46 protein-coding genes (2 of these 46 cut by a window edge) are annotated in these 57,671 nt (G+C 56.4%); 11 read left to right on the top strand and 35 right to left on the bottom strand.

Annotated elements, in window-relative coordinates; genetic code table 11:
* The 13 genes from VGH19_17100 to leuB all read right to left on the bottom strand — a co-directional run.
* Positions 1 to 1,501, bottom strand: partial view of a fumarate reductase/succinate dehydrogenase flavoprotein subunit gene (locus VGH19_17100; protein ID HEY1173089.1) — the 5' portion only. Its footprint begins 494 nt before the window's first position; 1,501 of the gene's 1,995 nt are visible here — the first part of the coding sequence; its start codon is at positions 1,499 to 1,501; its stop codon lies off the left edge, out of view.
* Between the two features lies 1 nt (position 1,502).
* The gene (locus VGH19_17095) at positions 1,503 to 2,300 is read right to left on the bottom strand and encodes a succinate dehydrogenase cytochrome b subunit (protein ID HEY1173088.1); all 798 of its coding nucleotides are present in this window, start codon (positions 2,298 to 2,300) and stop codon (positions 1,503 to 1,505) included.
* 257 nt (positions 2,301 to 2,557) lie between these two features.
* Positions 2,558 to 3,247 (bottom strand): HAD-IA family hydrolase, encoded by a 690-nt coding sequence (locus tag VGH19_17090; protein HEY1173087.1) that lies wholly within the window; start codon positions 3,245 to 3,247, stop codon positions 2,558 to 2,560.
* A gap of 59 nt (positions 3,248 to 3,306) precedes the next feature.
* The gene (locus VGH19_17085; protein HEY1173086.1) at positions 3,307 to 3,726 is read right to left on the bottom strand and encodes a hypothetical protein; all 420 of its coding nucleotides are present in this window, start codon (positions 3,724 to 3,726) and stop codon (positions 3,307 to 3,309) included.
* Positions 3,727 to 3,741: 15 nt separating this feature from the next.
* Positions 3,742 to 4,035, bottom strand: coding sequence for a type II toxin-antitoxin system HigB family toxin (locus VGH19_17080; protein ID HEY1173085.1), 294 nt, complete (start codon positions 4,033 to 4,035; stop codon positions 3,742 to 3,744).
* Between the two features lie 56 nt (positions 4,036 to 4,091).
* Entirely contained in the window at positions 4,092 to 6,149 is a 2,058-nt protein-coding gene (locus VGH19_17075; protein ID HEY1173084.1) for a prolyl oligopeptidase family serine peptidase, read from the bottom strand.
* A 130-nt stretch (positions 6,150 to 6,279) separates the two neighbouring features.
* Positions 6,280 to 7,902, bottom strand: coding sequence for a class I SAM-dependent methyltransferase (locus VGH19_17070; GenBank protein HEY1173083.1), 1,623 nt, complete (start codon positions 7,900 to 7,902; stop codon positions 6,280 to 6,282).
* Positions 7,892 to 8,662: a hypothetical protein gene (locus VGH19_17065; protein ID HEY1173082.1), complete on the bottom strand. Its 771-nt coding sequence runs from the start codon at positions 8,660 to 8,662 to the stop codon at positions 7,892 to 7,894. Before VGH19_17065 ends, VGH19_17070 begins: the two co-directional genes overlap by 11 nt.
* Positions 8,659 to 9,474: an AAA family ATPase gene (locus tag VGH19_17060; GenBank protein ID HEY1173081.1), complete on the bottom strand. Its 816-nt coding sequence runs from the start codon at positions 9,472 to 9,474 to the stop codon at positions 8,659 to 8,661. Before VGH19_17060 ends, VGH19_17065 begins: the two co-directional genes overlap by 4 nt.
* Before the next feature lie 54 nt (positions 9,475 to 9,528).
* Positions 9,529 to 10,887, bottom strand: a complete 1,359-nt coding sequence (gene rmuC / locus VGH19_17055) for a DNA recombination protein RmuC (protein ID HEY1173080.1) — start codon at positions 10,885 to 10,887, stop codon at positions 9,529 to 9,531.
* A gap of 24 nt (positions 10,888 to 10,911) precedes the next feature.
* Positions 10,912 to 11,289: a VOC family protein gene (locus VGH19_17050; GenBank protein ID HEY1173079.1), complete on the bottom strand. Its 378-nt coding sequence runs from the start codon at positions 11,287 to 11,289 to the stop codon at positions 10,912 to 10,914.
* A gap of 109 nt (positions 11,290 to 11,398) precedes the next feature.
* Complete coding sequence (locus tag VGH19_17045) at positions 11,399 to 11,782, bottom strand: RidA family protein (GenBank protein HEY1173078.1); 384 nt, start codon at positions 11,780 to 11,782, stop codon at positions 11,399 to 11,401.
* 59 nt (positions 11,783 to 11,841) lie between these two features.
* Entirely contained in the window at positions 11,842 to 12,954 is a 1,113-nt protein-coding gene (gene leuB / locus VGH19_17040) for a 3-isopropylmalate dehydrogenase (GenBank protein HEY1173077.1), read from the bottom strand.
* A 135-nt stretch (positions 12,955 to 13,089) separates the two neighbouring features.
* Here leuB and VGH19_17035 point away from each other — a divergent pair, with 135 nt between their 5' ends.
* Positions 13,090 to 15,141 (top strand): ATP-binding protein, encoded by a 2,052-nt coding sequence (locus VGH19_17035; GenBank protein HEY1173076.1) that lies wholly within the window; start codon positions 13,090 to 13,092, stop codon positions 15,139 to 15,141.
* Here VGH19_17035 and VGH19_17030 read toward each other — a convergent pair.
* From VGH19_17030 to VGH19_17010, 5 genes are all read right to left on the bottom strand, one after another.
* Complete coding sequence (locus tag VGH19_17030; GenBank protein HEY1173075.1) at positions 15,125 to 15,601, bottom strand: hypothetical protein; 477 nt, start codon at positions 15,599 to 15,601, stop codon at positions 15,125 to 15,127. The genes VGH19_17035 and VGH19_17030 overlap by 17 nt on opposite strands.
* The gene (locus VGH19_17025; GenBank protein HEY1173074.1) at positions 15,598 to 15,900 is read right to left on the bottom strand and encodes a hypothetical protein; all 303 of its coding nucleotides are present in this window, start codon (positions 15,898 to 15,900) and stop codon (positions 15,598 to 15,600) included. Before VGH19_17025 ends, VGH19_17030 begins: the two co-directional genes overlap by 4 nt.
* 40 nt (positions 15,901 to 15,940) lie before the next feature.
* Positions 15,941 to 16,525, bottom strand: a complete 585-nt coding sequence (locus VGH19_17020; protein ID HEY1173073.1) for a sigma-70 family RNA polymerase sigma factor — start codon at positions 16,523 to 16,525, stop codon at positions 15,941 to 15,943.
* Between the two features lie 235 nt (positions 16,526 to 16,760).
* Complete coding sequence (locus tag VGH19_17015) at positions 16,761 to 17,279, bottom strand: hypothetical protein (GenBank protein ID HEY1173072.1); 519 nt, start codon at positions 17,277 to 17,279, stop codon at positions 16,761 to 16,763.
* 78 nt (positions 17,280 to 17,357) lie between these two features.
* Positions 17,358 to 17,663, bottom strand: coding sequence for a hypothetical protein (locus tag VGH19_17010; GenBank protein ID HEY1173071.1), 306 nt, complete (start codon positions 17,661 to 17,663; stop codon positions 17,358 to 17,360).
* Positions 17,664 to 17,915: 252 nt separating this feature from the next.
* Here VGH19_17010 and VGH19_17005 point away from each other — a divergent pair, with 252 nt between their 5' ends.
* Positions 17,916 to 18,314 carry a YkgJ family cysteine cluster protein gene (locus VGH19_17005; protein HEY1173070.1) on the top strand — a complete coding sequence of 133 codons (399 nt, stop codon included), beginning with the start codon at positions 17,916 to 17,918 and terminating at the stop codon, positions 18,312 to 18,314.
* Here the strand turns inward: VGH19_17005 and VGH19_17000 are convergent.
* Positions 18,295 to 18,549 (bottom strand): hypothetical protein, encoded by a 255-nt coding sequence (locus VGH19_17000; GenBank protein HEY1173069.1) that lies wholly within the window; start codon positions 18,547 to 18,549, stop codon positions 18,295 to 18,297. The two genes, VGH19_17005 and VGH19_17000, sit on opposite strands and share 20 nt — an antisense overlap.
* A 246-nt stretch (positions 18,550 to 18,795) precedes the next feature.
* Between VGH19_17000 and rpsU the strand changes: the two genes are divergently transcribed.
* From rpsU to VGH19_16980, 4 genes are all read left to right on the top strand, one after another.
* A complete protein-coding gene (gene rpsU, locus VGH19_16995; protein ID HEY1173068.1) occupies positions 18,796 to 18,993 on the top strand; it encodes a 30S ribosomal protein S21 in 198 nt (65 codons plus the stop codon).
* A gap of 54 nt (positions 18,994 to 19,047) precedes the next feature.
* Complete coding sequence (locus tag VGH19_16990) at positions 19,048 to 19,959, top strand: sugar phosphate isomerase/epimerase (protein ID HEY1173067.1); 912 nt, start codon at positions 19,048 to 19,050, stop codon at positions 19,957 to 19,959.
* Positions 19,944 to 21,041, top strand: coding sequence for a lysylphosphatidylglycerol synthase transmembrane domain-containing protein (locus tag VGH19_16985; protein HEY1173066.1), 1,098 nt, complete (start codon positions 19,944 to 19,946; stop codon positions 21,039 to 21,041). The genes VGH19_16990 and VGH19_16985 overlap by 16 nt, the downstream gene beginning before the upstream one ends.
* A gap of 113 nt (positions 21,042 to 21,154) precedes the next feature.
* Positions 21,155 to 22,651, top strand: a complete 1,497-nt coding sequence (locus VGH19_16980; GenBank protein HEY1173065.1) for a sigma-54 dependent transcriptional regulator — start codon at positions 21,155 to 21,157, stop codon at positions 22,649 to 22,651.
* 99 nt (positions 22,652 to 22,750) lie between these two features.
* Here the strand turns inward: VGH19_16980 and VGH19_16975 are convergent, their stop codons facing one another.
* The 6 genes from VGH19_16975 to pilM are packed head-to-tail and all read right to left on the bottom strand — an operon-like array spanning position 22,751 to position 30,381.
* Positions 22,751 to 25,864, bottom strand: coding sequence for a hypothetical protein (locus tag VGH19_16975; GenBank protein HEY1173064.1), 3,114 nt, complete (start codon positions 25,862 to 25,864; stop codon positions 22,751 to 22,753).
* A 39-nt stretch (positions 25,865 to 25,903) separates the two neighbouring features.
* Complete coding sequence (locus tag VGH19_16970; GenBank protein ID HEY1173063.1) at positions 25,904 to 27,493, bottom strand: secretin N-terminal domain-containing protein; 1,590 nt, start codon at positions 27,491 to 27,493, stop codon at positions 25,904 to 25,906.
* A gap of 47 nt (positions 27,494 to 27,540) precedes the next feature.
* Positions 27,541 to 28,050, bottom strand: coding sequence for a hypothetical protein (locus VGH19_16965; protein ID HEY1173062.1), 510 nt, complete (start codon positions 28,048 to 28,050; stop codon positions 27,541 to 27,543).
* A complete protein-coding gene (locus VGH19_16960) occupies positions 28,047 to 28,640 on the bottom strand; it encodes a hypothetical protein (protein HEY1173061.1) in 594 nt (197 codons plus the stop codon). Before VGH19_16960 ends, VGH19_16965 begins: the two co-directional genes overlap by 4 nt.
* A gap of 1 nt (position 28,641) precedes the next feature.
* Complete coding sequence (locus VGH19_16955) at positions 28,642 to 29,298, bottom strand: hypothetical protein (protein ID HEY1173060.1); 657 nt, start codon at positions 29,296 to 29,298, stop codon at positions 28,642 to 28,644.
* A 3-nt stretch (positions 29,299 to 29,301) separates the two neighbouring features.
* On the bottom strand, positions 29,302 to 30,381 hold the full coding sequence (pilM, locus tag VGH19_16950; GenBank protein HEY1173059.1) for a pilus assembly protein PilM: 1,080 nt from the start codon (positions 30,379 to 30,381) through the stop codon (positions 29,302 to 29,304).
* Positions 30,382 to 30,739: 358 nt separating this feature from the next.
* On the opposite strand from pilM, the gene VGH19_16945 reads away from it, so the two are divergent.
* From VGH19_16945 to VGH19_16935, 3 genes are read left to right on the top strand one after another with little or no spacing between them, the layout of a single operon-like run.
* Positions 30,740 to 31,576: a vWA domain-containing protein gene (locus tag VGH19_16945; protein HEY1173058.1), complete on the top strand. Its 837-nt coding sequence runs from the start codon at positions 30,740 to 30,742 to the stop codon at positions 31,574 to 31,576.
* A 13-nt stretch (positions 31,577 to 31,589) separates the two neighbouring features.
* Entirely contained in the window at positions 31,590 to 32,405 is an 816-nt protein-coding gene (locus tag VGH19_16940) for a hypothetical protein (protein ID HEY1173057.1), read from the top strand.
* A 31-nt stretch (positions 32,406 to 32,436) separates the two neighbouring features.
* Positions 32,437 to 33,801, top strand: coding sequence for a hypothetical protein (locus VGH19_16935; protein HEY1173056.1), 1,365 nt, complete (start codon positions 32,437 to 32,439; stop codon positions 33,799 to 33,801).
* Between the two features lie 150 nt (positions 33,802 to 33,951).
* Here VGH19_16935 and VGH19_16930 read toward each other — a convergent pair whose 3' ends face one another.
* The 6 genes from VGH19_16930 to VGH19_16905 form a co-directional block, all read right to left on the bottom strand.
* On the bottom strand, positions 33,952 to 34,425 hold the full coding sequence (locus tag VGH19_16930) for a transcriptional repressor (GenBank protein ID HEY1173055.1): 474 nt from the start codon (positions 34,423 to 34,425) through the stop codon (positions 33,952 to 33,954).
* A 345-nt stretch (positions 34,426 to 34,770) separates the two neighbouring features.
* Positions 34,771 to 41,964 (bottom strand): hypothetical protein, encoded by a 7,194-nt coding sequence (locus tag VGH19_16925; GenBank protein HEY1173054.1) that lies wholly within the window; start codon positions 41,962 to 41,964, stop codon positions 34,771 to 34,773.
* Between the two features lie 20 nt (positions 41,965 to 41,984).
* A complete protein-coding gene (locus VGH19_16920; GenBank protein ID HEY1173053.1) occupies positions 41,985 to 46,931 on the bottom strand; it encodes a von Willebrand factor type A domain-containing protein in 4,947 nt (1,648 codons plus the stop codon).
* On the bottom strand, positions 46,928 to 47,497 hold the full coding sequence (locus VGH19_16915; GenBank protein ID HEY1173052.1) for an RNA polymerase sigma factor: 570 nt from the start codon (positions 47,495 to 47,497) through the stop codon (positions 46,928 to 46,930). Before VGH19_16915 ends, VGH19_16920 begins: the two co-directional genes overlap by 4 nt.
* A gap of 349 nt (positions 47,498 to 47,846) precedes the next feature.
* Positions 47,847 to 50,072 carry a hypothetical protein gene (locus tag VGH19_16910; GenBank protein HEY1173051.1) on the bottom strand — a complete coding sequence of 742 codons (2,226 nt, stop codon included), beginning with the start codon at positions 50,070 to 50,072 and terminating at the stop codon, positions 47,847 to 47,849.
* Positions 50,053 to 51,330, bottom strand: a complete 1,278-nt coding sequence (locus VGH19_16905) for a DUF3142 domain-containing protein (GenBank protein ID HEY1173050.1) — start codon at positions 51,328 to 51,330, stop codon at positions 50,053 to 50,055. Before VGH19_16905 ends, VGH19_16910 begins: the two co-directional genes overlap by 20 nt.
* A 490-nt stretch (positions 51,331 to 51,820) precedes the next feature.
* Between VGH19_16905 and VGH19_16900 the strand changes: the two genes are divergently transcribed.
* Positions 51,821 to 52,942 carry a hypothetical protein gene (locus VGH19_16900; GenBank protein ID HEY1173049.1) on the top strand — a complete coding sequence of 374 codons (1,122 nt, stop codon included), beginning with the start codon at positions 51,821 to 51,823 and terminating at the stop codon, positions 52,940 to 52,942.
* A 3-nt stretch (positions 52,943 to 52,945) separates the two neighbouring features.
* Positions 52,946 to 54,106, top strand: coding sequence for a hypothetical protein (locus tag VGH19_16895; protein HEY1173048.1), 1,161 nt, complete (start codon positions 52,946 to 52,948; stop codon positions 54,104 to 54,106).
* A gap of 15 nt (positions 54,107 to 54,121) precedes the next feature.
* On the opposite strand, the gene VGH19_16890 is transcribed toward VGH19_16895, so the two are convergent.
* The 4 genes in view from VGH19_16890 to aepX are tightly spaced (at most 44 nt apart) and all read right to left on the bottom strand, a layout consistent with a single transcriptional unit that may run on beyond the window.
* Positions 54,122 to 55,117, bottom strand: a complete 996-nt coding sequence (locus tag VGH19_16890) for a hypothetical protein (protein HEY1173047.1) — start codon at positions 55,115 to 55,117, stop codon at positions 54,122 to 54,124.
* A 44-nt stretch (positions 55,118 to 55,161) separates the two neighbouring features.
* A complete protein-coding gene (locus VGH19_16885) occupies positions 55,162 to 56,289 on the bottom strand; it encodes a 2-aminoethylphosphonate--pyruvate transaminase (GenBank protein ID HEY1173046.1) in 1,128 nt (375 codons plus the stop codon).
* Between the two features lie 6 nt (positions 56,290 to 56,295).
* Positions 56,296 to 57,450: a phosphonopyruvate decarboxylase gene (gene aepY / locus VGH19_16880; protein HEY1173045.1), complete on the bottom strand. Its 1,155-nt coding sequence runs from the start codon at positions 57,448 to 57,450 to the stop codon at positions 56,296 to 56,298.
* Between the two features lies 1 nt (position 57,451).
* A protein-coding gene (aepX, locus tag VGH19_16875; protein ID HEY1173044.1) for a phosphoenolpyruvate mutase crosses the window boundary here: on the bottom strand, positions 57,452 to 57,671 show its end. The gene runs 1,388 nt beyond the window's last position; only the last 220 of its 1,608 coding nucleotides appear in the window; its start codon lies off the right edge, out of view; it ends in the stop codon at positions 57,452 to 57,454.

The following is a 57,671-nucleotide window of genomic DNA, read 5'->3' as shown; positions in this document are numbered from 1 at the left end:
TCATCTTGCGCACGTTCTCTTCCGCTTCCGTGAAGGCGGCATGATCCGTCTTCGGTCGCTTGGCCGGACTCTGCGAGGCCAGATAACCGGCGATCGTCGCCGGGATCACAAAGTAACCATCTGCCAAACCTTGCATCAGCGCCGAGGCACCGAGGCGGTTCGCACCGTGATCGGAGAAGTTCGCTTCGCCCATCACGAACAGGCCGGAGACGTTGCTCATCAGGTTGTAATCCACCCACAGGCCGCCCATCGTGTAATGCACGGCAGGATAGATACGCATCGGCGTCTTATACGCGTCCTCGTTCGTGATTTCATGATACATCGCGAAGAGGTTGCCGTAACGCTCGCGCACCTTGGGCTCGCCCAAACGGCTGATAGCGTCTGAGAAATCAAGATAAACTCCGAGGCCCGTTTCCCCCACACCACGGCCTTCATCACACACCATCTTGGCCGCACGGCTGGCGATATCGCGCGGAGCCAGATTACCGAACGCCGAATACATGCGTTCCAGATAGTAATCGCGATCTTGTTCCGCGATGTCCGCCGGATTCTTCTTACAATCTTCCTTCCGCTTCGGCACCCACACGCGACCGTCATTGCGCAGGGATTCGGACATCAGCGTCAGTTTGGACTGATAATCACCGGAAACCGGGATACACGTCGGATGGATCTGCGTGTAACAAGGATTCGCAAAGCAGGCCCCGCGCTTGTAAGCGCGCCAGCTCGCCGTCACGTTGGAACCACGCGCATACGTGGAAAGGTTGAACAGGTTGCCGTAACCACCCGTGGCCAGCACCACGGCATCCGCACTGTGCCGGGTGATCTCACCCGTCTGCAGATTGCGCACGATGATACCCTTCGCGTGGCCGTCCACGACCACGAGATCCAGCATCTCCGAGTGCGTGTAAGACTTCACCCCACCATTGGCGATGTTGCGGTTCAGCGCGGAATAAGCGCCGAGCAATAACTGCTGCCCTGTCTGGCCGCGCGCATAGAACGTACGGGAAACCTGAGCGCCACCAAAAGAACGGTTATCCAGCAACCCACCGTATTCACGGGCGAACGGTACGCCTTGCGCCGCGCATTGGTCGATGATGTTCACGGACACCTCGGCCAAACGATGCACGTTCGCTTCGCGCGAACGGAAGTCGCCACCCTTGATGGTGTCGTAGAAAAGACGGCGCACCGAGTCACCGTCATTCTGATAATTCTTCGCAGCATTGATACCGCCCTGTGCCGCCACGGAGTGCGCGCGACGTGGGGAATCATGGAATACGAAGTTATGCACGTCGTAGCCCAGCTCGGCCAGCGTGGCGGAAGCCGAAGCACCGGCCAGACCGGCACCCACGATGATGATCTTGTATTTCCGCTTGTTCGCCGGATTGATCAGCTTGCTGTTGAACTTGTAGCTCTCCCACTTTTGAGCGAGCGGACCGGACGGAACGCCGGACTTCAACTTCTGGTCCTGCGGCACGGGGATTTCGTGATTCGTTGTAGCCATGTTACTTCACAGCCTCCTTTCCGGAAACAGCAGCGATATTGACGGTTTCGATTTGCTGAACGGACGCAGACTCTGCCTTCAATCTTACCTTCTCGGCGTAATCACTGCCGATCACCCGTGCGAAGATCGCGATCGGAATGATGGAATAACCCACCAAGATCGCGATGCTCAGCACCTTCGCGAACTTCGTCACCACTGGCCACCAGGCATACGTCCGCAGACCGAGAGATTGGAACATGCTCGCCACACCATGATTCAAATGCATGAAGAGCAGAGCTTGTGCGATAAGGTAGAAGAGTGTCACCCACCACACTTGGAAGCCCAGCACCATCATCGCGTAAACATCGGGGATCGTTTCGCCATTTAACACCGTAGTGAGTTTGGTGAAGTCATGTGTACCATTGATTGGCAGCAGCACCGTGAAGTGCGCCAGATGATACACGATGAAAGCGAGGATCACCGAACCGCTCCAGATCATATACTGGGAGGACTTGGAGGCACCGTTCTCCTTCCACTTGGCATACTGCACCGGGCGGGCGGCCTTGTTCTCCATCGTCAACCGCACTGCGGTCACGATGTGGATGGCCACCATCGCCAGCAGACCCAAGCGCGCGCCCCAGATCAGACCGGGCTTGCTCTTGAGGAAGTGGGCGTAGCCGTTGATAAGTTCCGGCGGGCCGAAGACTTGGAGATTTCCGACTAGGTGACCTATGACAAATCCGAGCAGAGCCACGCCGGATATCGCCATCAGGTATTTCTTACCCAGCGATGAATTGAAAAGGCGGTCAATTATCTTCATGAACGTTGTTTCCGTCGTGGCCTTTGGTTTGCGGGCATTATTCGTCCGCAGAGTATGGGGCCTCGGCTTTACAAACTCACTGAATCTAAAAGGGAATTTTCACCAGCGTCAATGAGGACAGCTAAAGTATAAGCCACCCTTGGCCATGAGTAACCCTGACTAATGCCAATAGCGCACCCTGATAAGGCCAGCGTGTTTTCCTCCTTCTCCCCTCGGAGGGGAGAAGGATTGAGGATGAGGGGTGCCGGTAAAAAGCCCTAACTCCCGCCCATCTCCACTTCCACTCTCAACCGCTCCAGCCAACCTGGCACCTCGGTGAGCGCCCGGATGTCTCCCCCGCCCTTGCGGTCCAGATGCAACCCATGCAACCCTGCACTCCGCGCCCCCTCCGCATCCTCCAACCGGCTATCTCCCACATGCAGAACCGCACCCGGCGCCGCCCCTAAACTCCTGAGGGCCTGCTCAAAGATAACCCCTTCCGGCTTCGGAAACTGCACCTCACACGACACCGTGATGGCCTGAAAATAAGGGGTTAATTTGAGATTCTTAAGCAAAGGCCGCAGCCGCTCATCCCAGTTGGAGATCACACCCAGATTGAAATCCCGGCTGGCCAGTTCATCCAGCACCTCCAACGCATCATCATGGATCTGCCAAACCTCGGCATCAATGAATCGCCGGTAAAGCGCCGGAAAGAAGGCATCCGGCAGCTTGGCCGCCAGCGGACCAAACGTATTCCGCACCAGCCCATACCAAGCCTCTTCCGAGTAATCGAAAGCTGTCTTGGCCTTCCAAGCCTGTTTGAAGCCCTCGGTCAGCGCCGTTCCATCCGCCTTCACCCCGAACCGCCCCGCCATCTCCGCATAGACATGCCCCACCGAAGGCGTGGGACTGATCAAAGTCCCGCCTACGTCAAACGTCACCGTATGCACCGGACACCGGGGGTTCATTTCGCCCCCTAGTCTTCGCGAGAAGGGCCAAGGTGCAAGCAAATTGGAGCAATTAAGGGTTAGCCCTTAGATGGCTTTTTCTTTGCAGCTTTTTTCTTCGGTTCAGCCACGCGGTAGGGCAGAGGTGTTTCTTGCAGCAAAACCTCCGCTGGAATCTGCAACCCGGTGTTAAAAGCCCGGATCATGGATAGACTCAGCGGACGCTTGTAACTCAGCACTTCGGAGATCTTGCTCTTGCTGGAAACATATTGCTGCAAATCCGCCGGACGCAATCCCTCCTGTTCCATGCGAAAACGAATAGCCTCAATCGGATCAGGTGACTCGATAGGAAAGTGCTCTTCCTCGTACTTCTCCACCAGCAAAGACCAAAGCTCGAGTTCATCCTCCTTCGGCGAACCCGGCGCAGCATCCATCAGCTTCTCCACATGCGCCAGTGCTGCCTCATACTCTTGCTCAGTTTGAATGACTTTGGCCTTCATAGTTCACCTTTCCGTTTAAATTGTTTCTGCATTTATCCGGTCATACTCCGCATGTGTCCCCACAAACCGGATGAACACCAAGCTGCGATTGTAATGCACCTTCACCACGAGCCGATAATTATTGCCCTTGATATCAAACACCACCCGGTTCCCCGGCAGCACATCTGCGGAGCGATAGCGCGCCTTGATATCTGCAAATGACTTCCACTCGGCCGCTTCTGCTTCATGGAACCACGCCTTTAGCTGCTGCTCCGCATCTGCGTGTTCTTCCCAAAAATCTCGCAACGTCTTTCGTGCTATTACTCTCATCAGCTTACCCTCTTTTCATCCCAGCGCAACAGAAAAGTTCCCATTTTGGGAACTTTTTATTTTACCTCCAATTCCTTCAAAGCAAACGCCAACCGATCCGCCGCCTCCTCAATAAGCATCGCCGTTGGCTTCCCTGCTCCATGTCCCGCCTTGGTCTCCACACGAATGAGGACCGGGCTATCGCCGCGATGATACTCCTGCAAACGTGCGGCAAATTTAAAACTGTGCGCCGGCACCACGCGGTCATCATGATCACCCGTCGTGATCAGCGTGCTTGGATACTTCGTCCCTTGCCGGAGATTGTGATAAGGCGAGTAGGCATAAAGCGCCTGAAATTCCTCCGCCTTGTCCGGCGAGCCGTAATCACTCTGCCACGCCCAGCCGATGGTGAATTTGTGGAAGCGCAACATATCCAGCACTCCCACTGCTGGCAGCGCCACGCCAAAGAGATCAGGCCGCTGCGTCATGCACGCACCCACCAGCAGACCGCCATTGCTGCCACCGGCGATCGCTAACTTGTCCGGCCGCGTGTATTTGTTCGCGACAAGCCATTCCGCTGCGCCGATGAAATCATCGAACACATTCTGCTTCTTCAGCTTCGTACCCGCCTGATGCCAGTCCTCACCGTACTCACCACCGCCACGCAGATTCGCCACCGCATAAACTCCGCCCCGCTCCATCCACGCGATCATCGTGAGCGCGAATGACGGCGTGAGGCTAATGTTGAATCCACCATACCCATAAAGGTACGTCGGGTTCGCACCATCCAGCTTCAACCCCTTCTTATGTGTGATGAACATCGGCACGCGCGTGCCATCCTTACTCGTGAAAAACACCTGCTTCGTCTCGAACTCCGCCGGATTGAACTTCACCTTCGGCTCGCGAAACACCGTGCTATTGCCCGTCTTCAAGTCATAGCGATAAATCGTCCCCGGCATCGTGTAGCCGCTGAAGAAATAGAACGTCTCCGTATCCCCACGCTCACCACCGAAACCGCCCGCCGTCCCAATGCCCGGCAACTCCACTTCGCGCTCCTGCTTGCCTTCACGACTGAACACCTTCACCACGCTACGCGCATCTTTCAGATACTGCGCGACGAATTGGTTATTCACGAACGACACACTGCGCAACGTATCCCATGCCTGCGGAATGACCTCCTGCCAGTTCGCGCGCTCCGGTTTCGTGATATCAATCGCGATCAATCGGCCACGCGAAGCATTCAGATCCGTGAGGAAATAAAAGACCGTGCCGACATTTCCGATGAAGTCATACGATGCATCATTCTCCTTCAGCAACTCCACCACCTTGCTGCCTTTTGCCTGCAAGTCCTGATAAAAGAACCGGTTCTTCGGGCTCGTCCCTTGCCAGACATGAATGGCGAGATAGCGATCATCCTCCGTCACCGAGCCACCGAAGCCCCACTCCTTCTCATCCGGCCGATCGTACACCAGCGTGTCCTCCGACTGCTTCGTCCCGATACGATGAAAATAAAGCTTCTGGAAATAATTCACACCCTTGAGCTGCTCCCCTTCCTTCGGCGCATCGTAGCGACTGTAGAAAAAGCCTTTGCCATCCTTCGTCCATGAAGCACCAGAGAACTTCACCCACTTTAATTCATCCTCCAGGTCCTTGCCCGTTCGCACATCGCGCACCTTCCACTCCTGCCAGTCCGAACCGCCGGATGAAAGCCCATACGCCATCAAGTTCCCATCATCACTTATAGTGTAGCCGCTGAGCGAAACCGTGCCATCCTTCGAGAGCGTATTCGGGTCCAGCAACACCCGCGGCTCGGCCTCCAACGTCTCCGCCACGTAAAGCACACTCTGGTTCTGCAACCCGTCATTGCGCGTGTAGAAGTAGCGATTGCCCTCCTTAAATGGCACGCCATAGCGCTCGTAATTCCACAACTCCGTCAGACGTTCCTTCAACTTCTGCCGTGCAGGCAGCTTCTCGAGATACTCGAACGTCACCTTGTTCTGCGCCTCCACCCACGCCTTCGTCGCCGCGGAATTGTCATCCTCCAGCCAGCGATACGGATCCGCCACACTGACCCCGTTCAACGTCTCCACCACATTCGTCTTCACCGTCCGGGGATAAATCATTTTCGTCGTCATGTTGGAATTACTGGCACAGCCAGCTAGAAGGGCAGTCACAACCACTATGGTTGCCAAAGGTGCAAACAGAGAACTCAATCTCACCTTTTCCAATCTGTGTTTATCTGTGTCCATCTGTGGTTAAAATTAGTTATTTTACCCTCACCCAAAACGTCTTCAAATATCCCGGCTCCTCTCGCGTCACCGGAAAATCCGGCGGCTGCGGAATGAACCGTTCCCGCTCCACTTTACGTCCCGCCGCAGTGATCGCCGCTTTCACCGTGGCGATAAACACTTCTGGTTCCAAGCCCGCCGCATTCGTGGAGGCCAGCAATGTGCCGCCACTCTTTAAAACCTTCAAGGCATCCCCCACCAGGCGACCATAATCCCGCTCCACGCGAAACACCCCGCTCTGTTTCGATTGCGAGAACGTCGGCGGATCAAGGATGACCACATCGAACTGCCGCTGCTTTTTGCCCAAGCGCTTCAACCAGTCGAACACATCACCGAAAATGAAATCATGCGCTGCCGGGTCCATCCCATTTGCCGTGAAGTTACGTCGTCCCCAATCCAAGTATTTCTTAGAGAGATCAAGACTAGTAGCCCGCGCTCCCGCCATACCTGCCGCAACCGAAAAACCACACGTATAAGCAAACGTGTTCAACACTTCCGCACCTTGCAGCCCCCCATCACGCACAACGAAATCCGGCCCGATATAATTCGTCAGCAACCGCCGCCGGTTATCCCGCTGATCCAGGAACAGCCCCACGCTATACCCCTCCTGAAAACTCATTTGATACCGCACGCCATTCTCACGGATACCAAACTCTTCATTCACCGCCTCACCAAACACGAGTTGCGGCCCCGCCGTCTCTACCGAGCTTTGCCGCACATGCCGGTTCAGCACCTTGTGATACGCTGCCTTGCTCGCGAACATTTTCACCAGCTCTTCCAATCGCGCCCGCTGCTCACCACTCAAATCCCCAGAGGATTGCGAAATCAGATAATCCCCCAGCTTCTCCACATACCAACCCGGCCGACCATCCGCAGCACCATGGACCACCCGGAACGAATCCGTCAGCGCTTTATCCACCACCGCTTCGCGTAAAGCCGATGAAGCATCGCGTTCAAAATCCACCGGAGCCGAATACTTCACCAGCTTGCCCGTGGTCGGATGCTCAAACTCAATCTCCGCCGCATGCAGGCAAAGTCGCGCATGAGGCGAACCGCCATAACGTACATCACCTAAAATCGGAAAGCCCAAGTCCTGCGCGTGCAACCGTATCTGATGCGTGCGCCCCGTCTTCGGCTCGGCGCTCACTTGAGTTCTACCACTCTTGCTTTCACCGCGATAAAAAAACGTCTCCGCCAACTCCCCCGCATTCGTCACCGGACGGCTCACAAACTCACTCCCCACCTTGCTCATGTGCGAGCGCGCGTGCAGCTTCTCTGCCTTCACCGCTCGATCTGTCAGCAGCACATAACGCTTCTGCACTTCACGCTCGGTGAACTGTTCCGTGAGAGATTTTGCGGCCGCCTTGGTCTTCGTGAAGACCATCACACCAGAGGTTTCCTTGTCCAACCGATGGATGATGGCGAGTTGCGCCCAGCGCGGTTCACGCTGCCGTAACCATTCGTAAATGCCCTCACCAGAATAAGGCGTAGGCGCGTGCGTGTTCCAGTTGGCAGGCTTATTGACGACCAGTAGGTCGTCGTCTTCATGGATGATCAGGCTGCCGGTCACGTTCGTGAAAAGTGGCAGATCACTGCACATCGAGTGTCATCTCACGCCGCTCACCTTTGAACTCGAGCACCACTTTGTTGCGCTCGATGGCGACTACCTTGGCCCCTTGGACCAGTTCGCCGATACGCACATTCTTGCCACTGACCAAGGCGGAAGGATTGTTCGGACGATAAAATATGCCCTGCAGTTTCAGCTCAGGAAAAGCCGGTTTGACCGGAGCTACCGGCTCGGTCTTGGTCACCGGCGGTTGCGGCGTTGTAGTGACAGCCACGACAGGTTCCGCCTTCGCTTCCATCTTGGGCTCGACTGCCGCCGCAACTACCGGAGCAGGCGCTGGCGTCGGCACTTCGATCTTTACCGGTGTGGGTTCAAAAGCAGGTTCCGGCGGCAACTCCCGTGTCACCACTTCCGTGCTCACCTTGATACCCGACTTGGAGACGTAAGGCGCTGATTTTTCTGGAGCCTTCGCCACATGTGCGGGAGCCGGTACAGGCGCGACTGGAGCGGGCGGTGCTACTGGGAACGGAGGTGGAACCGGCGCTGTGACCGCTACGACAGGCTGCGTCGACGGCTTGTTCTGCAGTCCGCTGCGGATGAACCAGAATCCCAGCGCCAACAACACAACCACAATGGCTGGCACCAAAACAGGCGACCAATTGGAGCCACCGCCACCACTCCCGCGTCGCATCGGCGCATCCGCAGGTTGCAATGGCGCACCGAGCGGCCCGGCGACTGGCTGATTCTTTTGCGCCTCATTGGCGCGCTTCAAGGCATCATTGATGAGGCTCATGCGGGGACGTTCCCTTCCAGTTCACGGATGGCAAGACCCACCGTGGAAAAATCAATCCGATCACTTTGCTGCACGTAACCAGCCAGCAAGCACTTGTCACACACGGCATTCACCAGACGCGGAATGCCCTTGCTGTAATAATGAATCCGCCACACCGCACCAGCCGTGAAATACGGTGCTCCATTCCCACCGCTCACATGGATGCGGTGCTGGATATACGAGGCCAGCTCCGCGCGCGTCAGAGGATTGATGTGATACCGCACTGTGATGCGCTGGCGCAATTGCCGCAGGCGATGCGCATTCAGACGATCCCGCAATTCCGGCTGCCCCATCAGCACGATCTGCAAGAGCTTGCGATCATCCGTCTCCAAGTTGGAGAGCAAGCGCACCTGTTCCAGCAAATCATCCGTCAGATCTTGCGCCTCATCAATGATGAGCACCGCATCCTTGTTCTTCTCCACCTGGCTCAGAAGGAAGTGGTTGATCGCCGAAACGGTCTCCAGACGATCCTTGCCCTTTACGTCTAGGCCAAACTCCATCGCGATGGCTTTCATCAGGCCATCTGCATCCAGGATTGGGTTCAGGATGAGCGCTGTGGCGTAGTTCTCGCCAAGCTGCTCCAGCATGGCGCGGCAAATCGTCGTCTTGCCCGCACCCACCTCACCGGTGAGCTGGACGAAACCCTTGCGCTCGCGAATGCCGTAAAGCAAGTGATTGAACGCCTCGCGATGCTTGGCGCTATAAAACACAAATCGCGGATTTGGGGTGATGGTGAAGGGCGGTTCCTTCAGCCGGTAGAATTCCAAATACACGGCATCCTGTTAACGAATTTTCCGCCCTGTGGAAAGGAAAAGCGGTGGCGGAAGTTATTGGCTGGGCGGCAGACGCAAGGTCGCATCCAGCGGACCAGCCTCGGCCAATGGTTTGGCACCTTCCGTGCCAGCCAGCTTTTGCAGGCGTTCACCACTAGGCCGAACCATGCGTTCGTAGCTTCCAACCGCATCGTTGTAAGCATTGTTCGCCCGCTCAAGGCCAACACGTATCCGCTCGAAATGCTCCGTGAACTTCACCACGCGGGTGAAGAGCTCTTGCGCAGCTTCGTTGATATCCTTCGCATTCTGCGTCTGGGCATGCTGTTGCCAGCTCACCGAGACCGAGCGCAATAATGCGATGAGGGACGTAGGTGTCGCGAGCAGAATGCGTTTCTGCGCCGCCCACACGATCAGTTCATGATCCCCTTCCAAAGCCGCGCTGAACAACGATTCTGCGGGCACAAACAGCACCACGTAATCCAATGAGTTCGAGAACGTTTTGGGATAATCGCGATCGGCTAGTTGCTTGATAGTGTCCTTGAGCTTCTTAGCGTGGATCGCCAAGGCTTCTGCTCGCTTCACTACATCGGCCTCATCCGTCGCGTTGAGGAATTCCAAGTCCGGCACCTTCGCATCCACGATGATCACCCGCTCACCCGGCAGGCGCACGATCATGTCCGGCTTGCTGTCACCGGATTGCGTCTGCTCCGTGAAATCACAATGTGCGCTCATCCCCGCCGCCTCCACCACGCGCCGCAACGTCTCCTCACCCCAACGCCCACGCGCTTGATTCGAGCTCAACACTCGGCGTAACTGCAACGTCTCCGTGGAGAGCGACTGGCTTTGTTGCGCCAATTGCTCCAAGTGCTTCTTCACCTCACCGAGCGCCTGCGATTGGTTCGTCTCGCTCTGCTGCAAACGCTGTTGATAAACGTCGAGCTGCTGTTTGAGCGGCTCCACCAAAGTCTTGATGGACTCCTGACGCTGAGCCAGATCGCCCTTCGCCGTCTCTTGAAATTTACCCAAAGTCTCCGTGGCCAAGCGCAAGAACTCCGGCTGCGTCGCCTTCAACGCATCCGCACTCAAGGCTTTGAACGTATCCCTCAGATCGAGCAACGCCTTCTCCTGTGCGGCTTTCGCTTCGGCCATAGCCTGCGCGTGCAATTCTTTCTGCTCTGCCAGCAACCGCTCTGCGGCCTGATGCTTCGCTTCCGCACCCGCCAAGGCACTGGCGGATTGCGTCTGCTGTGTGCGGAGCTGGATAAGTTCAATATCCTTCTGCGCCATCTGCTGACGCAACTCCCCTTCAAGGCGATTGTCCGCCACCGGGGCAGCATCAACCTTGCGAGTTCCCAGCAGCCAGCCGATGAACACTCCAAGACCGACACCAATGAATAAAAATACAAACTCCATCCTGAAATCTTTCGATTTTTATATTTACGTTTTACGCGGTGGTTCTGAAATCTCAATCGTCCGGCCATCCGGGTCCAAAACCACCATGCGTTTGCCCCATGGCGATTCTTTCGGCTCCGTCACCACTGTTACATTCAGCGCATTCAACTTCACCAGCGTCGTCTCCACTGATTCGACACTGAAACCCAACATCGTTGCTCCGGCATTCAAACGTTCAGGAGCTTGCCCCGGTTTACCAGGATACAACTCCAACACCATGCCACCACGTTCGCAACTGAAGTGGATCGGCCCTGAACCATGCTGTTCTTGCACAAAAGCCAACCCCAACACTTCATAAAACGCACGAGCCGACACCAAATCCGCAACTCTTAAAACCATCAGATTTATCACCGGCTTGCCCATGGTAAGGGATGGTAGAATCCCGCCTCCTAATTCACAGAACAAAATGAAAAGCCGGCGCTGTTTCTGTTATTCCAGAACCAGCACCGGCTCGAAAACCGTTAATCGATTTTTAGAAGTGCGCGATCACTTCGATCTCCACGCTCGCCGCACGCGGCAAGGCCGCCACCTGTATCGTGGAACGCGCCGGGAAATCGCTCGTGAAATACTTCGCGTAGATCTCGTTCATGCCCGCGAAGTCCGCGAGGTTCGTGAGGAACACGGTGCTCTTCACCACGTTGCTGAACGTCAGGCCCTGGTCATCCAGGATCGCCTTCACGTTTTGCAGCACGCGCTCAGTCTGCGCCTTGATGTCGCCTTCCACGAGATTGCCCGTAGCCGGGTCGATCGGGATTTGGCCCGCGCAGAACAGCAAGTCACCGACGCGGACAGCATGATTATAAGGGCCCACCGCCGGAGCGGACTTGGCCGGTTTGATGATTTGTTTCGTAGCCATAAATATTAAGCGTTCGCTTTTCTGTAGTGGGACAGGCGCCATCGCCTGTCCAGTCTCTCTTAGATGTTCGCCGCGATCGCGTCACCCATCTGCGTGGTACCGACCTTTTTCGCATTCGGATCGGCAGACGTGTAAATATCGCCCGTGCGATAACCCGCCGCGATCGCCTTGCCCACCGCATTCTCGATCGCCGCTGCCGCTTCGTTCTGCTTGAACGAGTGACGCAGCATGAGCGCGGTGGAAAGGATTTGCGCGATCGGATTCGCCAGATTCTTGCCCGCGATGTCCGGAGCCGTGCCACCCGCGGGTTCGTAGAAGCCGAAGGTCTTGTCACCAGCCGTCGCACCGAGACTTGCGCTCGGGAGCATGCCAAGGGAACCGGCGAGAGCCGCCGCTTCATCGCTCAGGATGTCGCCGAACATGTTCTCGCACAGCATCACGTCGAACTGCGTGGGCTTGAGCATGAGCTGCATCGCGCCGTTATCCACGAACATGTGCTCGAGGGCCACATCAGGATAGCTCTTGCTCACTTTCGTCACCACATCGCGCCAGAGCACGCCGTTTTCCAGCACGTTCGCCTTGTCGATGCTCGTTACCTTCTTGCGACGCAATGCCGCCGTGCGGAACGCGACATGCGCGATACGCTCGATCTCAGGCGTCGTGTAAACCATCGTGTCGATCGCACGTTGCTGGCCGTTGCCGATGTCTTCCGTTTTCTTCGGCTGACCGAAATACATGCCGCCCGTCAATTCACGCACCACCATGATATCGAGGCCGTCACCCTGACGTTCCTTGCTTAACGGGCACGCGTGAGAAAGTTCCTTCGGCAATTTCACCGGACGCAGGTTCGCGAAGAGACCGAATTCCTTGCGCAAACGCAAGAGGGCCGCGCGCTCCGGACGTTCTTCCTTCGGAATCGTCGGATCACGATCCGGCAGACCGACGGAGCCGAACAGGATACAATCCGATTCTTTGCAAAGAGCCAACGTCGCATCCGGCAACGCCTTGCCGGCGGCATCGATGCCGGCCCAGCCGACGGGCGCTTCCGTGATCTGGAACGCCACGGGAAATTTCTTCTCCACTGCGCGAAGGACCTTGATGGCCTCCTTCATCACTTCCGGTCCGATGCCGTCACCTGCCAAAGCCGCGATCTTGAATGTCTGTAAAGTCATGGGGCGGGAGACTAGTAAGCGCGGCTGGCGCGGGGAAGTGAAAATTTGAGGACACTTTTCCATCCGGTTTGTCACCCAATCGTCACCCCAGCGCGGCAAATCCGCCATTTCTGAAGCCGATTATCGGTTACGTTCATGACAGCAGACAGACAAGAAATGGTGATCGGTGTCGCAGGAACCTGCCTGGAAACCCTGATCAACCATGATTTTAAGGTATCCAGCCATGCCACGCTGGAATCGGCCTACCATCTTTTCAGGCGCCAACCGCATGAGTATGCCGGTGTAGTCGATGCCAGCGGACAGCTTGAAGGCGTGATTTCCCGCAGCAGGTTGGGCTTCCTTCTGGGCGCACGTTTCGGCTTCGCCGTTTACGGACGCAATGCCGTGCTTCAACACGCGATGCCGGATGCGCTTAAATTCTGCATCGGAACGCCTTTGGAAGAAGTGCTACGGGCAGCCTTGGCCCGCTCTGGCGACAGCTTCTACGATGACGTCGCCCTCGTGACGGCAGATGGCGCTTATCACGGCATGATCTCCATGCAGACCTTGGTGCGGCTGCAATACCAGCTCGTCGAAGAAAGAACGGCACTCGCAGAAAAACGACAATTGGAGCTGGGTCAAAAGAATCTCGCACTGGAAGAAAGTCTGTCTGCTTTGCGTGAATCCCGTGGACAATTCGACATTCTCTTCGAGAACAGTGCCTTGGCAGTCGCCTTGCTCACTCCGGACGGCAAAGTGACGGCGGGCAATCATCGGCTTTGGGACCTCTTTGCTGATTCATCGGAAAATCCAGAACCCGGTCGTTTGCTGAAACGGATGCTGGAACAGGATCGTTTAAGTTTCCTACGCGTGATGACTGCTCTGGCTCGCTCGCAAGAGCTGGATCAAAAAGCCGAGATCGAAGTGACGATTGATACTCCCAATCGCGGCCAACGCCGTCTGCTGTTGTTCCTAAGCTGGATCAAAGAAACGGCGCAGGTTTGCTTGCTGGTAGATGACGTCACCGAACAGCGTCTTTTTGAACGGCGCATGATTCAGCAGGAAAAATCTGCGCTCATGGAAAATCTGGCAGGCGGTGTCGCACATGAGATCAACAATAAGCTCGTGCCCATCGTCGGCTTCACCGAGTTGATCCAGCGTGAACTCTACCGTCATTCTGCGCCCGTGCAATTGGTGCGTTATTGCCAGATGGTGCATGACAGCGCGGTGGAATCCGCCCAGATCATCCGCCAGTTGTTGCAACTCTCACGTCCCGCTCCTATCGAACGAGCCTCAGCTGACTTGCGGCAGATCTGTCAGGAAGCCCTGACGATGTTGGGCTTTCGTATCCGCCAGCTTGAGTGCCAAGTGCGCTGGGATTTCCCCCCGCGTCCAGTCATGGTTTACGCCGAGCCTGGACAAATCAAACAGGTGGTGATGAATCTGGGACTGAACGCGCTGGATGCGATGGAAAAGCAGCGTCCAGCCGTGCTCACCTTTCAAGCCAAGCTCGAAGGTTCACTCGTGCGTTTCTCAGTGAATGATTGCGGCCATGGCATCGCTCAAGAGCATCTCGCGCGCATCTTCGATCCTTTCTTCACCACGAAAGGCCCTGATAAAGGCACCGGCCTTGGCCTCAGCGTTTGCGATAGCATCATCCGTCAGCATGGCGGTGAGATTCAGGTGGCCAGCATGATCGGGCGTGGCACCACCTTTTCCTTCACCTTGCCTCTGGCCTTGGAACCCATGGCGGCAGCGTTGCCCTTAGTGCCCTTTGCCACGGAACAGCCCACAGAAGAAAATACTGTCCGTCGAGTACTGCTCGCCGATGATGAAGAATCGGTCGCGCAAATGGTGGAGGCAACCCTTACGAGCATGCTGGGCTACAATGTGGACCGCGCCGCCAATGGCAAGGAAGCCATCGAACGTCTGCAAGTGCGCGGTTACGACCTCATCATATCCGATGTAAGGATGCCCTTGGTGGATGGCTTGGGTATCTATCGTTGGTTGAAAGAGAACAGTCCCTCGCAGACAAAATCATTCCTGTTCATCACCGGAGATGCGGGCAGTCGTGAACTGACGGAAGAATTGGAACGTCTCGGAGCGCCGGTCTTGAAGAAGCCTTTCGGCATTTCCCATCTCGTGGAACATTGCCGTGAACTGGCCGAGAACGGCGAAGAAGAAATGGCGCCTACTCCCCTTCGATGACCATCTTGGCGTTCTTCTTGGAAGGATCGTTCTTTTTCTTAGGACGGAGGATCTCGTCGTACTTCTGAAGCTGCTGAGCGGTCAGTTCATTGCGGATGAGTTCGCGGGTGTGACGCACTTCCTCCCGCACATACGGAGCAACACTGTCGGAGATTCCCTTCGTGCGCTTCTGGCTGTCACTCATGATCTGCTCGATGCGAGTGCGCTGTTCGCTGGTCAGTTCCAACTGTGCTCCGAAACGTGCTACAAAATCTTTCGCCTTGCCCACGGCAGCGGGTGGAGGGTTGTTGGTATTGGCTTGAGGTGGAACCCAGGTGCTCAGGGGATGGCGATTCGAATCATCCGCAGGTGCTGCCACCACAGGTGCAGTGACGTGCATGCGATTGACGAACAGGCCTCCCGTGATGACTCCGGCTCCAAAGATCACCAAGGTCGCCAAAATGACCTTCCAAATGCTCACCAAATATCTCCCACGTTATCCAAAGGCGCGAGGACGGTCTGCTCCAGGTCCGAGGACTGCAATTGCGCGACCTGCTGATCGTGCTTCTGGAGGGACCAGACGCCGATCACCAGCATGACGGCCACACAAGGCGCCGCTGCCCGCCAAAGCGCATGGCCCCAAAGAGCCCACACATCCACCGGACGCAAGTCCTTGATATTCGCCATGATGCGCTTCTCAAACGCATAAGGCACCTGATCGGATGTCCGGTTGTGCCGGGCCGCCGCGATCAATTTATTATTTAGTTTGGCCGTATCCATAAGCCTGCCAACCAGTCAGACGCACCTTAGTGCCGATTGGTTACAATTTCTTGTCCTTCATCAACTTTGTCAGCAACTTTTTCATCTCAGCACGTGCCCGGAAGGCCCGCACCTTCACCAGCGGCACTGACCACCCAGTCAGGTCCGCGATCTCTTTCACCGACCGGTCCTCGATCTCCAGCAAGGTGATGACCAATCGTGCCGGGGGCGAAAGCTGCTCCAATACCTTGCCGATGAGTTCTTTGGCCTCCGTCGCCTTCTCATTGGAACCATCTGGATCTTCCGCATGACGCTCCAGCCAATCCTGCTCGTCATCGGATATCTGCGTGAAAGTCGTCTCGCGGTTCCGTTGATGTTCACGCAAAAAATCGTAGCAAGTCCTCACTGCCAACCGCATCAACCAGTGTTCAAACGGCGCTTCCCCTCGGAAGCTGGAGAGCTTTTGAAACGCCTTCAGGAACACCTCTTGAACGATGTCCTCCACCTCATCCTCGCGACGCGCATAACGCCGTGCCGTAGCAAAGACACGCGGCTGATACTTCACCACCAATTGCTCGAAGCTCGCCGTATCGCCTCGCAATACAGCGGCTATCAACTGCGAATCTGTGGGTTCGTTCGGTGCCACGCTGGTCGTCAGGGTGAGTCGAAAAGGCTGCTCTGTTTTACATTCAGACGAGCCTGCACATGGAAGAGTTCAATAGAAAGAACCGCCAGTGCATGCGTCATCCTTGAAGTAGGAAGGCTTGGGGCACAACAATAAAAAGGTCTGATTAAGAGACATGCCTAGTCGCCGAACAGTGCAAAAAGGAAACGGCGGCTCGAAAAAAGCCGCCGTTGGAAATCGGTCATGCCGGTCTTTGTTATTCCGCTTTTGGCTTTTCCTTGGGAGCGGCCTTATCTTCCGTCGCCCGTTTGGCGGCTGCGTTCATGCGCTCGAGCTGTTTTTCCTCTTCTGCCGTGATTGTGCCGACTTTCTTCTTCTTTTCCAGTTCCGAGCGGCGGGCCTCCACCCTCTCTTTGAATTCCTTCATCCTGGCCTCGCGCTGCTCTGGCGTGTCGGCTTGGGCTTTGCCGGCACGTTCGCGAAACTGCTTCATCCTGGCTTCACGTTGTTCAGGGGTCAGTTTCTTAAACTCCTCGCGCTGCTTCTGCAGTTCGGGATTGTTCTGCATCTTCTCGCGCATCTCCTTCATCTTAGCCTGACGCTGCTCCGGCGTAAGATTTTCATACTCTTTGCGGAACTGCTCGCGGAAGGGGGCTGCTTCCGGTTTGACCTCCTTGGGCACTTCTTCACGCGGTTTCTGCGGTGCTTCCTGCGCCATCACGGCAGAAGCCATCAATACACTGCCGCCCAACACCGCCAGTAAAACTCGTTTCATAGGATACATCGTGAGTGGTTACTTTGACTGTCTGGAAGGAATGACGTTCGAAATGGGGAATGGTTACAGGCTGTTAGGTCACTTCTGATGATGATCACCACTCACCCCTAGCGCACCCAACCAAATCCCCAATGCCAGACTGAACAGCATGCCCATGGAGAATCCGGTGAAATGAATCACGCCGATCAGCACGCTGGCGGAGGATATGGGGATGCCGAGAATGTGTATGCCCGCTCCTCGATGGAACATGTATTGGATAAGACACATGCCGAAACCCAAACCGATCAACACCCAGCACGCAGATGCCAAAAGAAAGACCGCACGCTTGAATATACCGCCAAGCCGCTGTGGTGTTTTCGTGTCCTCTTGTCCGCTCGTCTCCATAGGTTGATTGATGAAAGAGACTCTGCTGTTTCAAGAAAATCACGCAAGCACTATGTGATGGAGCGCGACTCTCCGAGTCGCAGCAACTCACCTGAGCAAAAGGCAGCGTAATACTTTTGGAGTTTCAAGCAGGGAAGTTCGGTGCCTCTGATAGTTTCCCCGCCGTAAGCCATTTGGATATTGCTGCGACCCGGAGAGTCGCGCTCCACTACCGCACTTGCCCGCCATTAAATTTCCCCTACCCTGCTGCTCATGCCAGTGTTTTTGGAATGCCAGCGCTGCACCGCCTGTTGCCGTTGGCCGGGGCAGGTGCGTATCACGGATGCCGAGATCAGCCGCATGGCGGCACATCTCGAACTGGCGGAGCACGACTTCATCCAGCGTTACACGAGATTGCGTCCAGACCGCCAAGGCCTAGCCCTCATGGACAAGCCGAATGGTGAGTGCATTTTCCTGAACGGTTCCAACTGCGATGTGCAGCCGGTGAAGCCGCAGCAATGCCGCGATTTCCCTAACCTGTGGAATTACCCGGGCGCAGAACAGATATGCCAGGCCAAGCCGATAAATGTCTCAGTGGAAGAATTCCGTCGCAGAGTCAGCGCGGCCACGGGGCGACCGGAAGAGACGATCCCTATTCCCGCTCAATCTTGAGCATCTTCTCGAAGGCGTTAGTAAACGCCTGCATGTCGGCAGTCACGCGCGGAGGTTGGAGGGCGATCATGTCCAGAAAGCGTTCAGCCGATTCCGGCTTGCGCTTCACCAGCTCGGTCGCCGCGATGATCATCGAGAGGTAGTTATTGATGTTATGACGCATCTCCGACAGCTTGCTGTTCAATTCAGCAACCTGCTCCGGCGTAAGCGTTTGTGGTTCGGACGGCAACCCCATGACGAATTTGATGATTACAGAGTCTGTCCGTAAATCAAGCGGAGACCCGCAAGAAATGAGCAGCTTTAAACAACATATTTTTCATATATAAACCGCTATCCATGAGAATCTTACAAAAGAGGCACTCCACCTCCTCTTTTTGTCGTTTGACACTCATTCTTTCGAAATCTAATCTTCGGCTCCAATTTTTTGGCACGCCCATTGTGAACATACCGGGCATGCCTGCTAGAGAGGATGTGAGTTAAGTTGACTGAGATTAAGCTCAAGAAAGGCGAGTCCGTTGAAAAGGCACTGCGCCGTTTGAAGAAGAAGATCGACCGCGAGGGTACCCTCAAGGAGGTGCGCAATCACCGTCACTATGAGAAGCCCAGCGAACGCCGTCGTCGCAAGATGAAGGTCGCGCGCTTCTCGGCGATGCTAAGCGCTCGTTATGCCGATCTGTAAGATTTAGGCTTTTCCAATGGCCGGGTGCTATGAATCATAGCACCCGGCTTTTTTATGTACTCCCTGTCCACCTGCTGGAACTCGAACCGTCACACGGACGGTCGCGCCATGCTTGAAGAGATTCGCGATCTCGGCTTCGAGTATGCGGAGTTAAGTCACGGTATCCGCATCAGTCTCCTGCCCGGTATCTTTGAAGCAGTGGCCAAAGGTGTGATCAAGATTTCCAGCGTCCACAATTTCTGTCCCCTGCCCCTCGGCTACAATCATCCGAACCCGAACATCTTTAAGTTCAGCGCCCAGAAAGAGACGGAATGGTCTAATGCGTTGAAGTATTCAATCAAATCACTTGAGACGGCCGCCAAGGTGAAGGCCGTAGCCATGGTCCTGCATTTCGGCCGGCTCCCCATCTCGGATGAAGTCACGGACATGCTCAGTGAAGCCATCAAGGCCGATGACGCTGCCAAGCATGGAGACATTCTGGAAGCGATGATGATCGAGCGTGAGCGGGTGAAGGAAGCCCCTCAATCTCGCGCCATCAAACTCGTGAAAGAACTGGCTGTGAAGGCGGCGGAGATGGATATCAAGCTGGGCTTGGAGATCCGCGAGGCGGTGGATGAGATCCCGCTGGAGGGGGATTACCCGGCCATTTTGAACGAGTTCCCGCCGGATACAGTCGGTTACTGGCATGACATCGGACATGCGCAGATCAAGGCGAATCTTGGCCTCATCCATCATCGGGCGCACTTGGATACCGTGGCTCCGCGCTTGTTCGGATTCCACATCCACGATGTCATTTTTCCGGATCAAGATCATCGCGCACCCGGCACCGGCAGCATAGACTTCAAGGGACTGGCCAGTTACGCTGCGGGAAACAAGATCAAGGTGATGGAGCTGAATCCCTCTGTGACCGTGGATGAAGTGAAGCAAGGGTTTGAGTTTTTGAAATCAGTGTGGGGACCGAATTGAACAAAGGCAGTGGCAAATGGAGCAAGCTCTGGTGGCGGCTGCTGATTTGCGCCGCCCTGATGTTGTGGATTTTCCACGGCATCTTCATGCAGGAGGGCAAGCAGTCCGTCACGGCCGGTGGCGGTGATTGGAGCTCCCTCTCCCGCTCTGAACAATGGCAGCAAGCATGGCGACATGGTCCCGCAGAACTTTGGGACGCGGTGCGCGTGGTGTCTCCCGCCGCCTTTTTTATCTCCTTGGTTTTCATGGGAGCAACACTGTTGCTCGGTGTCTTACGCTGGCAACGGTTGTTACAGACTCAGGATATTCGCCTGCCCTTGGCTCGCACTTTAGAAATCTCACTGGTGGCGCATTTCTTCAACTCCTTCCTGTTGGGCTCAACGGGGGGCGATTTGTTCAAGGCGTATTACGCGGCCCGTGAGACGAAGCATCAGAAGACAGAAGCAGTCACGACGGTCTTTGCCGATCGCATCATCGGCCTGTTTTCCATGCTTCTTTTTGCAGCACTCATGCTGTTGCTGAATATCGGTTCGTGGTTGGACAACCCCACGCTAGTGAGTTTCGGCGGATTGATCGCCGCTTTGTTTGTGGGCTCTGCGGTGTTCTGTTTCCTGGCATTCTTTGGCGGCGTCTCGAAACGGTTTCCGCAGATACGTGAGTTTTTGAAGCGCTTGCCGAAAGCCGATGTCTTGGAACGTTCACTCAACTCCTGCCGGCGCTTTGGCGAAAGCCCGAAGGACCTGATCATCGCCCTGCTCTATTCCATGGCGTTGAATGCGTTCTGCGTATTTCAGGTGTATGCCGTAGCTCAAGGGCTCTCCATCACCATCGATCTGCAGGCGTTGATGTTCATCGTGCCATCCATCATCTGCCTCTCAGCCATACCCATCACACCATCCGGGCTGGGGGTGCGGGAGAACCTATTCGTCCTGTTGCTTGCTACTCCGCTTTTCAATGTGCCCAGCACCCAAGCCCTTACGCTTTCCTTGTTAACTTACGCCGGAAGCCTCATTTGGAGCCTGATCGGCGGTGCTGTCTACGTATCTTTCCGCAATGAACATCAGCTCGTAGAAACAGAATGAGCGGCATAACTACCGTTGCCACAGTATTTTTCATCATTATTTTACAGAATGTCGTGCAAATCTCGGAGGGGGTGTTACTTTTTGACCGCTGCGACCCACGCGGCTAAGTAACGATGGACAAACTCCTGCTCATCGATGACGAGGCGGATGTTCAGTACTCTTTCCGCCGAATCTTCGACTCCCCGGAAATCGAACTCACCACTGCCAACAGTGGCGAGGAAGGTTTAAAACTCTTGGCCAAGGTCAAGCCTGACCTCGTCATCATGGACGTCCGCATGGGCGGCATCACCGGTCTGGAGGCGCTCCGGCGTCTGCGCCAGGTGGACGCCAAGCTGCCGGTCATCATGATGACCGCCTACGGCACCACCCAGACGGCCATTGAGGCCATGAAGCTCGGGGCCTTCGATTACCTGCTAAAGCCTTTTGACGTCCCTAAGCTGAAACAGATCGTCGGCAATGCCCTGAAGGCGTCGCGCGATATGAAGCAGGTGGTGAGTTACCAGCCTGTCTTGGAGACTGAGGATTACGAAATGGGCATCATCGGCCGCAGCGAGCCGATGCAGAACGTCTTCAAGCTCATCGGCCAGCTCGCCATGTCGGACGCCACCGCCCTCATCACGGGCGAAAGCGGTACCGGCAAGGAACTGGTGGCCCGCGCCGTCTATCACCATAGTCAGCGAAGCAGCCAACCCTTTCTTGCCATCAACTGCGCCGCCATCCCGGAAAACCTCCTGGAAAGCGAACTGTTCGGCCATGAAAAAGGCGCCTTCACCGGTGCCGCCGTGCAACGCATCGGCAAGTTCGAGCAGTGCAATAATGGCACGATATTCTTGGACGAAATCGGTGATATGAGCCTGCCCACGCAGACGAAGATCCTCCGCGTGCTGCAGTCCGGCATCTTTGAAAGGGTCGGCGGTAATCAGTCCATTAAGGTGAACGTGCGCGTCATCGCCGCAACGAACAAGAACTTGGAAGAAGCGGTCGCCGCCAAGCAGTTCCGCGAAGACCTTTTCTATCGCCTGAATGTAGTCCGTATAAAGATGCCCGCTCTGCGCGAGCGTCCGAGCGATATTCCCTTGCTGGTGAATTATTTCCTGAAGAAATACGGTCAGCAGCAAAAAGGGGCGCTCAAGGCGATCACGAATGACGCTGTCAACACCATGCAGGCCTATCATTGGCCAGGAAATGTCCGTGAACTGGAAAACTCCATCCAGCGCGCTCTTGTGGTGGCCAAAGGCGATGCCATCTTGGAATCCGACCTGCCGGCAGAACTCCTAAACAGCCGGGCAGGAACTCCAATCGTTCCAGTGGTGGCTCCCCCAATCCCGGCATTTGCGCCGCAAACAGCACCCGCGCCTGCTCCTTCCGCCACGGGGACACCTCAAACAGGCGATGACACCACTGCGCTCATCCGCCGCCTCTTCGACTGGGCACGCTCCCGTGGTGATCAAAAGTTGATCCCCACAGTGGAACGTGAATTGATCATCCATGCCTTGGCAGAAACTGGCGGCAACCAGGTGCGCGCCTCCAAACTGCTCGGCATCACCCGCGCCACGCTCCGTAAACGCATCGAGAAGTTTAAGATCAAGCAACAGCTCACCATCAACTGAACTTGATGCCCTCGACTGGCGGGTTTATCTGATCCATTGGTTTGATAAAGCAAAAAGGCGCATCTTGCGATGCGCCTTCTTCTTTGTTGATCAATTCTCTTATTGGCTGGAGCCGCTCACCAGACGAACGCGATAGAAGCGACCGTTAGTTGAGGTGGCCGTATCCGTGGCAGTCAAGTCGCCACCAGTGCCGACCCGGACACCACCCAGTTGAATCCAATTATCAGACGCCAATGTAGTGCTGTACTCCAGCACGTAATTGAGACCCGCTTCAGTTGGCCAGCTGATCGTGATGCCTGCACCGTTCACGCTCGCCCCGCCCCCAACGCGGAGACCGGAGTTCGGGTCCGTCGGATCCGTGCCAGCGAGGTATTCCGACCAGTTCGGGATTCCATCACCATCCGCATCCGCATTGGCCGAAGCCAGCATGTTCAAACTGCCGCCGAAATAGCGCAACCGCCAGGCATCAGAGATTTGATCGCCTGCGGTTGAGGCAGTGCGGTTGGAGAAGGTGACCAAACCATTCGCGCTGGTTGTGCGCTTGGTGCCGATGGCAGATACGTGCGCCACACGAATCACGTAAGCACTGTAAGCAGTAGTGCCAGCCGGTATGGTCACCAGCAGGTTACCGATCACGTGTTCACCCGAGGCCAAGCCAGGCACACCCCATTGGCTGCCTGGATTGAAGGTGTTCATCCAAGCCGCACCAAACGTGTTACCTTGGCTGGTGGTGAATCTCGGCACTCCCAGATTGGCAGTGACCATCTGGAATTGAACCGGCTGTTGCAACTTCGGTGTTGTCCCCAACGGTTCAATCTCCAAAGATACCATCAAGGACTTGATGGCTGTGTTACCATAAACGATAGCTTTAATTGGGATAGATACTTGACCAGCACCCGTCGCCTGCACTTCCCCTGCCACAAGTTTGAGGTTACTCAAATCAGCCGAGTTCATCGGTGCTGTGGTAGCCAACAAAGCAGATGAGGGAGCAAATGTAGGCTGCGTCAGACCGCTGGGCACCAGCAACGGTGCCGTGCCGCCTGCTTCACGGGTCACCCAACCAACATAAGGATCTTGAGAACGACGCAAAGTGACCTGTACGTCACCGATTGTGATTTCCCCATCACCCGTCAATACCGCATCGATATTTCCAGTGGAAGGATCAATGCCGGAACCATTATCATAGGAATCCATGGCACCGAAGAAATCGCTGCCTGGCGTTGGCAAATTATAACGATAGATGGCACTCATGAACGTCTCTTGGGCATCAATGATATTGATGCTGCCATCACCGAAATCACCCGCATTGATCCACCTGAATTCCTCCAAATCACCCACTAAATAACGGAGCGATCCGACAACCGTGATCTCCTTGATGGAATTGATGGAACCGTTAGTAAGCGACCCATTCACAGGTGTAACGAAGCTGACGCCTCCATTCAGATTGGAACTGCCGCTGGCATTAAATACTTGCACGCGATACTTGCTGCCTACCGGAGCGCCTGCCGGAATCGTGAATCCAAATGATCCCACAATGGCTTTACCGCTTGCGTGGGCTTCCAATGTGTTGATGTGAGCCTGGGAGAAAGAGATCAAATCCTGGCTGGTGGTATCATATAAGTTTGTCTCGCCGGGGATTTCCAACCAGCTCACACCCAGCAGATTTTGCAACGTGCTGGCATACACCGTGTTCGTGATCACGGGGATCAAATTGGTGTAAGGCTGACCGGTGGTGGTATCGATGCGCACCAAATTCGTATAAACTCCGATCCAAGCACCCGGTGTGATATCCGTATAAATCGTTGCGCCTGAAATTCCCGGAACCGGCTTCTTCAACATAGTATCGAAACTTAACCCGCCTAACGGAATAGGAGGAGCACCGCTAGCGGGCATATTTGTGGCCGCAAGGGAGAAACCAAAAGAATACAAATCTTGAACCGGCGGCAGTGTCAAGGTCACTGGAATGAAATACTGCTGGCCCGCCTTGGCTTGGAAACTTGCAGATCCTTCACCCGAAGCAAAACCGAACGTCAAGATGTTGCCCGTCAGAGAAACATTGCCCACACCGCTTCCGCCAGGATTTCCGCCAGATGCCGCTGCGAAACTCAGGTTGCCCACAGTGCGAAGGACATCGTAGGTGTGACCGATCTCTGTGATGAAGATATTGGTGCCCGATGGCGAAACCGTCACGCCCCACGGCTGGTTGGCATGAGCATTCGTACCGTCCAACAATCCCGGAAAAGCGGGATAAAAGCTGCTATCAGGCCATTTATTGGTGGACACACCGTAAAGAGTCTCAACCGTTCCCTCTGCTGTCACGATGCGCACACGGTGGTTGCTTTGATCGGCAACAATCAACGACCCATTTGGTGCGAGCGCAATACTGCGTGGCATGTTAAACTTGGCACCAGAACCAGGTCCGTTCGTGAAGCCTGCTCCCGCACTGCCCGCCAGCGTAGTGATACTGAAATCAACCACGTTCAGCAATTTGATCGAATTGTTACCCGTATCACTGACGGCCACCACATTTGTCTGATAAGCGGCGATACCGCTTGGACCGCTAAATGTCGCTGCCGGCACAATCGGTGTCACTACACCGGCTTGGGTAACCCGCAATACGGCACCGTTTTGCTGGGTGACAAATAGATTCCCAGCACCATCAATGGTAAGCGCGGAGGGCAATACCAATGGCGTACCCGCATTGACAGCAGCCCCTCCGACCAAGACACCTTCCGAGGTATAGCGCCAAATCAAACCGTCCGTTTCTGTCAGGACAAAAATGTCGTTATTTGACCGATTGACAGCGACTGCCACGGGTTTTTGAAAGCCACTGGCGAACAAATATGTGAAACTCGTCTCCCGGTTTCCGGGATTGGTGACTTTAAGCAAGTTTCCTTGATCACTTTCGGCGATATAGAGAAACCCGTCACCGTCCATGGCCATGCCCAAAGGAGAATCGAGCTTAATGCCGGCCTGAAATGCTCCACTGCTGTTGGGTCCCGTAAACGTGATCACCCAACTGCCAGGCGTGGGTCCCACATCACTACCTTGAAGTCCACCAGCCAACGTGAGCACATTGGCCACATTGGTTTGTCCCAGCACACTCGTCGCCGAGCATACTGCCAAGGCCGACACCATACCAGTTGCCAGAAGCCGCAACCCTTTCGGTTGCCACGCACCTGCCAACTTTTGCAAGCTGGTTAAGATATTCATTTTTTTCAACGAATTGAAGTTAGCAGATTAGGCGCCAACTCATTTCTTCGTGCTCTTCTTCCAATCCTTGGGCTTGCCGGAATCCCAAGCCGACCAGTCCTCATCACCAGGCGCCACCCAAGTCTTAGGCGCATTCTGGTCCTGCACATTGTTACGCAGGTAATCTGTCGGCGTATAGTGATAGTCATACTCCTGAACGATCGTCGGAGTCACAAAGATGATCAGGTTCACCTTGATGCGGGACTTGGAATCCCTGCGAAACAGGCGGCTGAAGACTGGGGCATCCCCCAGCACCGGCACCTTGGCATAGGACTTGGTCGTGTTGTCACTCACCAAACCGCCCATCACCAGCGTGTTACCGCTCGGAATCAGCACTTGGGTTTCCATCTTGCGCAGGGCGTAGATGTTCGCTTCAAACGTCTCGCTGCTGATGGTCTGTGTGTCTTTGCCATCGATGTTGGAGACTTCCGGGATGACATGCAGGAACACATTGCTGTCCGCTGTGATTCGCGGCGTCACTTGCAGGATGGTGCCGACGTTGGTATAAGTCACTTGGGCAGCAGCAGGCGTGTTCGCCGAACCGGGCGTCACCTCAAAGATCGGAAAAGCGCGCGTCACTGACAGGGTCGCCAGCTGGTTGTCCATCGTCACCGTGCGTGGAGTGGCCACCACTTCACTGTCCGAATCTTCATTGAAGAAGGAAAGCACGCCGGAAACGCCATCCGCATTCAGGAAGCCGATGCCAGGGAAGACACCGTTCTTCGTGTTAGCCGTGAACCCGCCACCACCCAAAATCGTATCTAACGACGTCGTTGAAGAAGCCGGAGATGTGGTCGTAGTGGTCACAGGGCCCAACGGAGTCTGCTGGGTCGTAGAAGTCGTTGTCCCCGGGAACGTAGTCGTCGTATTGCCCGTCGTGATACCATTGCCGAAAGTGAAGTTCTGGGCGCGGAGAGTACCACCCCAGTCGATACCCTTGATCGTGCTTGGGTTGCGGGCCGTCTCTACGATACGAGCCTCAATGAGCACTTGCTTCGTGGCCGTATCCAGCTCTGAGATGATCTTTTCCACATTCTTCAAATCACGCTCCACCGCAGTCACCAGCACCTTGCTGGAACGAACATCCGCCAACACCTTGGCGCGAGTGTCACTGAAGGTAGCCTGCACCGCAGGCACGATGTTCGTAGGACTCGTATAGCGGAGCTGGAAGATCTGGCTGACCAGCGGCTCGAGCGCCTTGGGATCCTTCGGCGCCACGCGACCTATTTTGGTCTTCACATTTGGCACGAACTGCAAACCATGGTTTTCAAGAACGGCTTCAAAGGCATCCAAGGCCGTGACATTCTCAAAGCGGATGGAAATCGTCGGCGGCGGCAGCGGAGCACCGTTTGGACCCACTTGCGTCGTGGTGACACGCGGGTCGAACTGGAAGTTGATGCCGGCCTGCCGGGCCAGCGTCGTAATGACATCGGTGAGCGGGGTATCGTCGAAGGTGATCAACGGCACCACCTCTCCGCGGGATTCCTGTGCCTCTTCCGCTTTGGCTGTCGTCGGTGTGGTCTGGGCAGACACCCCCATGCTGATGGCGATAAGCCCCGCCGTGATGATCGTCAACGCTTTGATTTTCATTGCCTGCTGTGTTTTAAATTTATTTTTCCTAATTATTGCACCCTGCATCAAGGAGTCGGAAGTGAGAGTTCCTTCTCCTGTTTCTCCCCTTCCACCAAAATGAAAACACCGGTGTCAGAGAAACGCACGACCTTGAAACGGACCGGACCATCAGGGGTGCTCGCAAGTTTGCTTTCCCCCAACCCCACAATGTAATTTTTCAGCCCGGAAGAAATCGTCACCACACGGTTGTTCCCCACCCCGACAAAGCCTTTCAATTCAAAGTTCTTATAAGGATCTTTCTTGACCACAGGAGGAGGAACGGGGGACGTACCACCCGGAGTCGGAGTCACCACCGGAGCAACCACTTTCGGCGGAGGATTCCAGCGTTCCGACTTGGGAAAGAAAGGATCCTTGCCCGCTTTGGGATCCGTTGCGAAAACAGATTTCTTAGGTTCAGGATCCTTGGCAGGCGCTGGCTTGGCCGGAGCCGCCGCCGCCCCCGCCACCAAAGGCGCACTGATTACAGCCACAATGGCCGCCAGCTTCCAAGCAGTTTGCAAAAGATTTGATTTCATTTGCTAGTTTCCTTTGGCTTGAGCGGCACAACCAGCTCAAATCTGAAAGCGAGTTTTTCTGCTTCAGGCCCCGTGAGGACCCCGCCTTCTGGACTTAAATCCATGTTTTGCACCCGCGCGAACGGAAACGCATTTTCGAGGTTAGCAAGAAACTTGCCGAAGTCATGATAATATGCAGCACCTTTCACCTGATATTTCACTGCATCATACGGGTATTCACCGAAAAAGCCGATGGGCACACGCTCCTCACGGCTGATGTTCTGGATGTCCACCGCGTGAGCGTTATCCTGCTTGAACTTGTTCAGCGTCATGATCACCCATGAATACAGGTCACCAGTGGCCATGTCCTTTTCCAACGCTTCCAGTGCAGCGCGCGAATCATCCAGCTCTGCTTGTATCTTGGGCGAATCTGCTTTTAATTTGGCGGCTTTATCCACCGACTCCTGGACACCATCAGCCGCCGCCCGGACTCCCCCCGTCGACTTGGCCATAGCACCTATCACCAGCCAGTAAACCAACCCCAAGACAACCAGAGTGCCACCTGCCAGGGCGATCAACTGATCCCTCTTTTCTTTGGAAATCTTGTTCATGTTAGCGGTTGACCTCCGTGAAGCCGCATTCCAGCGTGAAGGTCAGATACTTCTTTCCGTCAGCATTCTCACGGGCTTGATTCAAAGTTTTCAAGGAAACCGTCCCATTGGTTCCCAAATGTTCTTTCAGTGCCACAGAGAGCTGCTCGCGCAACTTGCTGTAACTGTCCAGGCGCTCACTGTTATCCTGCGCCTCGATGATCATCAACATGACCTGACGGGCCGAGGCTGGCTTAGGCTTCCCACCCGAGCCGCGCGCCGGAACGATCGCTGGCGTCACATGGTAAACCTGCTCCACGCGAATCCTCAACACATGCACATCCTCAACCGAAACACGCTGCAAAGTATCCAGCACCGGCGCCCACAAAGGCCGCACCGCAGACATCTTCTTCAGCATGTCCATCTTATACTGGTTGTCCTTTATCTTTTTCTGATTGCCCTCAGCCAGCTTGGCATCCTTCTCCAGACTGGCCAGTGTGGCATTGACATCCACCAGCCTAGCCTTCTCTTTAGAGAGTCCCAACCAGCTCACCCCCGCCCAAAGGAGCATCAACACCAGCAGCGCGACCGCGACATAGACACCCCGCTTGACAGGATCTTTCCTGCGCAGCTCCTCAGTAAGCTGCTCCTCAGCCAGCAAATTGATTTTGATTGGCATACTTTAGAATGCAGCCATGGCGCCACCGATCGCCACCACCAACTGCGGCGCGACCTGCTCCAGTTCACCCAACTGAGCCGGAGGCAATCCCGGCGTCATGAAAACCGTCGGATTCCACGCCTTGCATGGAACCATCAACTCCGATTGAAGCGCATTGATGATATATTCTGAACGAGCAGAACCGCCCGAGAAAAACACCTGACTCACCGTTTTGTCCTGCTGATGCTCAAAAAAGTCAATCGAAGCACGCAACTCGCGACCCAATGGAGTCAACAACGGCTGAATAGTCGACTCCACCTCCTGCGGCATCCCCACCTTGATGCCTTCCGCTTCAGCATTGCTGATCCCCAAAGATTCAGCGATACCAGTCGTCAGCTTCGCCGCACCGAAACCCACCACACGGGTCAACATCAACTCACCCATCATCAGAATACTGATGGTGGAATTCTTGTAACCAAAATCAACCAGCGCCACCACCTCTTTCGAGAACACATCCGGCATCGCCATCTCGAAAGCATTTGCCGGACCAATCAGACCAGAAGTGACCACATCAACCGTAAAACCAGCATTCTTGCCCGCCAGCTTCACATCCTCCGTCAACTGCCGCTTGGCACCCCCCACCAAAGCCTTCACCTTGACCTGAGTTTTAACCCCGCCATCAGCACCCGCCTTGCTAGCATCCAGCGGACCACCCCCCAGCAAGATATGGCAATCAAAAAGATAATCCGGAAAATCCTGCTGCAGATAATTCTTGGAATTTAAACGCAGCATCATTCGCATGTCATTCACCCCCACCATCGGCAGCTCCGCCGTGCGCAAAATACTGTCACCAACCCCCAGAACCACCACGATATGCTTAGTGCGCACACCCAACTGCTGCATAACAGCTTTGAGATGCTCAGCAAGGATGTCAGGGGAGATTCCGCGGTCGTAAACAGGAGCGTCAACCATCGCAAAACCCGTCAATACATAGGCTTCGCCTTTGCGTTGAATGGAAGCTGCCTTGGTTACTCGCGTCCCCAAATCAACCACCACCGCCTGGTCCCGCCGCTTGCCCGAATTACTTAGAAATGGTAGCGCCATGACGACCGCTTTGTAACGGGTCGCCAGTTTAAATGCAAGTCACAATCTGCTGAATGTGAAAAAGATATCCTACCATACTTTCTTTACCCGTCTATGCGTAGTTTCACCCAATTGGCACTGAAGATTTTTCGTACACCCACGCAGGACAACTGCCCTGATTTTGCTCAAATTCACATTTTCAGGCCAAAATGCGATAATCCCGACCTCCACCCCTCCCATCCCTTCGATTCAACTCTCGCAGAAATAACATTGATTTACCATGAAACACTTAGTATGAAATCGCGTGTGCGGTGCCAGCACTCCATTTTGCACCCGGAGTCAGCACCCCTTCCCGGGTTTATCAGAAAAGAGTTTTTATATGGCTTATACAGCGGAGATCAGCCGGACGAACCCCAGCGCGTTTGTCTTCCTCGTTGACCAGTCGGGCTCCATGGTCGAGCCCATTGCTGGCAGCGATGGCAAGCGCAAATGCGACAGCGTGGCGGACGCCATCAACCGCCTGCTGCATAACCTCATCATCAAATGCGCCCGCGGCGAAGGCATCCGCAACTTCTACGAAGTCTGCGTGATCGGTTACGGCTCGCAAGTCGGTCCCGCTTTCAGCGGTCCGCTCGCCGGTCGTGACATCGTCCCTCTGAGCGAAGTGGCCAATTCCCCCGCCCGCGTGGAAGAACGCGTGAAACAGATTGATGATGGCGCAGGTGGCGTGATCACCCAGAAAGTGAAGTTCCCCGTCTGGTTCGAGCCGCAGGCCAAAGGCACCACCCCCATGGGCGCCGCTTTGGACTTGGCCCACCACATCCTTTCAAGCTGGGTTTCCAACCACCAGTATTCCTATCCACCCATCGTCATCAACATCTCTGACGGTGAAGCCACGGACTTCGGCCCCGTCCCGCAGGCAGAGGCTTTGACCAGCCTCACCACGGTGGATGGCAATGTACTGCTGCTGAACTGCCATATCTCCAGCCAGCCGGTGCAACCCATCATTTTCCCCGAGACAGACAACGATTTGCCGGATGAATTCGCCCGGACACTCTTCCAGGTGTCCAGCACCCTTCCAGCCAGCATGCGTAACCTCGCCCGCAATGAAAATATCATGCTCGGCGAGAACTCACGCGGATTCGCTTTCAATGCGGACCTCGTAGAATTGATCCGGTTCTTGGACATCGGTACCCGCGCCAGCAATTTGCGCTAATAAAAAAAAGCCCGTGGAAGCCACTGAGAAAGTATTCTGGGTGCCCAAGGAGGGCTATAGCCCGGACGAATACGAAGACGCCTTCAGTTGTGCCCCCGAGAAAGGCCATTTTGCCATCGCGGATGGCGCCACCGAGTCTTCATTCGCAGACCTTTGGGCTCAATGCCTCGTCCAGCGCTTCACCGCGTCTCCGCCGCCCGGCAACCCGCCTGATGCCAGTGCTCTCGTTCAGTGGTTAAGCCCGCTGCAAAAAGAGTGGCACTCCAGCATCGCTTGGGACCGCTTGCCTTGGTACGCTGAGGAAAAAGCCCGCACCGGCGCCTTCGCCACCCTGCTCGGCATCCGCTTTGAACCGCCCAAGCCGCCCGAGAAACCGTCTTTCTTCCAACGGCTCTTCGGTGGTGGCGATAAAGGCCCGCAGCTTCCCCAGTGGCGCGCCATAACAGTCGGTGACAGCAATCTCTTTCACATACGCAACAACACGCTGATCAAAACCTGGCCCATTGAAAAAGCCGCCCAGTTTGACAGCCGCCCCTGCCTCCTCTCCAGCAATCCCAACCGCAACCAACCCGTCTGGGCGCAAGTCCAGCACTTACAGGGAGATTATCAGGAGAACGATGTTTTCATTCTGGCCACTGACGCCATCGCCAAATGGTTCCTCCAACGCTACGAAGCCGGCTCCAAGCCCTGGCAACAGCTGCAGGAGATAAAAGATGAGGCCGACTACGCCAAATTCGTCGCCAAACTGCGCAAAGATTTCGGCATGCGCAATGACGACACAACCGTAATCCTTTTCAAATGGAAAGCGTCGAAACCGCCGCAATCCTGAGACACGCCATCGCCGCCAACCCGCCACCACCATGAACTGGCCTTCTCACACAGATTATCAAGACTCCATCCAGAATCCCCACATCTGCTTCGAGGATGCGGAACTCAAGGAGAGCGAAGTCAAATGCGACATGCTCGGCCTCCCCAAGGTCATGTCTGGTAACTTCGCCAGCGTTTATTCGGTCACATCCGCCCAAGGCCGTTACGCCATCCGTTGTTTCGTCCGTCAAGTGCTTGGCCAGCAGGGCCGCTACGCCCGCATGAGCCAGCAACTCCTCGGCCTCGGCCTGAGCAGCCTCGTCGGGTTTGAATACATCCTGCGCGGCATCAAGGTCCGCAACGAATGGTATCCCGTCGTGAAGATGCAATGGGTCGAAGGTCTCCCCCTTAACCAGCATCTCGAAGAGATCTTCGACAAACCCGACCTCCTCAACGACCTCGCCCAGAAGTTGCGCGTCGTCATGAAGGGCCTGCGTGACAACCAGCTCGCCCACGGCGATCTCCAGCACGGTAACGTCATGGTCACGCCCGATAACGAGATCCGCCTCGTAGACTACGACGGCATGTACACCCCGGCCTTCCGCGGCAAAGCCCCGGAATTGGGCCATGCGAACTTCCAGCATCCGCGCCGCACCTCGGATTTCTACAACGAAGACCTGGACAACTTTGGCGCCTTGGTCATACACACCTCGTTGCTCGGCCTAGCCAGCGACCCAACCCTCTTCAAGGATTTCTACACTGGAGACAACCTCTTGTTCCTGTCTTCGGACTACAAGAATCCCGGCCAGTCAAAACTCTTGAAGCGGCTCAAGGAAAACAAGGACGACAAAGTCAAAAAGCTCGCCGAATTGCTCGAACGCGCCTGCCTGGCGGATGTTTCCAAAGTTCCCATTTACGAAGACGTCATGGTCGCCCTCGACAATGGCACGATGGACACCATCATCAGCGCCATTCCCGCAGGTGCTGCTGCGGCGGCTCCGGCTGCAGGTGGTGCTGGCGCAGCCGATGGTGGATGGTGGGCCGGCGGCACACCGCCAGATTCCGAACCGCTCGGCAGTCGGCCGGCCACCGGCTCACGACCAGCCACGCCCGTCACCGGTTCACGCCCTGCACCGACACCGGCGACCACTCCAAAACCCGCTTCAACCTCCGCTCCGGCAACGAAGCCCGGCGGTGGTCTCAGCGTCACCCCCACGCCGACACCTGCCTGGTCCAGCTCCAACGCGCCGAAGTCTTCGGTCACGGCCCCGCGCACCGCTCCATCTGTGCGTCAACCACAGCAAGCTGCACCTGCGCCCGCTCCTGCTCCGGCAGGCAAGGACAACACGAAACTCATCCTCATCTGCGCCGTGGTCCTCATAGTCGTGTTCTTACTGTTCTTTTTCCTGAGCAAATAAGCCCGGAGCACAGATACATCGTTAAAAATCAAAAGCCCCGCAACTCGCGGGGCTTTTTCCTTTTCAAATTCGTCGTGGCTTCGAGTTCCTATTCTCTCCTTTGGAGTCCGAACTTCGGCTTCTTCACTCTCCATTCCGCATTCTACATTCTCAACACGTCTTGTTCTTGCACGCTCCCAGTTTCTTCAACTGGTCACACGATGCCGATATCTGCAAACGCTGCGACTTCATCGAAAACCCCAGCTTCTGGCTGATCTCGCTCTCAATCTCCTCGATCTTGTCACTCTCGAATTCCACGATCCGTTCGCAATCCTGGCAAATTAGGTGGTTATGATGAGGATGATCCGCGTAATTCGGGTCGTAGAACTTGTAGTCCTTCCCGAAATCCATCTCATGCACCAGCCCGCTCTCCGTCAGCAAAGGCAGTGTGCGATACACCGTGGCACGAGAGACCGACTTATCCTTTTGCCGTGACCACTCCAGCAACTCCTCTGCGGTGAAATGCTTGTCCGTGCTGAAAACCGTGTCGACAATAGCTTGGCGCTGCGAGGTGATTCGCAGATTCTTCTTCGCCAGAAAATCCATGAAGCGACGTTTCGCTTCTGATTTATCGAGTGCCGACATGCTCCTACTATATTTTCCCCTGCCCTCAAGTCAACGAGCCTCGCAAACCGAGCTACCTACCGTAATCGTCCTCGATTCCCCCCGTTAGAACGGTTTAAAAAATGATGTAGCCGGGTGGAGCGAGGATTTTTGTTCTGGCGAGGCTTTGGCGAAGGAGCAGTTCCAAGGACCCTGTGACTGAGCCGAAACGAAGCCAGAACCCAGAAAGACCGCCCTTCTCATTCTTCAGCCACTCGGCTACAGGATTTTTTAAACCGCTCTAAATGGTTACATCGTCACCCTTATAACCATTCAACCTCTTTAACGAATCACCTCGTCATTTGTTCATTCCTTCATCATTAGGATTTAGACATTGGTCATTCTCCTGCGGCCACTCACCCAAGCCACCAGCATAAACCCTACAAACGATGCCCCCAACATCCCCGCCCGTAACCCCATCGAGGCCGTCTTGAACGCCCGCGTCTCCAGTTCCACCGTCAGGTCCGTCCACGTATCCACCTGCACGGAACGGCGGAAAGTCAGCATGCGTCCCTGCTGTGGAATCGTCGCGCGGATCTCCACCGGATTCGGCACCACTGCGTCTTGCTGTTGCACGATCCGTTCTGCCAACCGCATCAGCACCGCGTTATCATCCGCCGTGTTCGCCTCGATGATCTGTTTCGCTTCCTGTTGCGAGTAGTTGAGTTCCTTGCGATTCCTCAACTCCTTGATATTGCCCGGAACCACCGCACCATCACCAGCCGCTGCTGATTGACGCACATTCAACCCCACCAATGCCTGCTGCAATTTCAAGTTATGCAACTGCACGCGCGCATCTTCGTTGAACGCATTGTCATGTCCGCTCAAGCCATACGCGCTCTGGAACGCCCGGCGCGCCTGTTGCGGATCACCCTTCTCCAACCACTGATTACCAAGGCTCAGCATCTGCTCCGCCGTCCGCGTCTTCTCGCGATTCAGGCTCATCTCATTCGCCAGATACGATTGCGCATCCACCGCCACCGGTTGTGCCACGGAAGTATTCTGCTGCAACTGCATCGTGCCGCCCCACTCTTTCAACTCCCACTTCGTATTCAGATATACCTGCCACACGATGTTCTCCAGCGGCAGATCAAACTTCGGCCCATGCAAAGACAAATCCAGCTTGCTCGTGCCTGCCTTGCCGATGCGGCTGGAGTAGAACAGCTCCACTGTCGTCGGCTGATCGGACTTCGATTGCTGCTCCAGCGGCAGCAAAATCTTGTCCGCATCACGCCACGGCCACACACCTTTCTGGTTCACGAATGCAAACCAGAACTGCGCATCCTTAGGCAAGGTGAAGTTCAACAACCGCTTATCACCCGGCACGAGGTCCATCTTCACCTGCGTGAGCATCACACCCTCATCCGAGATCACCGAACTGAGCGTCACGTTGTTCACCCGCGCAGGTAACAGCTTCGTCGCTTCATGCCGTTCGAGTTGCAACACCAGTTGATAACCCGGCTCCACCAGTCGATACGTGAGATTCGCCGTCGCCGCCGGAATATCCTGCAATAACACACGCGGAATGCTCTGCCATTCCGCTGGTTGCAACGCATTCGACAACAGCTGCGCCTGCACCTGCAAACGTCCGCTTGATTGCACCGTCACGAATCCGCGTTGCAGATTCGCATCCAACGCCTGAATCCCCTGCACCACCGTGTTCGTCGCCGCTTCGGTTACTGGTGTTTGCCAACCCGCTTGCAGCATGTATTTGCCGATGATGCGGCGATGCAGCTTCACCTCCCACACCTGCCAGCTATTCGTCTGCGAGTTCGGCACCACGAGGAAATCCGCCACCTGTTCGCCCTTGAATCGCACGCCTTCCGCATTCACCGGCACCTGCACGCGCAACGCCTTCAGGCCCGTGTTCTCTATCTGGTATTGCAGATTCGCCGCCACCTTCACCTGCGCCTCGCTCACCGTCACATGCTGCAAGCCCGTTACCTGCACCCACGCATCCACTTGCTCAATGTCCAAACCCAGTGCCCACTGCGGCTGTAGCAAACGGAACACCAGCACGCCCTTTTGCCGGATGCCCGATTTCTGCGGATCAAGCTGTGTCACGCCATCGCGTGTGGCCACCTGCAAGCGCATGCCTTGCTCTGGTACGATCACCAGTTGCCCGCGCTGCTTGCTCGCTTCACGGAACATGACACGCGGTGCCACGACACCTTTCGCCGCTTTCGTTCCCGGTCCAGCCAGATTCACGCTGAACTGCGTCTGCCCCTCCGTCTTCCCCTTCAGATGCAATGTGATGATACGTCCTTCATCCGCCTTCAACTCCGTCCAGTGCGAGATCGCCGCGCCATTGATCGACTCCACATCCAATCCCGTCGGCAGCACAAAGCTCACGCGGAAGATGCCCGCACGCGTCACCGCCATGGAAGCGTTCACCGCCAGCACTGTGCGATCTTCGCTCAACGATAACGTCTCCTGCGTCTCCACGCGCACATCTGGCTCCACCGGCGATGCCTTCACCGTCACTGTTCCCAAGGCATCCGCCGAACGGAACGCGCGTCGCAATGTCAGACCCGCGACTTGATTGCGCAACGGCTGTAACACATGCCCCGGAAAATCCTCCAAGTTCAGCGGTGACAACGCCTCCGCCTTCACATCATCCAGTTGCACTTCTGAACCCGTCGCGACACCCACTGAACCAAGCTGTCCCGCCGCACCATTCACACGCAGCAAGCCCGCGCTCTGCTCGAACGGCAACGGCCCTGTCGTCACCTGTGACCGCACGATCAATGCGAACGGCTTGGATTGGGCCGGATTCAACCCTACCCGCAGCTCGCGTTTGTCAGGATCAAAACGCCACAGTGAAACCACCGAGGCCTTGCCCGCAGGAGAAGCATCATAGACATCCGAGATCGTCGCTCCCGTCGGCACCACCATCACGATTTCATTCAGCTCACCCTGTGCTGGACGCACCTCCACGCGATGCACACCTTCGATCACTCCGGCCACCGGCGTGAAGAGCTGGTGCGTCTCCACATAGAACACCGCCTTCTCTGTCTTCACATCACGGCTGCGCGGCTTCCACCCGATCCATGCATTCGCCGTCGGTGCCAGCACTATCGCTGTGAACGTAGATGCTGCACCGTTCTGAGGGCGCCTGGTGATGGATACTGCCGCAGGAGCCACTACATCCACATCCAGCTGAGGCATGATCAGAGTGACACGGTTGATTAGCCCATGCTGTGCCGGCAACTCGATGCCATTCAAACCCTCACGCGTTATCACCTGCATCTGATACTGCACCTCGATGTCATACGGCCCAGTGGCATTGGCGATCAACTGATGCACTCGTTTTCCATTCAACGTGCTTTGCACCAGCGTCAGATGGTTGGTCGGATACATCAGCTTGGTCAGCACAGCCGGCTCATAGAGAAGCGGCAAAGTCTGCCCCTTAACTCCCTCCCAGTGGATTCTTACATTGGAAAAAGCGAATTTATCCTCCACGCGGATCATTTGCAGCACGGACTCCGCCATCCCCGCTTCGGGAGTAACTGTTCCCGGTAACGTCACCGGAGGTATTGCCGCATTCAGCGAAAATCCATTGATGAAAAGCAACCCGCCGAGCAACAACGCCGCTTTGGTCGTGGCCGCAGGAGAATCTCCCTCGGCAGTCGGAGGCGTAACAGGCGGCTGCGGCACCTTGAACAGGCGCAGCAATGCCGGCAGCACCAGATGCACGAAAAGAAACAGCGCACACACGAACAGGAACAGCTCCGCTCCATTCGGCCAGCGCAGTGCCGTCCACCCGATCAACGTCCAGCCCAACGCGATGCCTGCTGCGCGCAGAAACCCTTGGAACATCAGCAATGTCGCTCCCCACACCACCAAGGCCAGCGCCACCGGCCATGCTTGCGTTAGGCTGGTCGTTGTCGCCATCGTTGCGGGCACATTCGCCACTTCCACTCTCAAGATGCTCTGGCTCTGTTGCACCGGTGCGAGGAAGGAAAGAGCTGGCGGTGGTGCCTGCTTCTGCCTTGCCGCCACATTCAGCAAAGCAGCGAATTGCACCACCGCCAGGAACAGGGCCACGCCCCCTATTAACGTGCCCCCAAAGTGTCTTGGTCCGAAACGATACGCACCTTCACCTCCCGCCCAGCGCCAGACCGCCACACCAAACCCGATGAAGATCAACATCATTAAAAATTTGCCCATGCCCCGCTCATGACTGAACAGCACGCGTGCGATGCCCGTGAAGCCGGACATATCCGTCACGCCTGCTTCTGGAGCCAACGTCCCTCCGCGATAGATCAGCCGATGTCCTTCATCCGGTGACATCGCCCACTCAGCCAACAGCACGGGCACTGTCACTGTCGGCGCTTGCGCCGTGATACGTCCCGGGGTCTTGGAGCGCGACGCCAGCTTCATATCCACCGTCTGCACTGAGCTCGGATCAGCCCGTTGTGGCAGCGGGATCAGATTCGCATCGCCATCCTTCACCGGTACGACCGTGGCACCATTCACCGTCACCGACCACAAGGTCGTGTCCGACGGCAGGCTTACGCGGAAATGCGGATTGCCGCGGTTCTTCACGAAATACCGCACATCCGTCAGCACCTCGCCATCCTGTGAGATGCGGGTGGAAAGGATCGCGCGATCCACGATGAGGCTAACCGTTTCACCTTGCGCGAGCGGACTTAATCCAAGTTGCAGATTGAACGGACGCGCATTGTAACGATACGCCGCCAAGATCGGCGCATCGAAGAACAGGCGATACTCTGCCGGCACTTCCGCCGTCTCCAATGGCAGCAGAGTTGCGGACACATTCGAGGGTTTCACTTGAAATTGATACGCACTCACCACCAGCGTATGCCCCTGTTCATTCTGCGCATCCATCGGCCGCGCACCCGTGAAGGTCAGCGTATCTCCCTGCGTCTTGAAGGCCCGTTCATACGTCACGAGCAATGTGTAATTACCCGAGACAGGCGTGTTTAAAGTGACCACATAGCCATTCGTCGTCTTCTGCCAATTACTGCGCAGGTCTTTGCCGGTGAACTCCACGTTGGAATATTCTTCCGAGAGCGAGATGAGAAACGAGGACACCGGTGCACCGGAGATGGCGAAGTTGATCGTGCTGCTGCCATACGCGATGCCTTCACCGATAGAGAACAGATGGAACGCATCCGCCTGGATGGACTGCGGCAAACGCTCCACGCGCATCACCGCTTCCCAATTGTGCTCGCTCAAACGGAAAGCCGCTTGGATGCCTTCGATCTTGCGTGGGAAAAAGGCTGTCGCGATATCCGTGAGCGAGACTGTCTTCTCCGGCGTCAACCGGAAGCCCGCATCTGCCGAAACCGCCACATGCCCACGCGTAGATTTTGCTTTCAACACTTCGATGCGTGGTAATGCCCAAGAAGGTTGCCCCAGCGCCGCATTCCGTTCCAGACGCAGCTGCACGATCTGCCGTCCCGTGATCGGCGTGCCGTACACCAGACGCAATTCCGCATCCGCCTGTCCAGCAGGCTCAGTGAGGAAGTAATCGCTCAGGCCACCCGCTGAAAGTCCGGCGATCGCATATCCTTTCGGCACGCGCAGAATCACTTCACGCAACGGTGCCTCACGGATGTCCAACTCAAACTCACCATCGATGCCCAGCTCCGTCTCGCCCAAGTGATACGCGATCACCTGCGATACACTCAGTTCCGGCAGCACATTGTCCGCCTGCACACGCAGCGCGAAATCGACACTCGAAAACCGGAACGCAAAACGTTGTCCCCCTTGCGTACCGAAGACTGACTTCGTCATATCATTCTCTGGAAACTGCTCCGGAGAGATTTGCGAAAGCCCTGATGCTTGCACCACCTCGAGCCGCACTGCCCCCTGATTCACCACCCGCATATGCCCCGCAAAACGTGTCGCACCTTCCGGCTGTACTAACATCGCGTCGACCGCTTGTGGGAATGCGCCCAATTCCGTCTGCATCTGCACCTGAAGCAGGAACGCATCCTTCTGCGGTTGATTGAACTTCACCCACAGAGTGCGATCCGTTGTATTGGGACGCGGCTCCACCTTCCATGACAGCACGCTTGCGCCTTGCACCGCGGTGACATTCCCCTGTCCACGCACGTTTAAAGCCAGCATGTGCATCTCACCCTGCATGATCTTGCCCTCCAGCAAGGCCACCTGCCGCATCATACCCGAGCCGATGCTCAACTGTGACAGCATCTCCGCTGAATAAAAAAGCCTGCCTTCAGTCTCCGTCTTGGCCTCTTTCCACGCGAGCTTCACCGTGCCATCCGGCGGCAGAAAACTTTGAAACTCTTCCCCTTTGCGTTCAGGACGGGCCGCACCTTCAAAAGCGAACTGCGTGTCTGCTGCCAATCCTTGAAATGCCACCGGCTGCATTGCGGCCGTTGCCACCTTGAAGTCCACCCGTTTCCAGTCTGCCGCATCGCGTACCGCCGCGTTGAACTTGATGCACAACGGATACTCACCCGGCTTGTCAAAGACCAACACGTAACGGCCATCCACCAAACGCAAACGCCAGTCCGCATTGCGTTCCAGTTCCGCCAATGCCACATCACCCGAGAGCAATTGCACCGAACCGCCCTTCGGATTCTTCACGCGTGCTGTCGCCGTCAGCGTGAACGCCGCCGTGCGACCGCTCAGTTGCCCATCCAGCTTGAAATCACGCAAGACAACGCGACGCGCCTCCGGATCGGCGATGCTCACCGTCAAAGGTAGCGTGTAAGCTCCGCCATGAAAACGAAACGCCATCGGTTCTTCCGCTTCCGGCTTGGTGGAGTTCCGCAAAGACTCCGGCAACAGCTTCGCCTCCAGCGGCACTAGGCCCGAGACATTCATCGGCTGCACATCCAGTTCCGGCGCAGCTTCCACCTTCAGGTAACCATTCAGCAACGCTGCTTGCGGTGGTGTCAGCGTCAACGTCTGCAAACTCGACCCGATCAAAACCGTGTTCCGTTCCGCCTGGATTGTCACCGTGAATTGCGAAGGTGGTTTGTCTGTCTTGCGCGGACGCAACACCAGCACCCGCGTGCCATTCGCTTCCTGCCGCACGCTCCAATCCTGAAGATTCTCGCCCGTCACCTGCTTGATCTCGCCCGCGCCGCCGATCGTCAGCGGTATCTCCCGCGCTTCACCCTGCAAGATATCAAACGTCGCCTGGATCACATGCGTGTGCTTGTCCCGCGCGATGAAGAGCGAGTGCTGCAACGATGTCGAGAACAGCACCTTCTCCTTCTCGCTTGTGAGCGGACCGAACTGCCCCTCAATCACGATGCGCGCCTTCCCATCCTGCACTCCGCCATTGATCGAAACATCTTTCACCTCCGCCTGCGCTGCAGAGACAGTAAACGGCGTGCACCAGATCGACGCGGCCAAGGCCAGTCCCGTAGCCGCGGACGTCAGTCCGCGCAAACCCTCTCGAAGATCGGCCAGCGCCGACTGACGTCGGCGGCTACCAGGCAAAATCGTCTCCGCCTCTCGATGTTGGACGTTCGATGTATTGGCCAGCCGGTGCAACCGGTGTTCGATGTTTCCCATAAAATTCTCTCCTTTAAAAATTATCTCCCCGACAGGCTCTTAGCCTGTCGTATCATCCACTCAAGTTGTTTTGGCCGTGGGTCCGCCGGATACGCCTCCGGCACACCGGCCATCTGCGCGATCAACTTCTCCGGCGTCACCTCCGCCGCATACGGACTCGACACCAGCCATTCGCTGAACGCGGACGCCGTACCTGCGAGACGTATCGGCACACTCGCCTGCTCCATGGACTTCGATGCGCCGTCATACGCCAGCGGCCATTCCTGCTCGCGATAATCATTCGTGCCCGGCAGGCGATACCGCACGCGGACCACGCCGAGCGGTCCTTCACCCGCCGAATTCACCTGCACCGTGTAGAGCGCATTACCCGCCTCCGCCGCGCCGATCTCCGCCGCATCCACCGTGTTATCGCGGAACTCCTCTTTCTTGAGCTGATGCATCGCGTAACCCAACTGACGGAACACCTTCACCCGCTTCGGATTCCACTCCACTTGCACTTTCACATCCGAAGCCGCGACTTTCAGCGCACCTGAGAGCTGAGCAGCAAATTCCGTCGTGGCCGCTTCCGGCGAATTCACGAAGCCATAACGGCCATCGCCATTGCGCGAAAGTGCTTCCAATAGATCATCGTTATAACCATCCCAACCGATGCCGAAGCAATCCAGCGCCACGCCTTGTTGGCGATAGGACACCACTTTTTTCTTGAGCGATTCCGGCTGCACCTCGCCCAAATTCGCCGCACCATCTGTCAGCAACACCACGCGATTTACGCCGTTCGGCACGAAATGGCGTTGTGCCGTTTGATACGCGAGGTTCATCGCCTCCTCCAGATTTGTGCCACCCTCCGGCGAGAGATTCCCCACGCGCTCAGGCAGTTCCTTCGCATGCGCTCCGGTCATACCATCTACCCACAAGCGCGCTGTCCGGGCGAAGGACACCACGCTCACCTTGTCCTGCGGTTGCAATTGCGAACCCAGCACACGCAGACACTCCTGCCGGATGCGGATGCGGTCCGCGCGCTCCATCGAGCCGGAGTTATCCAACAGCAGCACGATATTCAACGGCTTGCCCGGCTCACGCCCGATCGCCGCCGTCTGCACCGAAAACCGCACCAGATCACGATCATGCGCGAAGGGATACCTCGCCCGCTCCCAAGCAAAGGACACGCGAGAACCGCTTGCTGGCTCGGGATCATGATAATTGAACGCATTGATAAACTCCTCCGTGCGCACGGAACCCAGCTCCGGCATCAACCCCTTCTCCAGGCTCGCCGCCGCCAGCTTGAACGACACATCACTCACATTCAGCGAGAACGTAGAGAACGCATTCTCCGCCGTGCTCACTTCCGGTTGCGGGATGCCGGGAGGTGCAGGCACAGGCTTCTTAGCCACTTCCTCTTCCTTCGCCTTCTTGGCGTTGAACTCCTTGACCTCTTTCTCAGTAAGCCGCTCAACCATCACCGTGGCTCGACTCAACTGGGATGCTTGCAGAGCTTCCTTGATCGCCTTCTCCGCATCCGGCAAATCCTTGCCCGCGACCTGCACGCGTCCGATTTTCGGCAGGACGACATAGCCATCTTTTTGGACCTCGTAGTAGCTGTTCAGCGATTCATCCTCCACCACGAAGACTTGAATCGGATCGCCCGCAGCCAATACCCAAGGACCGGCTTCAGCCGCCAGCTTGCGCAGCTCCGTCAATTTCACCTCGATCTGGGCATCCACCTGCGCAGTCTCCGTCTCCACTCCTTTGACCCGTCCGCTCCATGCTTCCGATTCCTTCTTCCACTTCTCAATTTCCGCAGAGGACTTATTCGCATTAGCCGCCTGCAATTGCTTCTCAGCTTCCTTAGCCTTGGAAAGCACCAACGTCGCTTCGCGCTCCAAGAACACCCGGCGGTCTGAAAGACGATCAATTTCTTTCTGCTCCTTATCCAGCGGCCCCCCAACCATCTCCTTCGCCCGCACCTGACTCAGATACTCTTCACGTGCCTTGCGCCAACCTTCCACTTTGTCGGATGCATCATGTGATTGCTCCTGATTAAGTTGAGCAAGAACCGGACTTCTGCTCTGCGTAGTATTCGTCCGCGCATACGGATTCGGCGTCGGCAACCCATCCCTTGAACTTGGAATCTCCCAAGCCTTTTCAATTTGGGCAAACTGTTGCTTCTCTCCTTTTATGTCTGTGATCCGTTTGCGCAATTTTGCCGCTTCTCCTTGCAACATTTCCGCTTCGGCCAGATTGCCCGACTCTTTTAAACCTTCCGCCCGTTTCAACGTTTCGCCTACCAATGTTTCCGTGGCTTGCCGCTTAGCCGCCTCTTCTAACGACGGAAGTGCTACGTCTTCCAACAAACTCATTCTCACCGGAGCCTGTTCATTCAATTTCCTCCCATCAGGCACTGAGGTTCCGAACCGGTCCATCCCATTGTAATAATTAGTAGTCCGCTCATTTTGTCCCACCCAGACATTGGTGTTCAAATTGCCCAGCATTGCTGCGAATTTCAGATCCTTATCTCCACTCCCTTGATTCGAACTTTCCGGAGTAAGCTTCTTGGCGTAGTTGTAACCTACATCTCCATCCACTTCTCGCCCCATCTGTGACCGGTTGACCACCACGCCGAAATCAGATGCGAGGGCATTCGTATCCTGCGCCGCCCGATAGGCTCCTTGCAGTGCCACAGGCGGAAGATTATTCCCGCTCAATTCTGGACTAATGCCCGCACCACCCGCGATGCCTCCTCCACGATTAACCACACCACTGACCGGTTTCCCCGCCATCGGTGCATCAAATGAATAACTCAATTCTACCTGACCATTACCACCATTCGTCCGCGTCACCACAAAGCTACCGTCTTTCTCCTTGGCTTCCGCCATCACCTTATCCAAGTCCAATGTAGTTCCCTGGGGCAACGTCCAAGCATGACGCCCCACGACTCTGTTCTTCCGCTCCGCCTCTCCGCCAATTCCCGCAGAAGTGTCATACCACACATTCTTCTGCGCATCCCCCAGTGCATTGTCATTCACTACCGCCAGACCTTTTTGCGGATCAGTCGCGTAATAGGCATTTAACTCCGGCTCAACTCGTCCAGACATCACCACGGCCCCCGGAGTCACTACATCCGCCTTGGCTCGCCCCTCTGAAGAAGTCGTAAAATTCAGCGTCGTGCCGCCCAGCGCTGGTCGCATAGGCCGTGCAGGTGTCGCGGGTAGAGCGATACCGCCCGTCACCGTTCCATTGGCGATGCTCATCTGGTCCGACAATCCATCCACGCGCGCCAGGCGATCTTGCGCTGATTGGCTGGCAGGCAGCTTCGGCGAATTGACAGCAATGGCTGGCAACCCATTCTGGCTGCCATCCGCATAGCCGCGGAATTCATTTTCCATCCTTCCCTTCGCTGCCAGCCCGCCCAGATAATCTTCACGTGGTTGACGCCACGCATCCACCTTGTCCTCAGCCTTTGTGCTAACCGCTTGGGACGGCACCGGCGCAGATGCCGTCTCACGATAAAAACGTTCACCCATCACCGGTTTCGCTGAACTGCCATCTGCCAATCCACGATTCACTTCCAATCTGTTGCTCGCATGGATGCTTTCATCCAAATCTTGAACGGAAAAATTACCCGATGGGTTTGGTGCTTTAGCTCCCGCCGCAATACCATTGTTGCCAAACAACGTTCCCAACATCGGGAGATCGCCTGCCACAGGAGCACTGGGCTTGGCCTCAGGGCTCAAGCCGCTTTGTCGGCCACGCGCATCAGCCGTGGAGCCAGTAAATCCCCAAGCCTTATTATTAGCTTTCGTCTGGCTCAGCATCGCTTCACCAGATCCCGATCCTCCACCCGTCGTTACATTAACGCCTCGGCCGAAAGCATCCCCGCGTTGCCCCATCTGAACCGCACCGTCCGCTGTGAGGTCACTCAACTCCTTGACCTGCGCCATTTCCGGCTCAGGCAAGGCGATGCTGAAAGAGCGTGACGCTGTCTGAGGCGCCCCCATCAGCACACCGCCCACACTTTGCGCTTGAGGAACAGAATCTTTGCTAGCAGACGAAAACCTCACTGCGGCAGCATTTTCCTTGGCCGCGCTAAAGGTCACGCGGCTCTCAACTGGAGCCGCCGAAGGTGCAGCGGCTGCGCCCGCTTCCGCTCCCCGTCTTCGGAGAGTTATCTCTCGCGTATTACGCGCACGATCAAGCGGTCGCTCTGCCGGACTCGGTGTGCGGCTGGACATCTCGGCTCGAGGTGAACTATCTGGAACTGCACTAGCAGCAACTGAGTTAGCGGTCACGCCGTTCAAGCGCTCCACCTGCGATAAATTGATGGTATACGTAGTATTGAACTCCGATGACGCGTTATCTAACGCCATGGTGTTTGTGAAAGAGTAGACATCTGCCAGCGGCACCAAGGCCATATCACTCGAAGCCATAGGAGCTGCCATTACCACAGGGGCTGGAGCGGCAGGTGCCGGAGTCGGTATTGCATCCTGAACCGCGAGCAATCTCATGAACTCATCCCCACTCCCCAACACATCCTTCTGCGTCGTCGTATCGAGATAAGCTAATTGCGTCTCACGCTTGAAAAGCATCAACCACGTCACGCCGAACAACGCCACCACCATCGCCGCCAACTTCATCAAATCCTTCTGATACCGCTGCCAGAATGATACCTGAACGATCTTCTCTTCTTCCTTCACCTTCGGGGCTTTGCCTTGAAACACCGCCAATAACTCTTCCCGACGTTCATTGGCGAGCGTGAGCGGTTCGGGGATGACATTCGCGGGCAGCTCGGTGGTCGGCACGGCGTCGCGCACCAAGCCCATCACGACTTTCAATCGGTCATGCAGGCGCATCAGCTCGGCGTCTTGCGCCACCGCCGCGCGCACTTCCGCCTCTTCCTCAGCGGTGAGTTCCCCCAGGAGCAGTGCGGTGATCCGCACCTCCATGTCGTTCTCGTAATCTTCGGGTTTCATGGTATGAGGCCCGTCCGCGCGAGCTCTGCCGCGATCGCTTTAAGGGCATGGTGCAGGAGATAACCCACATTACTGGCGCTCAGCCCCGTGCGCCGGGCGATCTCCTGATAAGAAAGGTTTTCGTCAAATTTCAACCGCACCACCTCGCGGCTCCGTTCATCCAAAGTGCTCAAGCTCAGCCGCACGAGGCCGATGCCTTCCCAGCGGATGATCTGCTCATCCGGCAAGGGTTCCGGGTCCGTGCCGTTGTGGTTGTTATCCGCGTGATCTTCGCCATCGGGGCTGGTGACGGGGTTCATAGGCACCGTCTTGGCCGCCTGCCGCCGGTGGTTCAGCGAAAGGTTATGCACCGTGCGATAGAGCCAGCGTCTGGGCTCTTTCACTTCGGCGAATTGTCCGTGCAACTTCATGAATGCTTCCTGGACGACATCCTCTGCCGGGGCGCGTTCCCCCACCAACCTGAGGGCATAACTGAGCAGCGGCGATTCGAGCGCTGCAAACAGCTCCTCGATCGTTTCCGGACGCGGCGTTCCCGCGCTGGCGGCGTCAGGCTGCACCACGGTCATGAGCGTTGGGGTGACATAACAGCGTGTCAGTTCACAGTTGGTTCCATTCCGCTCCGGTTCGACCGGTCAATAAAGGTGTCATCACACCTATACGACACACCCGGAGCCCATTCCTTAGACGAATTGTTAAAAGATTTCCTCCCGATCATCTACGACCGGTAAACGCCGTCAACCCGCGTGAAGGCAAGCAGTTGGAGCGTGCCAGTCTCGGGCACAGCAAGGCACCTGAGCAAAGGTAGGCTCAATCCGCTAAAAGCCCTACTCCAAGACTCTTTTAACCCGCTGCTCGAACTTCTGTAGGCTGCCTGCAGCATTTCACGTTGCTGTGCCCGAGGACGGGCACGCTCCGTCAGAATACCGGGAACGAATCCACCGGTTCCGGGGCGGCTTTTGCGTGCGGGATGCGCTTGGGCATGAACGGCTTACCGTTCTCATCCAAAGGCGGGAACCAGCGTAGTTTTTCCGCCAGCGCGCCCAGTTCGGTCTTATTACAGCGCAGGACTAACGCCCGGTAGAAGCGATTGGCTGACTTGGGATCGTTTCCCTTCAACCATCCGCCGGCGTCATAGAGCATCCGGGCGGTTTCAGGGGCTTGATCGGGCATGAGTTGTGCCGCCTGCCAGCCGAGGTCTGCCGCGAGATAGCGATAGTGCCAGCGAGCATTCGGAGCCACCTCGGCTTGAGCCGCGCGTTGCAATTCCTCCTTGCCCGTCTTCAACACCACATTCGTCCGTTGCTGCCAGCGGTCACTGACGGATACACCCACCTCGAAATTACCCCAATAGATCGCCCAATCCGGCTCCACTTCTGTGCCCAGTAACTCCAAGCCATGCGCACGGGTGATCTTGGCTGCTTCCCACAGCGCCTTGGCACGTTCCTTCGCCGGACGCTTCGCATCCCGCCCGATCGCGAGCCACTTCGTGCGCTCTTGGTGTTGCTGGGCCTGTTCCTCCGGGTAATACGCCGCCGCTTCCTTCAAACGATTCTCGCGACACAACCGCCTCGCCAGCAGGGAACGGATGGAACCGCTGGCATCGAACTCAATCACTTCCGTTTCCTTCTTTTCCTTCCGCTGGTTATCGGACCAGTTGCGATCCACGTATTTCTTCAACTCCTCCAGCGTCAGCACGCGCTCCGCCACATACGCGGCATCCATCCAGTAACCGCCTTTCAGCAGGCAATCCAATGAGGTGACGAAATCCCGGCGTTGCAAATGTAAAACGCCTAATTCGCCGAGCAGGCTTTGACGGCTAGGTGACGTTTCACCATAGGCGTAATTCTCTCCGGTGACCAATCGGTCCAAAAGGTTGCTGGACACCGCATCCTCATGGTCCGGCATCGGCTGAACCGGGAACTCTCTGGCCAGACCGGCCAATATTCCCGTTGCGGCTTCAATCTTGCCATTACGCAGAAGCAGCTTTGCCTGAATCCAACGCGCTGTGGCGGATTTCTGCGAAGCCCTTTTCACCCAACGCTCGGCCACGTCAAACTTGCCCGCCTGATATGCTGCCAGTGCCAGTTGCTCGGCCAGTTCCACCTCAGTTGCCTGGTTTTGCTCCAACAGGCCCAACCATACTTCAGCCGACTTTGTTTCCGGTGAATCTCCCAATGCTGTATTCCACAGCCCTTGCGAGATCAGACTCACGGTGATCACCCGGCGGCTCGTCGCATCTTGGGACAATGGCCGTAAAGCCGCTTCCCCTTCCTTCAAAGCCAGACCTGCCGCCATCCGAAGCGACACTACCGCAAGCTGCGAATCACCGGAGGATACCTGTTCACTGTAAAGCTCAACGGCCCGGCGATAGTCTTTCAAATTCAGCCATGCCCGCGCCTCCCAACCGAGGCTCGCTGCCGCCAGACCGGTCGAATCCGCAAAACCTTCTTGCACTAGTACCCGCACTTTCTGGAAATGCGGGATGGCCACCTTCGGATCAGATTCCACCGCCACGCGGCCTAACATATACTCCGCCCAGACCGTCCGGTAAGGCCGCTCGGCGGCGGGACGTTTCAGCAGTTCCGTCCACGCCGTCACTGCGTCGTTCGTCTTGGCCAGATGATATGCGATGCTGCCGCGCATATAGTCCGCGAACTCCGGCGGCAGGCCCTTGGCGATGGACAGCGGGCCCATCTCCGGCATGGGTCGCAAAAGATTTTTATCCCAGTCAAAAGGTTCCGCCAGCCAATCCGCCATGACTCCGGCGTGGACGGCCAGTTTCTCGCGGCATTCTTGATGCGCCTTGAGTATTTGTTCCAACTCTACCGCATTGATGCCGCGTGCTTGCAGGGCTGCGCGCAATTCCGTCAGGTCGGCATCCAATACCTGTTGGGCTTGGGAATGCTCTTCCTTGGGCGGAATGGTTTTGTAGCGGCTGGTCGTGCCTTTCCGCCAGAGGGCAATCTCCTTGAAGAAGCTGGCGAAGGGCACGGTCTGCACGGCGGCATCGGAATTGCCCAAGAGCCAGCGCGGGAAGAAGGGTCCGCACGCATAACCCGTTATCGCCACGATGAGCAACGTCATGAGCGCGAGCCGTAGCCACCACCGCTGTTTGTCTGCTTTATTTCGCCACCAGTTCACTGTGTACCTCCACGCTGGAATCAAATCTTAGCCAACCCAATAGCCGCGTCTCACCGGGAGCAATCGTCCGGGTGTCCTTTTGCGGTTTGAACTCGGCCATCAAGGCCGAAGGTTCGCTCAATTCATTGCCGCTTAGGCTATCGCCCGCCACCAATCGGCCCTTAGGCCATTGCACGCGGACGGTTTGTTGCGGCGCACTTTTCGTGGTGCCTGCATTCGCCAGCAGCACCTCTACCAAGCCCGGCTCGGGTGAACGCGTCACCACCTGCCATTGCGCCTCTGGCACCTTGCCCAGCTTCACCTGCGCGAGCATCGGCCAATCCCAATTCCACCGATCCGTGCTCACGGGCAGGCGATACCAGATGATGCCCTGCAACATGGCGGGACGTTGCTGTGTCCAGTCGCGGACGAGCATCGCCAGCTCTTGCGGATTTGCCGCCAGTTCGCGGGTGATGACATCGGATGGCCATTCCTTCGCCGGACCTTCTGCTGAAGCACCTATGAAACGGCTCTCGCGATTGAAGGCGGTGACGTAACTATAGGTAGGCAAGGCGACTTTGAAGGGAACCCCTGCTTGCGCGGCCAGCTCTACGGCAGCAAGGGCTTTCAAGGGATCGCACAGTTTCACCTCATCCCGCACGCTCGCAGGACGTTGCAAGGCATGGACCTGCAAGACGAAGCCATCCGTGACGCGCACCAATTCCTTGAACTCCCGCTGATCCAGCCAGCTCGGCAAGGCGGTGATGGTCAGGGGCACGGGCTTCACCCGCTCACGCAAGGCCTCCACCCACACGCGATACCCGGCGAGCTTCGTCTCCGCACAATCGAAATCGAGCTGCACTTCAGCGGCTTTCACGCCGTGGGCTTCCGCTTGAGCGAGGGTGGAGAGAGCCAGTTCGACGAGCTTCTTAGTCGGGACACTTTCCCGGTCAAAAGGTCCGCCATAAGGACCGATGCGTAAGGCGAGGCCGATGGGTTTACCGCTCGCTTTCAAAGCCGCCCAGTCCGGCTCCATGCGGGTCCATTTCGGCTGGCCTTTCACCCAAGTCACCTCTGCCGTCAGCACGGTGAAGCGCTCCATCTCCGGTGCTGCCTGGGTCACGGCCTGTTTCACCGGTTCGTTCCAAGCGCGTTGCCAGACATAGACTTCCTGCGGCATGACGCCGCCCTGACGCGGCATGGCTTGAGGCCAAAACGCGACGGCAAGGCCGACGAGCAGCCCGAGACCGAGCACAAAGATGGGGGAACGACAGCGCATGAGAGCGTGTGTCGCGAATCTCATCCGCACCCTCAGAAATGTCCAGCCGCAGAAGAACTTTTTCGCAAAGAATTTTTATAGTGGGGAAATCTCACAGCCATGCGGGATAAAGTGCGCACGACGAAGCCGGTCGCCCCGTGCCCGACACAAGTGTCGGGGCCGGCAGTAAGAAGACGGGCACTGGTTTATCTTACGCTGCCGCCAATTTGAAAACCCTTTGGCGCTCTCACTCCTCACCCCTGCCCTCTCCTCATTAAGAGGAGAGGGAGAACATTTGTCGCCTGCTGGCTGAATCTGGCAGTCACGGGCGGGCGAAATTTACAGTCGCTGAGAGCTCATGAACTTTTGGGGCTGCTTTACGTGTTCATGTGCCCTTACTGCCGGCTGGAATCCGGCAGCACGTTGTATTGGCTTCTGGAGGTTGACAGAACCGGGCAATTGACCAACGATTACGGCACTGTTCCACCAAGTCTAGCGAAAGGCATCTATCATGACATTACTGAACCGTAGTACCCTCGCCGCGGTCTGTGCCCTCGGCCTCGCCGCCACTACCGCTTCCGCCGCCAATTGGACGGAAGGCATGAAAGCTGGAAAACCAGAGATCAAATCCGTAAGCCAGCTCGCGTTCGGCCCGGAAGGCATCCTCTTCGTGGCTGATTCCAAGTCTGCCGCTGTCTTCGCACTCGATACGGGCGATGCGAAGGCAGGTTCGGCCGGAGCTTTGAAGGTGGAAGGCATCAATCAAAAGATCGCCGCCCTGCTCGGTACCAGTGCCGACCAGATCGCCATCACGGACATGGCCGTGAATCCGGTCTCTCGCAATGCCTACATCGCCGTGAACCGTGGCCGCAGTGCCGATGCCACACCGGTGCTCATCCGCGTGGACAAATCGGGCAAGCTCGAGACTGTCTCGCTGGATAATGTGAAGCATGCCAAGGCGCAGTTGCCCGATGCACCGGTAGACGGCGTGGTAGGTGAAGGCAATCGTAAGAGCAATCCGCGCTCGGAAAGCATCACGGACATCGCGTTCCTCGAAGACCGCGTGCTCATCGCGGGTCTCTCGAACGAAGAGTTCGCTTCAACGCTCCGCGCCATTCCGTTCCCGTTCAAGACGGTGGCAAATGGAACTAGCGTGGAGATCTATCATGGTGCGCATGGCAAATTCGAGACGCGCTCTCCGATCCGCACGTTCATCCCCTTCAAGGTCGGCAAGGAACAGCAGCTTCTCGCTGCTTACACCTGCACGCCACTGGTTCAGTTCCCGCTTAAGGATTTGACGCCCGGCGCGAAGATCAAGGGCAAGACCATCGCGGAACTGGGTAATCGCAATCGCCCACTGGACATGATCGTGTATCAGAAGGACGGCAAAGATTACCTGCTCATGGCCAATAGCAGCCGTGGCATCATGAAAATCGATACCACGCAGATCGAAGGCGCGGGTAGCATCACAGCCAAGGTCGCAGATAAAGAGGGCGTGACCTATCAAACCATCGATAGCTGGACGGGCGTAGATCAGCTCGATCGCCTGGATGACAAGACCGCGCTGGTGGTGCGCCGCAATGGCGAAGGCGCGACGGCTCCGCTGAACTTGGAATCCCTGCCGCTGCCTTAAGCGATGCGTAAAGAAAGTTTCAACGGACTGGCTGTCGCCCTCGCGGCAGCCAGTCTTTTTTTCTCCCTGAGTTGCCATGCGCAGAACATCACTTGGCAGAAACAGGCGGAGAAAGATGTGGTGGTGCTGCAAGGCGTGGACACAAAACATCTCGATGCCAAGTGGACGGATGCAGACTGGCGTAAGGCTTTTCCCGTGGCGGTGGAAACGGGCGACCTGGTGAGCAGCATGGAATTGCCGCCTATGCTCGGGCGTTATCAGGTCAAAGACGGCACGGTGATTTTCACGCCGGAATATCCGCTCACCGCGGGGCTGAAATATCGGGCGACGCTGAACCCCGCGAAGTTACCGGGCTACACAGGCAAGGCTGCGCTCGTTACAGCTACACAGACCGTGGCGGCCTTGAAACTGACGCCGACCACGGTCGTCTCTCAAGTGTATCCGAGCGCCGATGTGTTGCCGGAGAATCTCCTAAAATTCTATCTGCACTTCTCCGCGCCAATGAATGGCGGGCATATTTACGATCACATCAAGCTGCTCAACAGCGCGGGCAAACCGGTCGAACTGCCCTTCTTGGAGATCGATGAGGAGTTATGGAATCCGGAGATGACGCGCCTCACGCTTTTCATTGATCCAGGTCGGATCAAACGCGAGGTGAAGCCGCTGGAGGACATCGGCCCCGCACTCGAGACGGGCAAGACTTACACGCTCGTCATCGACAAAGAATGGCAGGACGGCAAAGGTGCGCCGCTAAAGGCGACGTTCCGCAAAGAATTCAAAGTAAGCGCACCGGACCGCACTCCGCCTGATCCCAAGGCGTGGAAGATCAAAGCGCCTGCTGCCGGCACAGCTCAACCGTTGGTTGTGGAATTCCCTAAATCGATGGATCACGCTCTCTCACAACGCATGATGCATGTGGTGGGTGCGGAGAAGAAACTCGTTGTCGGAAACATCACGTTGGAGAATCACGAGCAACGCTGGGTGTTCATTCCGGAGAAGTCATGGGCCGTCGGCAATTACCACATTCAGGTGCAAACGACCATTGAAGATCTCGCGGGAAATAACATCGGCAAGCCGTTCGAGGTAGATCTGTTCGAGGGCGTGGAAAAACGGATCAAGAATGAGACGGTTTCCTTGCCTTTCGACGTCAAACCAGCCCCTTAACTTCGCTGAAACAGATCACCACAACTCAATCGGCGGCGGTTTTCTAGAGTGCAGCAGTGCATTCACCGCCCACCCGGTGGTGGACAGTTGTTGGGCATAGCTATTACCCCCAGCAGGTCGCGTAGTCGCTGGCCAGCTGCCGTCCTCATACTGGTTCGCCGCCAAGAATGCACGTCCTCGAGCCACTGCCTTTGCGACGTCCGATTGGTTACGATCCGGAGCCAAAGCCAACAAGACGATTGCGGTATCAAAAATCTCGGGCGGAGAATCTGGATAGGCTCCCCACCCGCCATCACTTGTTTGTGAACGAAGTAGCAATTGGATGCTTCGGGCACGTTTTTCCGCAGTTATTTCATCCGTTGAGTATTTGAACGTCAGCAACAAGGCGGCAGCGTTCAGCGCGCTGTTCACCGGGACTGAAGTGCGCAGCCACGATTCCGCCTGAACAGTCGATTTACGCGCCTCTTCCGTATTGATTTCGCGCAGCACCTGGACCGCCATGTGCGTGGCCAACGGAGCTCCATATGTGGCCGGAGAGCCTAACGTACCAAGCGCATCAATCGGCCAAGAACCATCTTCAGCTTGTCCCTTGATGACTCGCCCTCCCGCCTCTTTCAGAGCATGCGTATTTTCTGCATGTCCGGTATCGATAGCCGTTAGCAAGGCCGCCGCGAATTGCACATCAGCCAAGCGTTGATCGCTGAAGCCTGGATCGCCTTTGTTATCTTCCCACGTCTGGGGACGTTGCAGCCAGGCTGTGGTGCCTGCAAGTGTGGCGGCTGGGATGCGATAGCCCTTTTGCGAAGCCAGATACAAGGCGCGGGCGGCATCGCCGTTATTATGGCAGGAGAAACAGCCGTTTTCTTTATACCAAGCGGGGACGTCTTTGCTGAGAAACTCTACTCCCTTTCGTTCTGCCGCCAACGCCGGATCATTCACTGCATCACGACTCGCACAACCCATCATCAAGCTGGTGAACAAAACCGCCAAAATTGCCCGAAGCATTCTCATATATGCCGCCTCAGACTGAAAACTGAACACTGAAAACTTGGAACTTACTTAGGCTTCGCCACCGGCAGTGCCACCTTCATTTCCTTCAACACCGCTTCCACCGCCACCAGTAGTTCTTGAATATCCTTATCCTGCAAGCGACCGATGTTGCCCATGCGGAAGCAGTCTACGTGGCCGAGCTTGCCGGGGTAGATCACCATGTCGCGCTGGGAGAGCTTGCGATAAAAATCTTCGAAGATGAATTTTTTATCCGCCGGATAATGGAACGCGGTGATGATGTAGCTCTGCACCTCGGGCGCGAGGAACGGGACGAAGCCCAGCTTCTTCATCCCCGATTTCAGCGCGTTGTGATTTTTCAGATACCGCGCCGCACGACCGGCCACGCCACCTTCGGCGGCGAGTTCCTTCAAGGCTTGGGCGAAAGCGAGCAAGGTGTGTGTGGGCGGGGTGAAGCGGAACTGGCCGTTGCCTTCCAAGCCGCGCCATTGCTCATAAAGATCAAGGCTCAGCGTGCGAGCCTGGCCTTTGCACGATTCCAATTTCTTCCGGCGCGCGAGCACGAAGGAAAAGCCGGGGACGCCTTCGATGCATTTGTTCGCGGAGGAGATGAGGAAATCGATATTGCCTTCCGGCAGATCCGTCGGCACCGCGCCGAAGCTGCTCATGGCATCCACGATGAACGTGCGATCGGCTGCGCGCACGATCGCGCCGACCTTCTCCGTGGGGTTCAGGATGCCAGTAGTCGTTTCGCAATCTACGATCATCACGTGTGTGATGGCCGCGTCGGCTTCGAGCGCGATCTTCACGGCTTCCGCTTCTACCGATTCATCCTCAGACCAGCGCAGCACTTCAGTAGAAATCCCATAGCGCATCGCGATCTGCACGATGCGCTCGCCGTAGGCACCGTTCACGAGGGCGAGCAGCTTGCCTTTCGCCGGAATCGCGCTGGAGATCACTGACTCCACGCCGAAGGTGCCGCTGCCTTGCACCAGCACGGCCTCATAACCACCCTCTTGACTCGTGCCGCCCAGCTCCAGCAGTTGCCGCCGGATCTCGCGCACCATCGCAATGAACTCTTCATCGCGCGAACCCACATCGCGCAACATCGCCTCCTTCACCGTCCGACTCGTGGTCAGCGGTCCCGGAGTGAAGAGTAATTTGTCCTTCGCCATGGTTCGTTACTTGGCTGATTCCGTCACAAATTTCATGAACCGCTCTTTCACCTCATGCGGCTTCACCGTCGGGCGTCCCAGATTCTTCGGGGAACCCGCGCGTATCTTGATATGCAACAACGACGGGCCGTTTTTGTTCCGCAATTCTTTTACCGCCGCCCGCACATCTGCTGGATCATCCGCGGAGGTCGCGTAGCGATAATTCGCGGCAGCGGCGATGGCGGCAAAGTCTACCAAGCCCGACACCGTGCGCTGGCCGCCGGTCGAATCATGCGACTCGTTATCGATGAGGATGTGGAGCAAGTTCGCAGGCTGATAATAGCCGATGGTCGCCAGTGCGCCAAGCTTCATAAGCGCCGCGCCATCGCCATCGATGACCACCACGGGGAGCTTCGGTTGCGCTTGGGCGAGGCCGAAACCGATACCCGACGCGGTGCCCATGCCGCCGACCACGTAAAGGTGGTTCGGGCGATCCGCAATGGTGAATAGCTCGCGGCCCGTCTTGCCGGTCGTGGCGATGATCGCTTCGTTGCCTTGCAGCGATTCAAGAATCGCTTGGAGCGCTTCCGTGCGGATCATGCGTTGCGAAGTCGGCAACTTGAGCTGCTGCTTCACCTCGGTCTGCACGCGCTCGGGTTGCGGTTGATCTTTCAGATCGCACTCATCCACGGAACCTTCGGACATGACGAGGGCGAAGGGCAACTTGCGCTCCGTCATGCTCGCTTCGGCTTGCGCCATCACGTCGGCGATCTTCGATTCCTCAGTGGGGAACGGCAGCCACGGGATCTGCATTGTCTCCAGTAGTTGATGCGTGATCTGGCCCATGAGGACGTGCTGCGGTTCATCCGGGCGACCTGGCTCACCGCGCCACGTGGTGATGAGGAGCGTGGGCACTTGGAAGGGATAGTTCAGCGAGGTGAGCGGGTTCACCATATTGCCGAGGCCCGAGTTCTGGCACATCGTCACCGTCTTGCGACCGCCGAGATACGCGCCCATCGTGATGCCCACGGCCTCGCCCTCGCTCGTCGCGCCGATGTAATTCAGCGATTGATCGCCGATCACGTAATTGATGAACGGCTTCAGATACGAACACGGCACGCCTGCATACTGGGTGTAACCCAGTGACTTCACATGCTCGATGAATGCTGACGCTTGAATCATGTTAAAAGGCGTTCGCCGCGCTGAGATCTTCCAGGCTGTCCACGTCCAGCCAATGGCCCGTGATGTAAACGACCTTCACCGTATTCCCGCTCGCGAGCAGGTGCTTGAACAGATCGTCGAAGCGCAGCTTGTTGAAGTCCGGGCGCTTCGCCAATTCGCTCAAGGCGGTGCGGATCTTCTCCGCGCCCTTCGCGCTCGCTTTCAGCAGGCCGATCCATTCG

The organism is Verrucomicrobiia bacterium, from assembly GCA_036405135.1.
Lineage (GTDB): Bacteria > Verrucomicrobiota > Verrucomicrobiia > Limisphaerales > JAEYXS01 > JAEYXS01.
This window is presented reverse-complemented; position numbering and strand designations above follow the sequence as displayed.

Bases quoted from the DNA above. Each gene is read 5' to 3' on its own strand.
- VGH19_17095 (HEY1173088.1), bottom strand. From the start codon at position 2,300: ATGAAGATAATTGACCGCCTTTTCAATTCATCGCTGGGTAAGAAATAC.
- VGH19_17090 (HEY1173087.1), bottom strand. From the start codon at position 3,247: ATGAACCCCCGGTGTCCGGTGCATACGGTGACGTTTGACGTAGGCGGG.
- VGH19_17085 (HEY1173086.1), bottom strand. From the start codon at position 3,726: ATGAAGGCCAAAGTCATTCAAACTGAGCAAGAGTATGAGGCAGCACTG.
- VGH19_17080 (HEY1173085.1), bottom strand. From the start codon at position 4,035: ATGAGAGTAATAGCACGAAAGACGTTGCGAGATTTTTGGGAAGAACAC.
- VGH19_17075 (HEY1173084.1), bottom strand. From the start codon at position 6,149: ATGACGACGAAAATGATTTATCCCCGGACGGTGAAGACGAATGTGGTG.
- VGH19_17070 (HEY1173083.1), bottom strand. From the start codon at position 7,902: ATGTGCAGTGATCTGCCACTTTTCACGAACGTGACCGGCAGCCTGATC.
- VGH19_17065 (HEY1173082.1), bottom strand. From the start codon at position 8,662: ATGAGCCTCATCAATGATGCCTTGAAGCGCGCCAATGAGGCGCAAAAG.
- rmuC (HEY1173080.1), bottom strand. From the start codon at position 10,887: ATGGAGTTTGTATTTTTATTCATTGGTGTCGGTCTTGGAGTGTTCATC.
- VGH19_17050 (HEY1173079.1), bottom strand. From the start codon at position 11,289: ATGGGCAAGCCGGTGATAAATCTGATGGTTTTAAGAGTTGCGGATTTG.
- VGH19_17045 (HEY1173078.1), bottom strand. From the start codon at position 11,782: ATGGCTACGAAACAAATCATCAAACCGGCCAAGTCCGCTCCGGCGGTG.
- leuB (HEY1173077.1), bottom strand. From the start codon at position 12,954: ATGACTTTACAGACATTCAAGATCGCGGCTTTGGCAGGTGACGGCATC.
- VGH19_17035 (HEY1173076.1), top strand. From the start codon at position 13,090: ATGACAGCAGACAGACAAGAAATGGTGATCGGTGTCGCAGGAACCTGC.
- VGH19_17025 (HEY1173074.1), bottom strand. From the start codon at position 15,900: ATGGATACGGCCAAACTAAATAATAAATTGATCGCGGCGGCCCGGCAC.
- VGH19_17015 (HEY1173072.1), bottom strand. From the start codon at position 17,279: ATGAAACGAGTTTTACTGGCGGTGTTGGGCGGCAGTGTATTGATGGCT.
- VGH19_17010 (HEY1173071.1), bottom strand. From the start codon at position 17,663: ATGGAGACGAGCGGACAAGAGGACACGAAAACACCACAGCGGCTTGGC.
- VGH19_17005 (HEY1173070.1), top strand. From the start codon at position 17,916: ATGCCAGTGTTTTTGGAATGCCAGCGCTGCACCGCCTGTTGCCGTTGG.
- VGH19_17000 (HEY1173069.1), bottom strand. From the start codon at position 18,549: ATGGGGTTGCCGTCCGAACCACAAACGCTTACGCCGGAGCAGGTTGCT.
- VGH19_16990 (HEY1173067.1), top strand. From the start codon at position 19,048: ATGTACTCCCTGTCCACCTGCTGGAACTCGAACCGTCACACGGACGGT.
- VGH19_16980 (HEY1173065.1), top strand. From the start codon at position 21,155: ATGGACAAACTCCTGCTCATCGATGACGAGGCGGATGTTCAGTACTCT.
- VGH19_16975 (HEY1173064.1), bottom strand. From the start codon at position 25,864: ATGAATATCTTAACCAGCTTGCAAAAGTTGGCAGGTGCGTGGCAACCG.
- VGH19_16970 (HEY1173063.1), bottom strand. From the start codon at position 27,493: ATGAAAATCAAAGCGTTGACGATCATCACGGCGGGGCTTATCGCCATC.
- VGH19_16965 (HEY1173062.1), bottom strand. From the start codon at position 28,050: ATGAAATCAAATCTTTTGCAAACTGCTTGGAAGCTGGCGGCCATTGTG.
- VGH19_16960 (HEY1173061.1), bottom strand. From the start codon at position 28,640: ATGAACAAGATTTCCAAAGAAAAGAGGGATCAGTTGATCGCCCTGGCA.
- VGH19_16955 (HEY1173060.1), bottom strand. From the start codon at position 29,298: ATGCCAATCAAAATCAATTTGCTGGCTGAGGAGCAGCTTACTGAGGAG.
- pilM (HEY1173059.1), bottom strand. From the start codon at position 30,381: ATGGCGCTACCATTTCTAAGTAATTCGGGCAAGCGGCGGGACCAGGCG.
- VGH19_16945 (HEY1173058.1), top strand. From the start codon at position 30,740: ATGGCTTATACAGCGGAGATCAGCCGGACGAACCCCAGCGCGTTTGTC.
- VGH19_16935 (HEY1173056.1), top strand. From the start codon at position 32,437: ATGAACTGGCCTTCTCACACAGATTATCAAGACTCCATCCAGAATCCC.
- VGH19_16930 (HEY1173055.1), bottom strand. From the start codon at position 34,425: ATGTCGGCACTCGATAAATCAGAAGCGAAACGTCGCTTCATGGATTTT.
- VGH19_16925 (HEY1173054.1), bottom strand. From the start codon at position 41,964: ATGGGAAACATCGAACACCGGTTGCACCGGCTGGCCAATACATCGAAC.
- VGH19_16920 (HEY1173053.1), bottom strand. From the start codon at position 46,931: ATGAAACCCGAAGATTACGAGAACGACATGGAGGTGCGGATCACCGCA.
- VGH19_16915 (HEY1173052.1), bottom strand. From the start codon at position 47,497: ATGACCGTGGTGCAGCCTGACGCCGCCAGCGCGGGAACGCCGCGTCCG.
- VGH19_16905 (HEY1173050.1), bottom strand. From the start codon at position 51,330: ATGCGCTGTCGTTCCCCCATCTTTGTGCTCGGTCTCGGGCTGCTCGTC.
- VGH19_16900 (HEY1173049.1), top strand. From the start codon at position 51,821: ATGACATTACTGAACCGTAGTACCCTCGCCGCGGTCTGTGCCCTCGGC.
- VGH19_16895 (HEY1173048.1), top strand. From the start codon at position 52,946: ATGCGTAAAGAAAGTTTCAACGGACTGGCTGTCGCCCTCGCGGCAGCC.
- VGH19_16890 (HEY1173047.1), bottom strand. From the start codon at position 55,117: ATGAGAATGCTTCGGGCAATTTTGGCGGTTTTGTTCACCAGCTTGATG.
- VGH19_16885 (HEY1173046.1), bottom strand. From the start codon at position 56,289: ATGGCGAAGGACAAATTACTCTTCACTCCGGGACCGCTGACCACGAGT.
- aepY (HEY1173045.1), bottom strand. From the start codon at position 57,450: ATGATTCAAGCGTCAGCATTCATCGAGCATGTGAAGTCACTGGGTTAC.